Consider the following 55515-nt stretch of genomic DNA (forward strand, 5'->3'; position numbering starts at 1 on the left):
GCCGGCACCGGGTCCTGCCAGATCAGGTCATCGGCCGGCACGTCCGGGCCGAGGTAGCGCACCTTCGGGCCCATGTCGCGGTGCGTCAGCTTGAACCAGGCCCGGGCAAAGACCGCGCTGAAATGCGCCGGGTCGCGGTGGAAGCGCTCGGCGATCGGCCGGTAGAGCGGATCCATCTTCAGCGCCATGTCGGCGTCGGTCATGATCGGATTGCAGCGGATCGAGGCGTCCTCGACATCGACCGGGCGGTCCTCGTCGCGGATGTCGACCGGCTCCCACTGCCAGGCGCCGGCCGGGCTCTTGCGCAGCGTCCATTCGTGGCCGAACAGCATGTCGAAGTAGCCGTTGTCCCACTGCGTCGGATGGGTGGTCCAGGCGCCCTCGATGCCGCTGGTCACCGCATCGCGGCCGATGCCGCGGCCGCTGCGGGCGTTCCAGCCCAGGCCCTGCTCGTGCAGCTCGGCGCCTTCCGGCGCGGGGCCGAGCTGCGCGGCGTCGCCGTTGCCGTGCGCCTTGCCGACGGTGTGGCCGCCGGCGGTCAGCGCCACCGTCTCCTCGTCGTCCATCGCCATGCGGGCGAAGGTCTCGCGCATGTCGCGGGCGGTGCGCAGCGGGTCGGGCTGGCCGTCGACGCCCTCCGGGTTCACGTAGATCAGGCCCATCATCACCGCGGCGAGCGGGTTTTCGAGCGTGCGCTCGCCCTCAGCGCTGCCGGCGTAGCGGCTGCCCTCGCTGCCGGTGGGCGCCAGCCAGGCCTGCTCCGAACCCCAGTAGATGTCCTTCTCGGGATGCCAGACATCCTCGCGGCCGAAGGCGAAGCCGTAGGTCTTCAGCCCCATCGACTCGTAGGCCATGTTGCCGGCCAGGATCATCAGATCGGCCCAGCTGATGCGCCGGCCGTACTTCTTCTTGATCGGCCAGAGCAGGCGCCGCGCCTTGTCGAGGTTGCCGTTGTCGGGCCAGGAGTTCAGCGGCGCGAAGCGCTGGCTGCCGCTGCCAGCGCCGCCACGGCCGTCGGCGATGCGGTAGGTGCCGGCCGAGTGCCAGGCCATGCGGATCATCAGGCCGCCGTAGTGGCCCCAGTCGGCCGGCCACCAGGGCTGGCTGTCGGTCATCAGCGCCTTCAGGTCGCGCTTGAGCGCCTCCACATCGAGCTGGCGCAGCTCGTCGCGGTAGCTGAAGCCCGCGCCCATCGGGTCGGTGCGGGTGTCGTGCTGGTGCAGGATGTCCAGGTTCAGCGCCCGCGGCCACCAGCGCATCGCGCCGGCTGACTGGCCGGCGGAGGTCGGGCTGCCGTGCATCACCGGGCACTGCCCGCTGCGCGTCGTGGGGCTCGTCGGGCTCGTGGGGGTCGAAGGGGTGCTCATCGGGTCTCTCCTGGGGGACAGGCAATGCGGGCGCCGGAAAGCACCCGCCGGGATGAAGAGACTTTAGATGTCGGCCATCAATCGATCCATTTGAATAGATTCATTTCATCGATAGCCTTCAGCTCATGCGCTGCGCCATTCGACGCGCGCCTGCCGGATCACCGCCACCGCCGCCGACAGCGCCAGCCCGCCCATGACGCCGGCGACGATCAGGTCCGGCCAGCCCTGGCCGGTGCCGAAGACGCCCAGCGCGGCGGCCATCACCGCGACATTGCCGATGGCGTCATTGCGGCTGCACAGCCAGACCGAGCGCATGTTGGCGTCGCCCTCGCGCCAGGCGTAGAGCATCGCCGCCACCGCGACATTGGCCAGCAGCGCCAGCGCGCCGACCGCGCCCATCGTCGCCGCCTCGGGCACCGTGCCCTGCGAGAAGCTCCACAGCGCGCGGCCCAGCACCACCAGGCCGAACAGGCCCATGCTCGCGCCCTTGAGCAGCGCCGCCCCGGCGCGGTGGCGCAGCGACAGGCCCAGCACCCACAGCGACACGCCGTAGTTGGCCGCGTCGCCCAGGAAATCGATCGCATCGGCCAGGAGCGATACCGAGCCCGAGCGCAGGCCCGCGCCGATCTCGACCGCGAACATCGCCGCGTTGATCAGCAGCGCCACCCACAGCACGCGGCGGTAGCGCCCGCCGGTCGGCGCCGGCGGCGGGGAGCAGGCGTGGCCATGGCCGTGGCCGCAGCAGGAATCGCTCATCGGGGACATCTCCATCATCAAGGGTCGGGATGGAGGCATTGCAAACCCTGCAGCGGCTTCAGGGTCAAGCCCTGACGGAGTGCCCCGCACATGCGAGCATCGACGCATGAAGATCAGCGAACTCGCCCGCGCCACCCGCACGCCGGTGGGCACCATCCGCCACTACGAACGCGAGGGCCTGCTGCCCGAGCCGCCGCGCCAGCAGGACAACGGCTACCGGCGCTACGGCCCGGCCGATGTCGAGCGGCTGGGCCTGATCCGCCAGGCGCGCGCGCTCGACATGTCGCTGGACGAGATCCGCGTGCTGCTGGCGCTGCACGACACGCCGCAGGCGCCGTGCGACGCGGTCAACGCGCTGCTCGACGAACACATCGGCCATGTCAGCGCGCGCATCCTGGAGCTGCAGCAGCTCGAGGCGCGGCTGCGCGCGCTGCGCGCTCGCTGCGAGCGCGCCAGCGACGCCGGCCACTGCGGCATCCTCGCCGGGCTGGCGGCAGGCGACGGCCAGGGCGCCGCGGACGCGACGGGTGCAGCGGGCGTTCACGCCGGCGTGCATGTCGGCGGCTCGCACCGCGGCCACGGGCATTGACCCGGATCTGACCCGCGGGTGACAGCGCCCGCCCCGCCTGGCGTGTTCTTCTGCGGTCGCCCGGACTGCCCGGACGCTGACGAGGAGACCCCGATGAGCCACGCCGACACCGATCCCGCCGCCTCTCCGGCCGATTCTCCCGCCGCCACGCTGGCGCGCTGGCTCGACGACGAGCAGCGGGTGCGCGCCACCCTGGGCCCGCCCGGCGTCGCCCGGCCCGCACAGATCGCGCATCTGAGCGGCATGGAATGGTTCGCCGCGATCAGCCGCGGCGAGCTGCCCTCGGTGCCGATCGGCGCGACGATGGACTTCCTGCCGATCGAGTTCGAGCCCGGCCGCTTCGTCTTCCAGGGCCGGCCGGACCTGCGCCACGCCAACCCGATGGGCACCATCCACGGCGGCTGGATCGCGACGCTGCTGGACTCCTGCGTCGCCTGCGCGGTGCACACGATGCTGCCGGCCGGGCGCGCCTACACCACCGCCGAGCTGAAGATCAGCTATGTGCGCGCGCTCACGCCGCAGGTCGAGCGGGTGCGCGCCGAGGGCCGGGTGATCCATGCCGGCCGCCAGGCCGGCTTCGCCGAAGGCCGCCTGTTCGGCCCCGACGGTCGCCTCTACGCGCACGCGACGACGACCTGCATCGTGCTGTCGACCCGCGCGGCGGAGGGCTGAGATCGCGGCGCATCGTGGGTCCTCGCCTTCGCGAGGATGACGGAGGAAAAGCCGAGGATGGCGGAGGAAAGGCCGAGGATCACGGAGACTCTGCCGTCATGCCCGCGCAGGCGGGCACCCACGCACGCACCAACGTGCCGACCCGAGCCCTCACTCAGCCCTCAGCGTTCGTCCTTCAGCCGCTCGCGCAGACCCCGCGCCGCCGGCCGCAGCGGCGTGCGGCTCGCGGTCCAGCCGGCCTGCCACGGCGGCGTGAAGCCGCGCAGCCGATGCGCCATGCCAGTCAGCGTGCCGTAGAGGCCCGGACTGGCGTTGACCTTCGCCCAGGCCTTCCAGGCCAGCGCCTCCTTCCAGTCCTTCGCGCTGGCCTGGCCGGCCAGCGGCGCGTGGCCCGGCTCGGCATCGTGCTTGGCGGCGTGGCGCAGCTGCATCAGCAGCTCGGGGATCGGAATGCCGACCGGACAGACCTCGGCGCAGGCGCCGCACAGGCTGCTGGCGGTGGGCAGGTCCTGCGTCGGCTCCAGCCCGAGCAGGTGCGGCGAGATGATCGAGCCGATCGGCCCCGGATAGGTCGTGCCGTAGGCCAGGCCGCCGATGCGCGCATAGACCGGGCAGTGGTTCATGCACGCGCCGCAGCGGATGCACTGCAGCGTCGGGCGGAAGTCGGCATCGCGGTAGGCCTGGGTGCGGCCGTTGTCGAGCAGGACCAGGTGCAGCTCGCGCGGGCCGTCGAGCTCGCCCTCGCCTTCTGGCCCCCCCTCGCGGCGCGGCCCGGTGATGACGTTGAGGTAGGTCGTGATCGCCTGGCCGGTGGCCGAGCGGGTCAGCAGGCTGTAGAGCGGCAGCACCTGCTCGAAGGTCTCGACCACCTTCTCCAGGCCGGTGATGGCGATGTGCACGTCGGGCACCGTGGTGCACATGCGCCCGTTGCCCTCGTTCTCGACCAGCACCAGCGTGCCGGTGTCGGCGACCATGAAGTTCACGCCCGACACCCCGATCGGCGCGTCGCGGAACTGGTCGCGCAGCACGCGCCGGCCGATGGCGATCAGCGCGTCCACGTCCTCGGTGTAGGGCGTGTCGGGAATCTTGTCCTCGAACAGCGCGGCGATCTGCTGCTTGGTCTTGTGGATCGCCGGCATGATGATGTGGCTCGGGCGCTCGCCGGCGAGCTGGACGATGTACTCGCCCATGTCGCTCTCCAGGCAGTCGACGCCGTGCTCCGCCATGCGGTGGTTGAGCTCGATCTCCTCGCTGACCATCGACTTGCCCTTGACCATCGCCCGCGCGCCGTGGCGCTGCGCGATCGCCAGGAAGATGGCGTTGGCGTCCTCGGGCGTCTGCGCCCAGTGGACGTGCACGCCGCGCGCCGTGAGGTTCGTCTCCAGCCGCTCCAGCAGCTCGGGCAGCTTGGAGAGGCTGTACTGGCGCACCGCCTCGCCGACGCCGCGCAGCGCCTCGAAGCCGTCGCGGTCGCTGAAGTGGCCGGCGCGCTTGGTCTGCAGGAAGTCCATCGCGCTGCGGAAGCTCGCGCGCAGGTGGTCGTCATCGACCGCAACGCGGGTATTGGCCTTGAACTGGCGCGGATCGACGAAGGTCAGCGGGGCTTCATGGGCGTGGGCAGCGGTCATGGCGAGACCTCCAGGTCGTTGACGAGCACGATCACCAGCGCCTTCGGGCCATGCGCGCCGAAGGCCAGCACCTGCTGGATGTCGGCGGTCTTGGACGGGCCGGTGACCAGCACCAGATTGGTCGGCATGCCGGTGGCGGCCAGGTCCTGCGCGGCAATCGCCGCGGGCAGGCTGGCGAACAGATCGCTGGCGCGCAGCACCGCCACATGCAGCGGCGGCACCAGCGACAGCGTGCGCGGCTCGGCCGGCCCTGGGCGCAGCACCAGCGTGCCGGTGTCGGCGATGCCGGCGCGCGCGGTGGTCAGGCCGGCGTCGATGCGGTCGAACAGCTCGGTCTTCCAGCGCTCCAGCGGCCGGTCGAAGCGGCAGGTCTCGACCTCGGCCAGCGCCGCCGCGAAGCCGGGATCGGCGGCCGGCCCGCGGCCGATGGCCACGCGGCGCGCGCCGTGCTCGGCCAGCACCGCGCGCACCACTGCCGGCCAGTCGGCGGGCGTGGCGTGGCACACGTCGGCGCGCCAGCCGCGCGCGGCGGCCTCGAACGGAGCGATCAGCGTGGCCGGATCGATGCGCGCGCCCAGGCGCCCGCGGCCGAACGGCCCGGCGTGATAGGCCGCCAGCGGCGGCACGGGCAACGGCTGCGACGGCGCGCTCTGGCGCAGCCGGGCGAGGATGGCGCCACGGGCGGCGCCGGTGTCCGGCAGGGGCTGGGACGGGGTCGTGCTCATGGATCGGGGCTCCGGGTTCAGTCGGTGACCTGCTGCGCCGCGCCCGGCAGGCCCAGGCGCTCGCGCAGGAAGCTGCCGATGTGCACGCAGCGCGGCTCGCCGGCGGCGCAGCCGCCGCGCTTCTGGGCAGCGTGGTGCAGGTTGAGCAGGCAGCCGCAGTCGGCGCTGACGATGACCTCGGCACCGGTGGCGCGCACGCTCGCCAGCTTGTCCTCGACCATCGCGCCCGAGATCGCCGGATGGCGCGCCGAGAAGGTGCCGCCGAAGCCGCAGCACTCGGCCTCGCGCGCCTGCGCCACCACCTCGACGCCGGGCAGCGCGTCCAGCAGCGCGCGGCTGGGCACCTGCACGCCCATCTCGCGCCGCGCCGAGCACGAGGTGTGCAGCGCCACCTTCACCGGCCGGCTGGACGGCGCCGCCGCCAGCCGCGCGCCCAGGCCCAGCACGTCGCGCACGAAGGTGCTGAACTCGACCACCCGCGCGCCGATGTCGCGCGCCTTCGCCAGCCGCCCGGAATCGTCAGCGAACAGCCGCGGCCAGTGGTGCACCATCATCCCGGCGCACGAGCCCGAGGGCACGACGATCGGCCAGGCCTCGGGGAACAGGTCGAGCTGGGCTGCCGCGACGGTGCGCGCCTCGTCGGTGTAGCCGCTGGTGTAGGCCGGCTGGCCGCAGCAGCTCTGCGCCTGCGGAAACTCGACCCGCAGGCCGGCGTCGCGCAGCAGCGCGATGGCGTCCATGCCGGCCTGCGGCGCCATCAGGTCGACGACGCAGGTGGCGAAGAAATAGACGGAAGAAGGCTTGGGCATGGCGGTCGGGCGGCGGCGGATCCGGTGGGGCGCAGGGGAAGCCGATGATGCGCGTGCGCCCGTCAGGGCCTACAGTGGTCAGACCAATTCCCGATCACGTTCCGATGAAGCACGCCCTCGCCGCCCGTCTGCCCGACCAGCTCGCCTCGCGCCTGGAGCGCGCCATCCTGGCCGGCGAGCACCGCCCGGGCGAGCGCCTGCCGCCCGAGCGCGACTGGGCGGCGCGGCTGGGCGTGTCGCGCGCGGCGCTGCGCGAGGCGCTCGGGCAGCTGGCCGAGCGCGGGCTGGTGATCCGCCGCCACGGCGCGGGCACCTTCGTCAGCGATCAGCCCGACGCGCGCCGCGCCGACGCCTGGACGCAGCTGCTGCAGCGCCAGCCGCTGATGCAGGCCGACCTGCTGGAATTCCGCGACATGCTCGAGGCGCGCTGCGCCGAGCTGGCCGCCGAGCGCGCCGACGAGAGCGACCGGGCGCGGCTGGCGGCCTGCCACGCGGCGGTGGCCGCGGCCTACGCCGGCCGCGACCGCCCGGCGCAGGTGCGCGCCGACGTGGCCTTCCACCGCGCCATCGCCGACGCGACCCGCAACCCCGTCTTCTCCTACCTGGTGGCGACGCTGCTGGCGCTGCTGCACGAGCATGTGAACCTCAGCATCGCCGACCTGGCGCCGGACTCGGACGAGGCGCGTGCGCTGGCCGCGCAGCACGAGGCGCTGTGGCGCCGCATCGAGGCGCGTGATCCGGCCGGCGCCGCCCAGGCGGCGCGCCGCCACATCGACTTCGTGCGCCAGCGCTGGCAGCGCGCGCTGGACGACGCCAGCGCCCGCTGAGCCCGGCTCAGTGCGCGCCGCCGGCGTCCACCGCCGCGGCGCCCGCACGGCGCGGCGGGCGCCGCGTCAGCCAGACCATCGGCACCAGCAGCAGGAAGATCGCCGCCGAGGCCAGGAAGACATCGTCGACCGCCAGCGTGTAGGCCTGCTGGCTCACCAGCCGGTCGAGCTGCGCCAGCGCCTGCCCCGGCTCCAGACCGCCGGCCTGCATCTGGCGCAGCGCCTCGTCGGCGGCCGGCACGCCGGGCTGCAGGTGCTCGACCAGCTCGGCGTGATGGGTGATCGCGCGGTCCTGCCACAGCGTCGTCGCCACCGAGGTGCCCATCGCGCCGGCGGTGATGCGCACGAAGTTCGACAGCCCCGCAGCCGAGGGCACCTTGGCCGGCGGCAGCCCGGCCAGCGTCAGCGTCGTCAGCGGAATGAAGAAGAAGGACAGCGCCGCGCCCTGGATCAGCGTCGGGATCAGGATCGAGGTGAAGTCGTTGCCGGTGGTGAAGCGGCTGCGCATCCACAGCACCAGCGCGAACAGCAGGAAGGCGCCGGTGGCCATGCGGCGCGGATCCCACTCGGCCACCTTCTTGCCCACCAGCGGCGTCAGCAGGATGGCCAGCAGCCCCACCGGCGCCATCGCCATGCCGGCCCAGGTCGCGGTGTAGCCCATCCACTGCTGCAGCCACATCGGCAGCAGCACGACATTGCCGAAGAACAGCCCGTAGGCCACCGACAGCGTCAGCGACCCCCACAGGAAGTTGCGCCCGGTGAACAGCCGCAGGTCGACGATCGGATGCGCCTCGGTCAGCTCCCAGGCCAGGAAGAAGGCGAAGCCCAGCACCGCCACCACCGCCAGCGCGATCACCTCGCCCGAGTGGAACCAGTCGAGCTCGTGGCCCTTGTCGAGCATGAGCTGCAGCGCGCCGACCCAGATCACCAGCAGCGCCAGCCCGACGCTGTCGATCGGCAGCCGGCGCGTGGGCGTCTCGCGGCGGCGGTAGATGCGCCAGGTGATGCCCGCCGCCAGCAGGCCGAAGGGCACGTTGATGTAGAAGATCCACGCCCAGTGGATGTGGTCGGTGATCCAGCCGCCCAGCAGCGGCCCGACCACCGGCGCCACCAGCGTCGTCATGCCCCACAGCGCCAGCGCGGTGCCGGCCTTGGCGGCGGGGTAGCTCGACAGCAGCAGCGTCTGCGACAGCGGGATCATCGGCCCGGCCACCAGGCCCTGCAGCACGCGGAAGGCGATCAGCAGCTCCAGCGTCGGCGCAAAGCCGCACAGCCACGAGGCCAGCACGAACAGCATCACGCTCCAGGTGAAGAGCCGCACCGCGCCGAAGCGCTGCGTCAGCCAGCCGGTCAGCGGCACCGAGATCGCGTTGGCCACGCCGAAGCTGGTGATGACCCAGGTGCCCTGCGACGGGCTCACGCCCAGGTCGCCGGCGATCGCCGGCAGCGACACGTTGGCGATCGAGGAGTCGAGCACGTTCATGAAGGTCGCCAGCGACAGCGCCAGCGTGCCCATCGCCAGCGCGCCACCCGAGAGCGGAGCGGGAGCCGCGGCGCCGCTCGCGCCGGCCGGCGCCGCGCTCATGCGCTCGGGCTCCGCAGCGGCGCCAGCGTCAGCGGACGCGCCGCCGGGCGCGAGGCGGCCACGCCAGGCAGCGCCGCGCCGCGGTGGGCGGCGATGATGCGCTGCACGTCGGCCTCGGCCTCGCGGTCCAGGTCGTCGTAGACGCGGGTGCGGTCCTCGGGGCGGGCGGGCGCGCTGACCGGCGCCAGCACCGCGCCGTCCTGCTTCTCGACATCGACGGTCACGTTCATCGACAGGCCCACGCGCAGCGGGTGCGCGGCGACTTCCTTCGGATCGAGCTCGATGCGCACCGGCACGCGCTGCACCACCTTGATCCAGTTGCCGGTGGCGTTCTGCGCCGGCAGCAGCGAGAAGGCCGCACCGGTGCCCGCCCCCAGGCCGGCGACCCGGCCGTGGTAGACCACCTGGCTGCCGTAGACATCGGCCACCAGCTCGGCCGGCTGGCCGATGCGCAGATTGCGCAGCTGGCCTTCCTTGAAGTTGGCATCGACCCAGACGCCGGCCAGATCGACCACCGACATCACCGGCGCGCCGGCCTGCAGGCGCTGGCCGAGCTGCACGCTGCGGCGCGCGACATGGCCGTCCAGCGGCGCCGGCAGCTCGGTGCGGCGCAGCGCGATCCAGGCCTCGCGGACCTTGGCGGCGGCGCGCTGCACCTGCGGCAGCGTCTCGATCGGGCCGCCCTCGACCAGCACGCCGCTGCCGCGCTGCTGCTCGCGCGCCGTGGCCAGCGCGGCGCGGGCCGACTCGACCGCGCTGCGCGCGGCCGCCAGCTGCGCGGTGGCGTGCTGGAATTCCTCGCGGCCGACCGCGCCGCTGTCGACCAGCCCGGCGCGGCGATCGACATCGGCCTGGGCGCGCGCCATGTCGGACTGCAGGCGCTTGAGCTCGGCCTCGCGCAGCGTGATCTGCGCCGTGAGCGCGTCGCTGCCGCTGTGGATCTGGCGCACCTCGCGCACCGTCTGCGCGAGCTGGGCCTGAGCCTGTTCGAGCGCAAGCCTGGCGTCGGTCGGATCGAGCTTGAGCAGCCTCTGGCCGGCGCGCACATGGTCGGTGTCGTCGGCCTCGATGGCGACGACGGTGCCGCCGGTCTGCGCGGTGACCTGGACCACGCGGGCCTGGACGTAGGCGTTGTCGGTGCTCTCGCTGTGGCGAGCCACCAGCGACCACCAGGCGGCGTAGGCGCCGCCGGCCAGCAAGGCCGCGGCGGTGATGCCGATCAGCGCCCGGCGGCGCGTGGCGGGCGCGGCGGCCGGTGCGGCCGCGGCGGGAGAGACGGGAGGTTGGCTGCTCATCGGGTCGAGCTCCGGGTGGGATCGAGTTCGGCGGTCGCGCGCGGCGCGTCCGGCGGAAGCACGGGCGCGGCATGGCCGCCGCCCAGCGATTGCATCAGCTGCGCCTGCGTGTCGAGCACGCGGGCCTGCAGGTCGACCGCGGCGCGGCGCTGCGCCAGCAGCTGCTGCTCGGCCGACAGCACGGTCAGGTAGCCGGCCAGGCCGGCGTCGTAGCGGCGCTGCGCGGCGTCGAAGGCCTGCTCGACGCCGGCCAGCGCACGAGCCTGCTCCTGGCGCTGCGCCTGCACCGCGCGGCCCGAGGCCAGCGCATCGGCCGACTCGCGCACGGCCTCCAGCACCGCGCCGTTGTAGGCGGCCACCGCCGCGTCGATCTCGGCGGCGCGCACCTGAAGCTGCGCACGCAGCCGCCCGGCGTCGAACAACGGCAGGCGCAGCGCCGGCGCGATGCCGGCCTGGCGGCTGTCGAGCTGCAGCACGCGGTCCAGCCCGAGCGCGCTCAGGCCGACGAAGGCGCTGATCTGCACATCCGGGTAGAACTGCGCGCGCGCCTCGCGGGCGTTCTGCGCCGCGGCCTCGACGCGCCAGCGCGCCGCGACGATGTCGGCGCGACGCCCGAGCAGGTCGGTGCTGACGCGCCCGTCCGCCAGCGGCGCCGGCTGCAGCGCCGCCAGGCGGGGCGCCAGCGCGTCCAGCGCCTCGGGTGGCTGCTGCGTCAGCGCGGCCAGCGCGTGGCGCGCCAGCGTGATCTGCTCGTCGAGCATCAGGCGCTGCGTGCGCGCATCGGGCACCGCGGCCTCGGCCTGATGCAGCTCGACCTGGGTGTCGAGGCCGCTGCGCACCCGGGCGCGCACCAGCTCGAGCGTGCGCTCGCGCAGCTGCACCGCCCGGTCGGCGACCTCGCGCTGGCCGAGCAGCCGCGCCAGCGCGACGTACTGGCGCACCACCGCGGTCGCCAGCCCCTGGCGCGCATGGGCCAGCTCGGCCTCGGCCGCCAGCTCCTGGCCGACGGCGGCCGCCAGCGCGGCGCGGTGCCGGCCGAAGAAGTCCGGCGACCAGCTGCCGCCGAGCTGGATCGTGCCGGTATCACGTACCGTGCCGGCCACCGGTGCCGGCACCATGCCATTGGCGGTGTAGCGCTGGCGGGCGGCATCGACCGACAGGCCCGCCTGCGCCTGACCGGCCGCATCGACGCCACGACCGGCGGCCTGCGCCCGCGCCAGCCTCGCCGTGGCCGCCTGCACGCCGGGATGATCGGCCACCGCACGCTCGACCAGCGCATCCAGCCGCGCATCGCCAAAGGCCTTCCACCAGCCCTCGGTGGCGCTCAGCTCGGTCGCGCCGGCCTCGGCGACGCTCAGACCGATCCGGGCGGGCTCGACCGGCGCCAGCAGCAGGCGCGACGGCCCCGGACTGGCGCAGCCGGCCAGCACCAGCGCGCCGGCCAGCAGCGTCAGGGTCAGGCTCGTGCGCCGTCTCATGCCGGGTCTCCCCCGGCGCGGGCGCGCATCGCCTCGCCATTGGCCAGCATGCGCTGCAGCAGCGACATCAGCATCTCGAACTCCTCGGGCCGGAAGCCCGCCAGATGGGCATTGAGCACCTCGACCAGCACCGGCGGCACCTTCTCGGCCACCTCGCGGCCCGCCTCGGTCAGCGCCAGCTGCACGACGCGTCGGTCGGTGGTCGAGCGCTCGCGCCGCACCAGGCCCTTGGCCTCGAGCCGGTCGAACATGCGCGTGATCGCGGCCGGATCGACATCGAGATCGCGCGCCAGCACCGCCGCGGTCACGCTGTCCGGACAGCCCTTGAGCAGCTTGAACAGCGGCATCCACTGCGCATGCGTCAGGTCGTGCTCGGCCAGCCGCCGGTCGGCCTCCATCAGCACCGAACTCAGCACCCGGCGCATCAGCAGGCCCAGGCTGCGGTCGGGGCTGTAGGTGCTGCAGTCGTAGATCGGCGGCAGCGCGCCGGCAGGATCGTGCCCGGTCTCATGGTCATTCATGGGTCGCGATTTTCATTGACCAATCAATGATTGACCAGTCAATACACTATGACCCTGATGATCACGAGGATTTCTCATGCACCGGGCTCATGCACCCGGCGCATGTCGATCCTCGAATCGATTCGTTGGCCGCGGAAGGCGCGCTGCCTAGCATCGACGCTCATCACCCCCTGCCCCGAAAGAGACGAACCGATGCGCCGCCGCCCCACTCTGCACGCCCTGTCCCTGGCCCTGACTTTCGCGCTGGGCGCCGGTGGGATGACGCTGGCGCCCCAGGCACAGGCCCGCGACTTCACGCTGCTCAACGTCTCCTACGATCCGACGCGCGAGCTCTACCAGGACTTCAACAAGGCCTTCGCGGCGCACTGGAAGGCCAGGACCGGCGACAACGTGACGGTCAAGGCCTCGCACGGCGGCTCGGGCAAGCAGGCCCGCTCGGTCATCGACGGGCTGGAGGCCGACGTGGTCACGCTGGCGCTGGCCTACGACATCGACGAGATCTCGGACAAGGCCAAGCTGCTGCCCACTGATTGGCAGAAGCGCCTGCCGCACGCCAGCTCGCCCTACACCTCGACCATCGTCTTCCTGGTGCGCAAGGGCAATCCGAAGGGCGTGAAGGACTGGGCCGACCTGGCCCGGCCGGGCGTCTCGGTCATCACGCCCAACCCGAAGACCTCGGGCGGCGCGCGCTGGAACTACCTGGCCGCCTGGGGCTGGGCGAAGAAGACCTACGGCTCCGACGCGAAGGCGCTGGAGTTTGTGCAAAAGCTCTTCGCCAACGTGCCGGTGCTCGACACCGGCGCGCGCGCCTCCACCGTCACCTTCGTCGAGCGCGGCATCGGCGACGTGCTGCTGGCCTGGGAGAACGAGGCGCTGCTGGCGCTGAAGGAGCTGGGCCCGGGCAAGTTCGAGATCGTGGCCCCCGCGCAGTCCATCCTGGCCGAGCCGCCGGTGGCGGTGGTCGACAAGGTGGTCGACAAACGGGGCACGCGCGCGGTCGCGCAGGGCTATCTGGAGTACCTCTACTCGGCCGAAGGCCAGGATCTGGCCGGCCAGAACCACTACCGCCCGATCGACCCGAAGGCCGCGTCCAAGTACGCCGCGCAGTTCCCGAAGATCGAGCTGTTCCGCCTCGACGACGTGTTCGGCAGCTGGCGCGAGGCCCAGAAGACGCACTTCAGCGACGGCGGCACCTTCGACCGCGTCGTCACCCGGCGATGAAGGCCGCAGACGGCCTCGATATGCGATCAACGCATAAGCAACCAACAAAAAATGCGTTGTACGCAGAACGCGCCGGTTCTACGATCCGCAGCCTCCCCGCCCATGAGCCCGACATGAACCACACGACCCGTCGCCACCTTCTGCGCCACGCCGCCGCCGCCCTGACCGCCGTCGCCGGCCTGATGCCGGCCGGTGCCGCGCTGGCCGCGCCGCCGCTGCTCAACGTCAGCTACGACGTCTCGCGCGAGTTCTACAAGGACTACAACAAGGCCTTCGCCGCGCACTGGAAGAAGACCACCGGCGAGGACATCGTGCTGAACCAGTCGCATGGCGGCTCGAGCAAGCAGGCGCGCGGCGTCATCGAGGGTCTGGAGGCCGATGTCATCACGATGAACCAGGCGCTCGACATCGACGTGGTCGCCGACAAGGGCCTGATCGCCGCCGACTGGGCCCGGCGTCTGCCCAACAATGCCGCGCCGACCAGCTCGCTCACCATCTTCCTGGTGCGCAAGGGCAATCCGAAGGGCGTGAAGGACTGGGCCGATCTGGCCCGCCCGGGCACCTCGGTCATCATCCCGAACCCGAAGGTCACCGGCAACGGCCGCTACGGCTACCTGGCCGCCTGGGGCTCGGTGATCAAGGCCGGCGGCACGCCGGCGCAGGCGCGCGATCTCACGCAGAAGATCTTCGCCAACGTGCCGGTCTTCGACGGCGGCGGCCGCGCCGCCACCACGACGTTCGCGCAGCGCAACATGGGCGACGTGCTGGTGACCTTCGAGAGCGAGGTGCAGTCCATCGTCGAGGAGTTCGGCAAGAACTTCGACATGGTCTATCCGAAGAGCACCGTGCTGGCCGAGAACCCGGTCGCGGTGGTCGACAAGGTGGTCGACCGCAAAGGCAGCCGCAAGCAGGCCGAGGCCTACCTGAAATACCTCTGGAGCGAGGACGCCCAGGAGATCGCCGCCAAGCACAACCTGCGCGTGCGCGACCCGAAGGTGACCGCGAAGTACGCCAAGGATTTCCCGACCGTGCCGACCTTCACCGTCGACGAGATCTTCGGCAGCTGGAAGAAGGCGCAGGCCGAGCATTTCAACGACGGCGGCGTCTACGACCAGATCCTCGGCGCCGGCCGCAAGTAAGCCTCACCGCCCCTCCCCGCCATGCTGTTCTCCCGCGCGCTGCTGCGCCGTCACAGCGTGCTGCCCGGCTTCGATCTCGCGCTGGGCTTCACGCTGCTCTATCTGAGCCTGATCGTCCTGATCCCGCTGGCGGCCGCCTTCCTGAAGGCCGCCTCGATGACCTGGCCGGCCTTCTGGGACGCAGTCTCCTCGCCCCGGGTGGTCGCGTCCTACCGGCTGACCTTCGGCGCCTCGCTGGCGGCGGCGGCCATCAACGCGGTCTTCGGGCTGATCATCGCCTGGGTGCTGGTGCGCTACGACTTCCCGTTCAAGCGCCTGGTCGACGCGCTGGTGGACCTGCCCTTCGCGCTGCCGACCGCGGTGGCCGGCATCACGCTGACCGCGCTCTACGCCGAGAACGGCCTGATCGGCCAGTGGCTGCCGTTCAAGGTCAGCTTCACGCCGATCGGCGTCTTCGTCGCGCTGCTGTTCATCGGCCTGCCCTTCGTGGTGCGCACGCTGCAGCCGGTGCTCGAAGACCTGTCGAAGGAATACGAGGAGGCCGCCGCGACGCTGGGCGCCGACCGCTGGCAGACCTTCCGGCTGGTGATCCTGCCGATCCTGCTGCCAGCGCTGACCACCGGCTTTGCGCTGGCCTTCGCCCGCGCGCTGGGCGAGTACGGCTCGGTGATCTTCATCGCCGGCAACCTGCCGATGGTCAGCGAGATCACGCCGCTGATGATCATCAGCAAGCTCGAGCAGTACGACGTGCCCGGCGCCACCGCGATCGCGGTCGTGATGCTGCTGATGAGCTTCGTGATGCTGCTGGTCATCAACCTGCTGCAGGCCTGGACGCGCAAGCGCCAGGGCCAGTGAAACGAGAACCTCATGAGCGGACCCCTGATGTCTTCCCGCGCCGAAGGGCGCAATGCCACCGCCGAGCCGGCCTGGGTGCGGCGCACGCTGATCGCGGTGGCGCTGCTGTTCCTGGCGCTGTTCCTGTTCGTGCCGCTGGCCACCGTCTTCTTCGAGGCCCTGAAGAAGGGCTGGGAGGTCTACCTGGCGGCGCTGGTTGAGGACGACGCACGCTCGGCCATCTGGCTGACCCTGATCGCCGCGGCCATCTCGGTGCCGCTGAACCTGGTCTTCGGCGTGGCCGCGGCCTGGTGCATCGCCAAGTTCGAGTTCCGCGGCAAAAGCCTGCTGCTGACGCTGATCGACCTGCCCTTCTCGGTCAGCCCGGTCATCGCCGGCCTGATCTTCGTGCTGGTGTTCGGCCTGCAGGGCTGGTTCGGCGAAGCCTTGCGCGACCATGACCTGAAGGTGATCTTCGCGGTGCCGGGCATCGTGCTGGCGACCGTCTTCATCACCTTCCCCTTCGTCGCGCGCGAGCTGATCCCGCTGATGCAGGCGCAGGGCCGCGAGCAGGAGGAGGCCGCCGTGGTGCTGGGCGCCAGCGGCTGGCAGGTGTTCCGCCGCGTGACGCTGCCCAACATCAAGTGGGCGCTGCTCTACGGCGTGATCCTGTGCAATGCCCGCGCGATGGGCGAGTTCGGCGCCGTCTCGGTGGTGTCAGGCCACATCCGCGGCCAGACCAACACGATGCCGCTGCACATCGAGATCCTCTACAACGAATACCAGTTCGCGGCGGCCTTTGCGGTGTCGTCGCTGCTGGCCGGACTGGCGCTGGTCACGCTCGGACTGAAATACCTGGTCGAACGGCGGGTGAAGGCGCAGCTGAGCAGCGCCCGCCAGGACGACACGCACTGAACCGCCACCGCGAGACGCCATGAGCATCGAGATCCGTGATCTGAACAAGCGCTTCGGCGCGCTGACCGTCTGCGACAACGTGAACCTGACCATCGGCTCGGGCGAGCTGGTGGCGCTGCTGGGCCCGTCGGGCTCGGGTAAGACCACGCTGCTGCGCATGATCGCCGGCCTGGAGGTGCCCGATGCGGGCCAGGTGCTGTTCCAGGGCGAGGACGCCACCGACGCCCATGTGCGCGAGCGCCAGGTCGGCTTCGTCTTCCAGCACTACGCGCTGTTCCCGCAGATGACCATCTTCGAGAACGTCGCCTTCGGCCTGCGCGTGCGCCCGAAAGCCACGCGCCCCAGCGAGGCGGCCATCCGCGCCAAGGTCACCGAGCTGCTGAAGCTGGTGCAGCTCGAAGGCGTGGCCGAGCGCTACCCGCACCAGCTCTCCGGCGGCCAGCGCCAGCGCATCGCGCTGGCGCGCGCGCTGGCAGTCGAGCCCAAGGTGCTGCTGCTCGACGAGCCCTTCGGCGCGCTCGACGCCAAGGTGCGCAAGGAGCTGCGCCGCTGGCTGCGCCGGCTGCACGACGAGATGCACGTCACCAGCGTCTTCGTCACCCACGACCAGGAGGAGGCGATGGAGGTGGCCGACCGCATCGTCGTGATGAACGAGGGCCGCGTCGAGCAGGTCGGCAGCCCCGACGAGGTCTACGACCGCCCGGCCACGCCCTTCGTGCTGCAGTTCCTCGGCGACGTCAACCTCTTCCACGGCCGGCGCGACCATGCGCCGGGCGAGGTCAGCTACGTGCGCCCGCACGAGATCGACATCGTCGCCGCGCCCGAGCCCGGCAGCTGGGCCGCCACGCTGGCGCATGTGCTGACGGTCGGCCCCAACACCCGGCTGGAGCTGCGCCGCCAGGGCGACGAGGCGGCGGTCGACGTCGAGCTCTCGCGCGAGACCTGGACGCGGCTGCGCGAGCGTCTGGCGCTGCGCCCCGGCGACACGGTGCACCTGAAGCCGCGCCGCCTCACCCGCTTCGACGCCAGCGGCACGAACGTGGCGGACGATCCGGCCGCGGCGATCTGAGGATCAGATCTCGAACCCGCCGTCGTCACCGCCGGCGGCGGCCTCGCGCATCGCCCGCTCGACCAGCGCCGGCGTCAGCGGCGAGGCAAAGCAGCGGATGAACTCGTAGGCGTAGCGGCGCAGGTAGCTGCCGCGGCGCAGCGCCAGCCGGGTCATGCTGGCGGCAAAGAGGTGGCGCGTGTCGATCGCACGCAGGCCCAGGTCGCGGCTCTCGTCATAGGCGATCGAGGCGACGAGGCCGACGCCCATGCCCAGCTCGACATAGGTCTTGATGACATCGGCGTCCATCGCCGCCAGCACGACGTCGGGCTTCAGGCCGTGGCGCGCGAAGGCCTGGTCGATGTGCGAGCGGCCGGTGTAGCCGCCCTCGTAGGTGATCAGCGGAAAATCGGCCAGCCGGCGCAGCGTGAGCGTGCGGCCCTGCTCGGCTTCCCGCGCCAGCACATGATCCGGCGGCACCACCACCACATGAGTCCATCGGTAGCACGGCAGCGCCACCAGGCCGGCGGTCTCGGCCAGCACCTCGGTGGCGATGCCGATGTCGGCCTCGCCCGAGAGCAGCATCTGCGCGACCTGCTGCGGCGAGCCCTGGTGCATCTGCAGCACCACCTGCGGATGCGTGGCGCGGAAGTCGCGCACCGCCGGCGGCAGCGCGTAGCGCGCCTGCGAGTGGGTCGCAGCGATGACCAGCGTGCCGCGGTCCTGCGCGGCGAAGTCCTCGCCGGCGCGGCGCAGGTTGTCGGCATCGCTCAGCAGCCGCTCGACGATCGGCAGCACCACCTCGCCCGGCGCGGTCAGGCCGGTCAGGCGCTTGCCCGCGCGCACGAAGATCTCCACGCCCAGCTCGGTCTCGAGCTCGCGGATCTGGCGGCTGACACCGGGCTGCGAGGTGTGCAGCGCCTGGGCCACCTCGGTCAGATTGAAGCCGCGACGCACGGTCTCGCGGACGGAACGCAATTGCTGGAAGTTCACCGCGGCGATTGTTGGCCGGCCCGCTTGTGCGATCAACCAACGATTGCTTGGATCGTCATGCGCAAAACGAATAAGAGGCCACGGCGGACCGCTCTGGCACACTGCCGCCATGACGTCCGCCGAACCGACCGCCGCCACGATCTCCGTCGTCTGCCTGTGCGCCGGCTGGTGCACCACCTGCCAGGCCTACGGCGCGACCTTCGCGCAGCTGGCGCGCGACTGGCCGCAGGCGCGCTTCGCCTGGATCGACATCGAGGAGCACAGCGACGCGCTGGGCGACGCGGCGCTCGACATCGCGAACTTCCCCACCGTGATGGTGCTGCGCGGCGCGCGGCCACTGTTCTTCGGCACGATCCTGCCGCATGCGGGCACGCTGGCGCGACTGGTGCAGTCGGCGCTGGAGGGGGGCGCCACGCAGGCGGTGGACGCCGGCGGCCAGGCGCTGGCCGCGCCGGTGGCGGCGCTGCTGGCTCAGGGCGTCGGCGGCGTCGAGGGCACCGGGGCCGCGGCGTAGCGCACGCTCAGCGACACCGTCGAGGGCTGGGCCGGCAGGCCGGCCAGATGATCGGTCTCGCCCCAGGCGTCGATCGACAGCACGCCGGCCTGCCAGCGCAGCCGGTTCAGGCCGGCATTCGGGATCGCGCAGGCCCGCGCGCTCGACAGCGGCTGGCCGCTGACGCGGCGCCAGAGCATGTCGAGCACGCCGCCGTGCGTCACCACCAGCACCCGCGCGCCGGCATGGCGCGCCGCCAGCGCATCGAGCGCACCGTTCACCCGCGCCGAGAAGGCGCGCACGCTCTCGCCGCCGGGCAGCGCGAAGTCGGCGTCCTGGCGCAGCCACTGCTGCCACAGCGCGGGATGGCGCGCGATCACCTCCTCGGCCGTCAGCCCCTCGAACAGGCCGAAGCCCTGCTCGCGCCAGACCGGATCGACCTCGGGCCGGGCCGCGCGCCGGGCCAGCAGCGGCGCGGCGGTCTGGCGCACCCGCAGCAGGTCGCTGCTGACGACCTGGTCGAACGGCTCATCGGCGAGGCGCTCGGCCAGCCGCTCGGCCTGCAGCAGACCGGTCGCATTGAGCGGCACATCGAGCTGGCCCTGGAAGCGGTGGACCCGGTTCGAATCGGTCTCGCCGTGGCGGACCAGCGTGAGAAGCGTCGGCGGCGTGCGATGAATCATGGTCGGCCAGTATGCGGGCTGGCCACACCGGGACGACAGGCCCGACGCTGCATAATCTGCCGGCCCTGCGACCGGCGTGCACTATCGCCGTCCGGCCGTGGCCAGGCAGACTCGATCCCATCCGATTCCCTTCCTTCCATCACCACCGAGACCCGATCATGGCCGACATTCAAGACGCGCAACCCGTTTTCCAGATCCAGCGCGTGTACCTGAAGGACCTGTCGCTGGAGCAGCCGAACTCGCCGCAGATCCTCGTCGAGCAGGGCCAGCCGTCCGTCGACATCAACCTGGCCGTCGAGGTGCAGCCGGTGGTCGAGGGCATCTACGAAGTCGCGGTGACCGCCACCGTGACCACCAAGCTCGGCGACCGCACCCTGTTCCTGTGTGAGGCCAAGGAAGCCGGCATCTTCGAGATCCGCAACATCGAGGAAGACCAGATGTCGCCGATCCTGGGCATCGCCTGCCCGGGCATCGTCTACCCCTACCTGCGCGCCGTCGTGGCCGACACCGTCACCCGCGCCGGCTTCCCGCCGGTGCATCTGGCTGAAGTCAACTTCCAGGCGATGTACGAAGCCCAGCAACAGGGCAACGGCGCGCTGAACGCCTGACGATGCAGATCTCGGTGCTCGGCGCCGGAGCGTGGGGCACCGCGCTCGCGGCGCAGGCGGCCACCCGCCACCCGACCCGGCTCTGGGCCCGCGATCCGGCCCAGGCGGCAGCAATCGCCGCCAGCCGGCGCAATGCGCGCTATCTGGCCGATGTCGCGCTGCCCAGCGCGCTGGAGGTCACCGCCGACCTGGCCGACGCGCTGGCGCATGCCGGCACCGACGGCCTGCTGATCGTCGCCACGCCGATGGCGGGCCTGCGCGAGATGCTGCAGCGCCTGCCCGACGGCGCGGCGGTGCTGTGGCTCAGCAAGGGCTTCGAGGCCGGCAGCGGCCGGCTCGGCCACGAGATCGCCCGCGAGGCGGCGCCGCAGCTGCGCGCGGGCGTGCTCAGCGGCCCGAGCTTCGCGCTCGAGGTCGCGCGCGGCCAGCCCACCGCGCTGGTGGCGGCCAGCCAGGACGCGGCGCTGTGCCAGTCGGCCATCACCGCGCTGCATGGCCCGACGCTGCGCATCTACTCGTCGAGCGATCCGGTCGGCGTCGAGGTGGGCGGCGCGGTCAAGAACGTGCTGGCCATCGCCACCGGCATGGCCGACGGCATGAATCTGGGCCTGAACGCGCGCGCGGCGCTGATCACCCGCGGCCTGGCCGAGATGACCCGGCTGGGCCTGGCCCTGGGCGGCCGTGCCGAGACCTTCATGGGCCTGTCCGGCCTGGGCGATCTGGTGCTGACCGCCACCGGCGACCTCTCGCGCAACCGCCGCGTCGGCCTGAAGCTGGCCGAGGGCCAGACGCTCGAGCGCATCCTGGTCGAGCTCGGCCATGTGTCGGAAGGTGTCTACAGCGCGCGCACCGTGCTGGAGCGCGCCACCGCGCTGGGCGTGGAGATGCCGATCACCCGCGCGGTGGTCGGCGTGCTGCAGGGTGACTGCACGCCGCGCGAGGCGGTGCAGGCACTGATGCAGCGCGAGGCCCGCTCCGAAAGCTGAACAACGCGGGACGCGCGCCGCTCAGGCGGCGCCGGCGTAGCCGTTCTGCCGCCAGGCCTCGAACACCGTCACCGCCACCGCGTTGCTCAGGTTCAGGCTGCGCTGCTCGGGGCGCATCGGCAGGCGCACCCGCTGCCCTGTCGGGAAATGCCCGTCGCGCAACGCCGGCGGCAGGCCGCTGGTCTCGCAGCCGAAGACCAGCCAGTCGCCCGGCTGCCAGGCCACCTCGGCGAAGGGCCGGCTGCCGCGGGTGGTCATCGCGAACATGCGTGCCCGGTCGGGCTGGCAGGTCTCCAGCAGCGCCTCCCACGAGGCATGGCGCCGCACCGGCGCGTACTCGTGATAGTCGAGGCCGGCACGGCGCAGCAGCTTGTCATCCATCGAGAAGCCCAGCGGCTCGACCAGATGCAGCTCGCAGCCGGTGTTGGCCGCCAGGCGGATGACGTTGCCGGTGTTCGGCGGGATTTCGGGGTGGACGAGGACGATGCGGAACATGCCCGGATCATCGCCGATCGGCATGCGCCACCACCCAGACCTGCACCTCGCGCGCACCGGCCTGTTGCAGCACGGCCGCCAGCTCGGCGGCGGTGGCGCCGGTCGTCAGCACGTCGTCGACCAGCGCGACCGAGGCGCCGGCCAGCAGCCGGCGGCCCGCCGGCGTGAGCGCGAAGGCGCCCTTCAGATTGCGTCCGCGCGCCTGACGGTCCAGCCCGACCTGGTGCGGGGTGTCGATCAGCCGCTCGACCAGATCGGCGCGCGCCTGCAGGCCCAGCGGCGGCGCCAGCCGGCGCGCCAGCTCCCAGGACTGGTTGTAGCCGCGCTCGCGCAGGCGTGGCCGGGCCAGCGGCACCGGCAGCACCCAGTCCGGCCAGCGCAGCCGGTCCGCGTCGGCCGCCTGCTGCAGGGCCTGGGCCAGCAGCGCGGCCAGCGGCGTGGCCAGCTCGCAGGCGCCGCCGTACTTGAAGTCGGCGATCAGCGTGCTCCAGGGCGGCTGGTAGGCGAGCGCGGCATGGCCGATCAGCCCGGCGTCCGACAGGACCACCGGCGGCTCGGCCGCGAAGGCGGACTGGCAGCGGGCGCAGATCACCTGGTCCTGCCAGCCGGCGCAGACACGGCAGCGGCTGCCCAGGCCGCGCAGCAGGCGCGACCATCGTCCCAGCGGAGAAACCGATCCGGTGCTGCGCGCGGCCATGGCCGGCTCACTATACTGCGCCGGCATCATGCAAGACGCCTCTTCCCCCGCCGCTGCCGATGCCCCGCGACTGCGCGCGCCGCGCATCGCCCCTGCCGCCCTGGCCCGCCATCTGGCGCAATCCGCGAAGCGCCCGCCCCCGTGGCTGCACGAGGAGATCGCTCGCCGCATGGACGAGCGCCTCGGCCTCATCCTGCGCCAGCCGGCGAGCCTGATCGACTGGTGGAGCCCGACCTCGGGCGGCGCCGCGCTGCTGCAGGCGCGCTATCCGCAGGCGCGGCTGCTGCGCACCGGCCTGGACGGCCGCCCGCTCGAGGACGAGGCCCGCGACGAGGGCCGCTGGTGGCAGCGCCTGCTCGGTGCCGGCCGCGCCCGCCCTGCCAGCGAGAGCGAGGCGCCCGCCGAGCTGCTGTGGGCCAACATGATGCTGCACTGGATCGACGACCGGCCGGCGCTGCTGGCGCGCTGGCATGCGCTGATCGCGGTCGACGGCTTCCTGATGTTCTCCTGCTTCGGCCCGGACACCCTGGCCGAGCTGCGTGCGATCTGGGCCGAGGCCGGCTGGGGCGCGCCCGGCAGCGACTGGATCGACATGCACGACCTCGGCGACGATCTGGTGCAGGCCGGCTTCGCCGATCCGGTGATGGACATGGAGCGGCTGACGCTGACCTGGGACTCACCGCAGGCGCTGCTGGCCGAGCTGCGCACGCTCGGCCTGAACACGCACCCTGCTCGACAACCCGGATTGCGGGGCCGGCAATGGCGCCGGACACTGGAATCGACCCTCACCGACCGGCTGCGCGGCCCCGACGGACGCCTGCATCTGGGCTTCGAGATCATCTACGGCCATGCCTTCCGTCCGGTCGCCCGCCCGCGTGTCGAGGCCCGCACCGAGATCTCCCTCGACACGATGCGCGAGATGACCCGCCGTCGACCGGCCTCGCCCTGAACCGATCCGGGCTCAATCCTCACGGCCTGCGGCAGCCCAGTCCAGGACCCGCCCTCCGACGCCGGCTGTCGGCAAGCCTCCATCGCGACTCTCTGTTGATGCAGATCATTCATTCCACGAAAACCACTGATCCGCATCAAGAAAAAATTCACTGAAATCGCTTCCAGACCATCGGGACTTGTCGGGATGTCCGAAAGACCCGCTCGGCGTCATGCTTTGACTCAGCCCTCGCGGCCGACCGTCCGGTCCAGCCTGCGCGTGGCCTGACAAGAAGAGCAGAACACGAGACAACGCCCAAGCCGACGCGATGGCCGGCTGGAGAGAAAGCGAGCGCAGAGATGTCGAGCATTTCCCCTTGGCTGGGTGCAGGCCGCGCCGGTCTGACTGGCTGGATCCTGCTGGGCGCCACCGCAGCGCAGGCGGTCAATGACCTGCCCGGCGGCCCGGCCGTGCGCCAGATGAGCTACGCCAAGCCCGCCACCCAGATCGCGGCCCAGATGGACTGGCTGCACTCGGTGATGATGGTCATCTGCGTGCTGATCTGCATCGCGGTCTTCGGGGTGATGTTCTATTCCATCCTGAAGCATCGCAAGTCGCGCGGCCACAAGCCGGCCGACTTCCACGAGAGCGTCAAGGTCGAGATCGCCTGGACGGTGGTGCCCTTCCTCATCGTCATCGGCATGGGCGCGATGGCCACCAAGACGGTGGTCGCGCAGAAGGACACCACCAATGCCGACATCACCATCAAGGCCACCGGCTACCAGTGGAAGTGGGGCTACGACTACCTGAAGGGCGAGGGCGAGGGCATCAGCTTCCTGCAGACGCTCGACACCAGCCACCGCGCGATGTCGGACGCCGGCCAGCCCGCCGGTGACGACTACCTGCTGAAGGTCGACAACCCGCTGGTGGTGCCGGTCGACAGCAAGATCCGCATCATCACCACGGCCACCGACGTCATTCACGCCTGGATGATCCCGCAGTTCGGCGTCAAGCAGGACGCGATTCCCGGCTTCGTGCGCGACACCTGGTTCCGTGCAGACAAGACCGGCGACTTCTACGGCCAGTGCGCCGAGCTCTGCGGCAAGGAGCACGCCTACATGCCGATCCACGTCAAGGTCGTGACGGCGCCCGAGTACACCGCCTGGGTCGAGGCCGAGAAGAAAAAGATCGCCGCCCGCGCCGACGATCCCAAGAAGGAATGGAAGCTGGCCGACCTGGTCGCCCGCGGCGAGAAGGTCTATGCGGCCAACTGCGCCGTCTGCCACCAGGCCAACGGCAAGGGCGCCGGCCCGATCAAGGCGCTCGACGCCTCGGCCGTCGTGCTCGATGCCGACAAGGGCCGCCAGATCGCGGTGCTGCTCAACGGCCAGAACAACGGCGCGATGCCGGCCTGGAAGCAGCTCTCCGACACCGAGATCGCCGCCGTCATCACCTACACGAAGAACGCCTGGTCCAACCGCACCGAGCAGATAGTGCAGCCGGCCGACATCGTCGCCGCCCGCAAGTAAGAAGGACGACCCAGCATGAGCGCAGTTCTCCACCCGGGCGGTCACGGCCACGACGCTGCCCACGACGATCACCACCACGCGCCGCACGGCTGGCGGCGCTGGGTCTTCGCGACCAACCACAAGGACATCGGCACGCTGTACATGCTGTTCAGCTTCGCGATGCTGATGGTCGGCGGCGTGCTCGCGCTGCTGATCCGCGCCGAGCTGTTCCAGCCGGGCCTGCAGTTCGTCAACCCGGAGCTGTTCAACCAGCTCACGACGATGCACGGCCTGATCATGGTGTTCGGCGCGATCATGCCGGCCTTCGTCGGCTTCGCGAACTGGATGCTGCCGCTGCAGATCGGCGCCTCCGACATGGCCTTCGCGCGGATGAACAACTTCAGCTTCTGGCTGATGATCCCGGCGGCGCTGGTGCTGGTGATGTCCTTCTTCATGCCCGGCGGCGCGCCGGCCGCCGGCTGGACGCTCTACGCGCCGCTGACGCTGCAGATGGGCCCGTCGATGGACGCGGCGATCTTCGCGATGCACATCATGGGCGCGTCGTCGATCATGGGCTCGATCAACATCATCGTGACCATCCTCAACATGCGCGCGCCCGGCATGACGCTGATGAAGATGCCGATGTTCGCCTGGACCTGGCTGATCACCGCCTACCTGCTGATCGCGGTGATGCCGGTGCTCGCCGGCGCGATCACGATGACGCTGACCGACCGCCACTTCGGCACCAGCTTCTTCAACCCGGCCGGCGGCGGCGACCCGATCATGTACCAGCACATCTTCTGGTTCTTCGGGCACCCCGAGGTCTACATCATGATCCTGCCGGCCTTCGGCATCGTCAGCCAGATCATTCCGGCCTTCGCGCGCAAGAAGCTGTTCGGCTATGCCTCGATGGTCTACGCCACCGCCTCGATCGCCATCCTGTCCTTCATCGTGTGGGCGCACCACATGTACACGACCGGCATGCCGCTGACCGGCCAGCTGTTCTTCATGTACGCCACGATGCTGATCTCGGTGCCGACCGGCGTGAAGGTCTTCAACTGGATCGCGACGATGTGGCGCGGCTCGATGACCTTCGAGACGCCGATGCTGTGGGCGGTGGGCTTCATCTTCGTGTTCACGATGGGCGGCTTCACCGGCCTGATCCTGTCGATGGCGCCGATCGACATCAACCTGCAGGACACCTACTACGTCGTCGCGCACTTCCACTACGTGCTGGTGGCGGGCTCGCTGTTCGCGCTGTTCGCCGGCGTCTACTACTGGGGCCCGAAGTGGTCGGGCGTGATGTATTCGGAGACGCGCGGCAAGATCCACTTCTGGGGCTCGCTGATCACCTTCAACATCACCTTCTTCCCGATGCATTTCCTGGGTCTGGCCGGCATGCCGCGTCGCTACGCCGACTACCCGATGCAGTTCACCGACTTCAACATGCTGGCCTCGATCGGCGGCTTCGGCTTCGGGCTGATGCAGGTCTACTTCTTCCTGTTCATCGTCGTGCCGATGATGCGCGGCCAGGGCGAGAAGGCCCCGCAGAAGCCCTGGGAAGGCGCGGAAGGCCTGGAGTGGGAAGTGCCCTCGCCGGCGCCCTTCCACACCTTCGAGACGCCGCCGAAGCTCGACGCCACCGCCACCCGCGTGATCGGCTGACCCTGGAGAATCGCCATGAACGAACAGCCCACCTGCTCGCCCGACGACGACCGGGCCGCCGATCGCCGCAGCGCCAATGTGCGCCTGGCGCTGATCCTGGCCTCGGTCGCCACCGTCTTCTTCGTCGGCTTCGTCGCGAAGATCGCGCTGCTGGGCGGCGCCTGAGCTCGCCCCGCCCCAACCCGGACCCGAGATGAGCGCCCGCCACGCCCCGCCCGGCACCGCCGCAGCCGACCCCACGCTGCGGCGCGACAACCGGCAGCTGCTGGGCAAGCTGTGCCTGATCGCGGCCGTGATGTTCGGCTTCGGCTATGCGCTGGTGCCGATGTACGAGGCGATCTGCACCGCGCTGGGCATCAACGTGCTGACGCTCAACGAGCAGCGCACCTCGGCGCATGCGGCCCGCGCCGACCGGACCAACACCCAGGTCGACACCAGCCGCACCATCACCATCGAGTTCGACGCCAACGCGCGCGGCCCCTGGGACTTCCGCCCGGCGCAGCGCTCGGTCACCGTGCATCCGGGCGAGGTCGCCACCGTGATGTACGAGTTCCGCAACATCCAGGACCGCACGATGGCGGCCCAGGCCATCCCGAGCTACGCCCCGAAGCAGGCCACCGCGCACTTCAGCAAGCTCGAGTGCTTCTGCTTCAACGAGTACGTGCTCAAGCCGGGTGAGTCGAAGACCTGGCCCGTGGTCTTCGTCATCGACCCGAAGCTGCCGAAGGACGTCACCACCATCACGCTGTCCTACACCTTCTTCGAGGTCGGCGCCAAGGTGCCGGCCGCGCCCGGAGGGGGCTCATGAGCACGCCGCAGGATCCTCGTCGCGACCCGGCCCCGGCCTCGCCGCGCACCTCGGCCGACGAGCTGCGCGAGGTGGTGGCCCGCAAGGGCTCCTTCGTGCAGACGCTCAAGGCGGTGGCCTGGTCCTTTCTCGGCATCCGTCGCGGCGCCGGCTGGCAGGAGGACATCAGCCGGCTCAACCCGGTGCATGTCATCGTGGCCGGCCTGATCGGCGCGGCGCTGTTCGTCGGCGCGCTGGTGCTGCTGGTGCGCTGGATCGCCGCGTCCTCCCCGGGCTGAGGCCGCATCCCGCTCGGACCCTCTTTCCGCCCCCCTTTCCCGGCAACCCCCAGAACACCCGGCTCCAGGAGACCCATGATGTCGGCAAGCACCCCGGGCCACGCGCCCTACTACTATGTCCCGGCGCCCTCGCGGCATCCGGTGATGATGTCGATCGGCCTGTTCTTCGTCGTGTTCGGCGCGGGCCAGTGGGTCAACGCGCATGCCTGGGGCATGTACTCGGTGCTGTTCGGGATGCTGTGGTGCGCCTTCGTGCTGCGCCAGTGGTTCGGCGAGGCCGCCGCGGAGGCCGAGGGCGGTCTGCTCAGCGACCGGGTCGACATCTCCTACCGCTGGAGCATGGCCTGGTTCATCTTCTCGGAGGTGATGTTCTTCGCCGCTTTCTTCGGCGCGCTGTACTGGGCCAGAGTGCACTCGGTGCCCAGCCTGGGCAATGCGGAGAACGCGCTGCTGTGGCCGGACTTCAAGGCCGCCTGGCCCAGCTCGGTGGCCGGCGCCACCGCCTCGCCGGCCGGCACCGTCGAGCCCTTCCGGACCATGGGCCCGTGGCCGCTGCCGACGATCAACACCGCGCTGCTGCTGACCTCGGGCGTCACGCTGACCATCGCGCACCATGCGCTGATCGCCGGCCGGCGGGCCTCGACCATCCTGTGGATGTGGATCACGGTGCTGCTGGGCGTGGTCTTCCTCGGCTGCCAGGCCTACGAGTACATGCACGCCTACCGGGACCTGAACCTGAAGCTGTCCTCGGGCATCTACGGCTCGACCTTCTACATGCTGACCGGCTTTCACGGCTTCCATGTGCTGGTGGGCACGCTGATGCTGCTGGTGATCACGATCCGGCTGATGAAGGGCCATTTCACCCCGGAGCGCCACTTCGGCTTCGAGGGCGCCGCCTGGTACTGGCACTTCGTCGACGTGGTCTGGCTCGGCCTCTACTTCATCGTCTACTGGATGTGAGCTGGCGCTGCGGAGGCCTGAGGGGCGGGCCTCAGCGGCCCGCCGGGATGCCGGTCGGCTCGATCCAGCCCATCAGATAGCCCAGCAGCACGAACAGGAACAGCGCGACCGACACGCCGACCCGGATGGCCAGCGCGCGCGCCATCCGCCCCTTCGGTGCCGCAGCACCGTCCGGCCCCCGGCGCAGCATGAACAGCCCGGCCGCCGCCAGGGCGAGCAGGATCAGGACCAAGGCAAGCGCGATGACGATCTTCATGGCCCGCGATTGTTCCAGCGCCCCCGCAGGCGCGACAGCGCAGGAACCCGGTGCCCGGCACCGGTCGGGCCGGGTCGCGATCGTCGCGGGCCTGCTGATGATCGCGCTGACCGCCCGGCTCGGCTTCTGGCAGCTCGACCGCGCGGCGCAGAAGCAGGCGCTGCAGACGCAGCAGGCCCAGCACGCGCAGCTGCCGGCCCTGGATGCCGCGACGCTGGCCCGCACGCCCGAGCAGAGCGCCGCGCAGCTGCAGCGCACGGTGCAGCTGCAGGGCCGCTGGGCGCCTGCGGCGACCGTCTTCCTCGATAACCGGCCGATGGCCGGCCAGGTCGGCTTCCATGTGCTGACGCCGCTGCGGCTGGACGACGGCAGCGCGGTGCTGGTGCAGCGTGGCTGGGCGCCACGTCACCGGCTGCAGCGCGATCTGCTGCCACCGGTGCACACGCCGGACGGCCCGGTGAGCCTGCAGGCGCGGGTGATCGCCGAGCCGTCGCGGCTGCGCGAGCTGGGCGCGGCCGTGCCGGCCGGTCCGATCCGCCAGAACCTCGACCTCGCCACCGCCGCCCGAGAGACGGGCCTGACGCTGCGCCCGCTGGTGCTGCTGCAGCTCGATGCGCCCGGGCAGCCGCCCGGCACCGACGGCCTGCGCCGCGACTGGCCGGCGCCGGACTTCGGCATCGAGCGTCACCACGGCTATGCGCTGCAGTGGTTTGCGCTCAGCGCGCTAGGCTCCGGGCTGCTGCTGTGGTTCGGATGGCTCCGGCCGCGCCTGTCCTCCCGCAACGATCCCGAGACCTGACGACGACCCGCCATGACCGATGACGCCCGCGCCCAGCCGCTGACCCTCGCGGTCCACGGCCTGCCCAGCCCGGAGGCCGCGCTGCAGAGCGCCGACCGCCGCACCCGCCTGGGCCGGATCAAGATGCTGCTGGTGCTGCTGGCCTGTGCCGCACCGGTGATCGCCTCCTACTTCACCTACCACGTCATCCGGCCGCAGGCCCGCACGCACCACGGTCAGCTGATCCAGCCGCCCCGCGAGCTGCCGGGCGCAGCCGAGCTGCCGCTGCAGGATCTCCAGGGCCGCGCGGTCGATCCCCGCACGCTCAAGGACCAGTGGCTGCTGGTGGTCGTGGCTGACGGCGCCTGCGACGCCGTCTGCGAGCGGCTGCTGTATGCGCAGCGCCAGCTGCGCGAATCGCTCGGCCGCGAGAAGGACCGGCTCGACCGGGTCTGGCTGGTCACCGGCGAGACCCCGCCGCGCGCCAATCTGCTGCCGGCGCTGGCCGGCGCGCAGGTGCTGTCAACCCCGCGCGCGGCGCTGGGCCGCTGGCTGCGGCCGGACGAGGGCCAGCCGCTGTCGGCCCATCTTTACCTGGTCGACCCGATGGGCATGTGGATGATGCGACTGCCCGCCAACTTCGAGCCGGCCAAGGCCAAGCGCGATCTCGACCGGCTGCTGCGCGCCTCCAGCTCCTGGGACCGGGCCGGCCGCGATCCGGCCATCGTCGGCGACGGAGCGGCACGGTGAGCGCGGCCCGCATCGACCTCGATCCGCTGCTGCCGATGCTGGGCTTCGGCGCTGCGCTGGCGCTGCTGGCGCTGGGCTGGCTGCTGTGGCGCCACCGCGGCGCCAGCACGCCGCAGCGGCTGCGCGCGCTGACGCTGCTGACGCTGGTGCTGACCTTCGACCTGGTGCTGTTCGGCGCCTTCACCCGGCTGAGCGACTCCGGCCTGGGCTGCCCGGACTGGCCGGGCTGCTACGGCAGCGCCAGCCCGCTGGGCGCGCACGCCGAGATCACCGAGGCCCAGACCGCGATGCCCACCGGTCCGGTCACGCACCGCAAGGCCTGGATCGAGATGATCCACCGCTACCTGGCCACCGGCGTCGGCGCGCTGATGACGGTGCTGATGGTCTGGAGCGCACTGGCGGTGCGGCGGCTGCGCCGCAGCGATCCGGCCGCGGCCGCACGCATCGCGCCGGGCTGGGCGGCGCTGGGCTTCGTCTGGGTCTGCCTGCAGGGCGCCTTCGGCGCGCTCACCGTCACGATGAAACTCTATCCGGCCATCGTCACCGCGCATCTGCTCGGCGGCATCGTCCTGCTGGTGCTGCTGGCGGTGCAGATGCAGCGCCACGATCCGCAGCCGCTGCGCTTGCCGACCGCGCTGCGCCATGCCGCCTGGGGCGTGCTGGCGCTGCTGGTGCTGCAGGTCGCGCTGGGCGGCTGGGTCAGCACCAACTATGCGGTGCTGGCCTGTCAGGACATTCCGACCTGCCAGGGCCGGTGGTGGCCTGCGATGGACTTCGAGTCCGGCTTCACGCTGCGCCGGCCGCTGGGCCATCTGCCCGACGGCAGCGTGCTGCCCTTCGAGGCGCTGACCGCCATCCACATGGCCCACCGGCTCGGTGCGGTGGTGGTGCTGACGGCGCTGCTGGCCTTCGGGCTGGCGCTGCGCCGCCAGCCTGGCGCCACGGGACCGGCGCGCGCGCTGCTCGGCCTGGCTGCGCTGCAGCTGCTGACCGGGCTGTCGAACGTGGTGCTGGACTGGCCGCTGCTGGCCGCCCTGCTGCACACCGGCGGCGCGGCGCTGCTGACAACCCTGATGGCGGCGCTGGTCGCGCGCAGCCATGCTCGACAGCATCGCAGCGCACCACGCGCCGTTCTCGACCCGCAGCTGATCCGCACCTGATCCGCGCCTGATCCGCACCGCATTGCCGTTTCCCGGGAGATTCGCCATGAGCTCGACCACCCTGCCCCCGAGCGCCGCCCCGCTGACCCGCTGGCGCCAGTACACCGCGCTGACCAAGCCGCGGGTGATCCAGCTGATCGTGTTCTGCGCGCTGATCGGCATGCTGCTGGCGGTGCCGGGTGTGCCGGGCCGGCACGAGCTCGGTCTGGCGCTGGCCGCCTCGGTCGGCATCGGGCTGGTGGCCAGCGCGGCGGCCGCCTTCAACTGCCTGATCGAGCAGCACATCGACGCCCGCATGAAGCGCACCGCCTGGCGCCCGACCGCACGCGGCGATCTGAGCCGCGGCCAGGCGCTGCTGTTCTCGGCCGGGCTCGGCGGCGCCGGCATGGTGCTGCTGCACCAGGCGGTCAACCCGCTGACCGCCTGGCTCACGCTGGGCACCTTCGTCGGCTACGCGGTCGTCTACACCGTGATCCTCAAGCCGCTCACGCCGCAGAACATCGTCATCGGCGGCGCCTCCGGCGCGATGCCGCCGCTGCTGGGCTGGACGGCGATGACCGGCGAGGTCAGCCCCGAGGCGGTCGGCCTGTTCCTGATCATCTTCCTGTGGACGCCGCCGCACTTCTGGGCGCTGGCGCTGTACCGCGCCGAGGACTACGCGCGCGCCGGCCTGCCGATGCTGCCGGTCACGCACGGCAGCGAGTTCACCCGGCTGCAGATCCTGCTCTACACCATCGTGCTGGTGCCGGCAACGCTGCTGCCTTTCATCCAGGGCCTCAGCGGCCTGCCCTATCTGTTCGCGGCGCTGGTTCTGGGCGCGCTGTTCATCGCCCGGGCGTGGAAACTCTGGCGCGGCTACAGCGAATTGCTGGCCCGCAAGACCTTCCGCTTCTCGATCTGGCATCTTTCGCTGCTGTTCGGCGCCTTGCTGATCGACCATTACCTGAGACCCTGGCTGTGACCGCGACCTCTGACCGACGCCCTGAACAACACGCCCTGCCCTCCTCGCCCTGTTCCTCGCGACGCCGGCTGCTGCGCCGCGCCCCGGCCGCGCTGGCGCTGCTGGGCACGGCCGGCGGCGCCCTGCTGGCCGGCTGCGAGCGCAGCGCCTCGCCCATCGCCTTCAAGTCGCTCGACATCACCGGCGCCGACTACGCGCGCCAGCTCGCGCTGACCGACGCACGCACCGAGCAGCCCTTCCTGCTGTCGAACCTGAAGGGCAAGATCGCGGTGGTCTTCTTCGGCTTCACCCAGTGCCCGGATGTCTGCCCGACCACGCTGGGCGCGCTGGCCGAGACCCGCCAGCTGCTCGGCGCGGAGGGCGACAAGCTGGTGGGCGTCTTCGTCACCGTCGACCCGAAGCGTGACACCGCCGCGCTGATGAAGGCCTATGTCGGCAGCTTCAGCCCGGACTGGGTGCCGCTGCGCGGCTCGGCCGACGAGGTCGCCGCCGCCGCCAAGGAGTTCAAGATCTTCTACCGCGAAGTGCCGGGCAAGACCGAGAGCAGCTACACCATCGACCACACCGCCGCCTCCTACGTCTTCGACACCCAGGGCCAGGTGCGGCTCTACGTGCGCCACAACACGCCGCCGGCGGACCTGGCCGCCGACATCCGCACGCTGCTGGCTCAGGCGGGCTGAACGGCAGCCGGGCGCCCGTCAGGCAGCGACGCGAAAGCGCGCCACCGCATCCACCAGCTGCTCGGCCTGGGACTTGAGCGTGCCGGCCGCGGCCGCCGACTGCTCGACCAGCGCGGCGTTCTGCTGCGTGGCGCGGTCCATCTGGGTGACGGCCTGACCGACCTGGGCCACACCGGTGCTCTGCTCGGCGCTGGCGGCGCTGATCTGCGCGACGATGTCGCTGACGCGGCGGATCGACGCGACCACCTCGCCGACCGAGCGGCCGGTCTGGTCGACCAGCGACACGCCCTGCTCGACGCGCTCGACGCTGGCCGAGATCAGCGCCTTGATCTCGCGCGCGGCCTCGGCCGAGCGCTGCGCGAGGTTGCGCACCTCGGTGGCGACCACCGCGAAGCCCCGGCCCTGCTCGCCGGCGCGTGCGGCCTCCACCGCGGCGTTCAGCGCCAGGATGTTGGTCTGGAAAGCGATCGAGTCGATCACGCCGATGATGTCGCCGATCTTGCGCGAGGCCTCGCTGATGCCGCCCATCGTGCCGACCACCTGCGACACCATCTGGCCGCCGCGCGAGGCCAGCTCGGAAGCCTCCCGGGCCAGGCCGTCGGCCTCGCGGGCATGGTCGGCGTTGTGGCTGACGGTCGAGCCGAGCTGATCCATCGTCGCGGCGGTCTGCTGCAGCGCCGCGGCCTGCTGCTCGGTGCGCGAGCTCAGGTCGATGTTGCCCTGCGCGATCTGCGCGCTGGCGGCGGCGACGCTGACCGCGTTCTCGCGCACCGTGCCGACCACCTCGGTCAGCGACAGGCGCATCGCCTCCATCGCCTGCATCATGCGGCCGAGCTCGTCCTCGCTGGTACGCAAGGGCTCCGGCGAGAGATCCCCGGCGGCGATGCGTTCGGCCATGCGGCGTGCGTCATCGGTCGCCTGCAGGATCGAGCGCACGATCGAGCGGGCCAGCAGACCACACAGCCCCACCATCAGCACCGACAGGCCGATCACCAGCCACTCGTTGCGCTGCAGCCGCTCGGTGCGGTCCTGCAGCGCAGTGGCCAGCGCCTCCGACGCCAGGCCGTGCACCGCAAAGACCTGGTCGATCACCTTCGTGGTGGCCTGGAAATACTCGGCCGAGGGCAGGGTCAGCACCTCGGCCTCGATCAGCTCGGTGCGCAGCGTCTCGCGGGTGCGCTCCACCCCGGCGCGCGCCTGCTCGATCGGGCCGGTCATGCGCTCGCGCAGCGCCGGATCATGCTCGAGCGCACGCTCCAGCGTGGTCAGCAGCTGGTGCATCTCGCCACGCGCCGACTCGCTCAGGCCGCCCAGCATCGCCCGGTCGGCCACCGTGGCCTGCCCGCGCGCCAGGATGCCCGAACCGCTGCCACGCAGCTTGCCAAGCTGCTCGGTGAGCTGAGGCAACTGCGTCATCGTCGCGATCACCAGGTGATAGGACACCGGCTCGGGATCGAGATCCAGGCCGTAGTGCGAGACGAGACGACCATGCAGGTCCAGCTGCAGCTCGACCAGCGCGGAGTGGCCGGCAAAGCTGGCGGGCGCCGCCAGCTGCCGCTGCGCGACCTGGGCGGACAGCGTCTTCCATTGCTGCTGCGCCTGCTGCCAGCCCTCGGCGAACTTCGGATCCTCGATGCCAGCGGCCAGCGCGGCGAACTCGCCCAGCGCCTGGTCGACCTCGCGCTGGCGCTCGGCGCGCTGGCCTTCGGCCTCCGCCTTGCCGCCGAGCACCGTGGCGGTCAGGCCGCGGTGCTGCTGGGTCAGCCGGATCAGCTTCAGCAGCGCCGCCGAAGGCTGCAGGCCCGCCACCTCCTGTCGGGTGTACGCCAGCTCCGCCTCGGCATCGACCAGGTAATAGGTCATCGGCGGCGCCAGCATCAGTGCGCCCAGCAGCGCCAGCAGGCCGAACTTGTGCGACAGACGCAGCCGGTGGATCAGATTGCTCATCTTGAACTGCTCGTGAGGTCATGACCGACGCCTGCGGGACGGACCCCCCGTCCGCCTCCCTGGCCGGCACCGCGGATTTATCGGTTCGAGCGCGAGCATTCAGCAAACGGAACAGCGGCCTTTGCACCAGCCATCACCGCGGACTGCCGGGCCCAGTTCATGCAGCGCCCACCACCGACACGCACGACCAGCGATCTGGCTGGCGATGCGCGCTCTTTTTGCACTTAAGTCCGGCCAGGGGCTGCCTAGCATCGGTCCCATGCTGTCCCAGACCCGTCCGCACCCGACCTCCCGCCCGCGCCGCGGGGCCTGGGGCGTGATGCGCGACGTGCTGTTCGCGCTGTTCCTGCGCGAGCTCAAGACCCGGCTCGATGGCCGCTGGACCACCGCGCTGTGGGTGATCGGCGAGCCGCTGGCCGGTGCGCTGCTGATGCTGGCGCTCTACACGCTGATGCGCACCCGCGAGATCGCCGGCGTCGACACGGTGCTGTTCCTGCTGAGCGGGCAGCTGTCCTTCATGCTGCTGCGCTCGCTGGTGCTGCGGCTGATGGAGAGCATCGACGCCAATCTGGGTCTGTTCGCCTACCGGCAGGTGCGTCCGGTCGACGCGGTGCTGGCCCGCGCCGGGGTGGAGCTGGCGATCTTCGGCGGCATGGCGCTGCTGATCCTGCCGGGCGCGGCCTGGGCGGGCCACGGCCTGCTGCCGCACGACCCGCTCGGGCTGCTGCTGGCGCTGCTGCTGCTGGCGCTGCTCGGACTGGCCGGCGGACTGCTGGCCGCCGTCGGCACGCATGGCGCGCTGGCGCTGCTGCGGCCGGTGCTGAAAATGGCCTTCATGCCGCTCTACCTCGGCTCCGGCGCGATCGTGCCGCTGGCGCATCTGCCGCAGGGCCTGCGGGAGTGGCTGCTGCTCAGCCCGCTGCCGCACCTGATCGAATCGATCCGCATCGCGCTGTTCGGTCCGGCCTATGCGGCGCCCCAGGGCATCGGCCTGACGCTGCCCCTGGTCTGGGCCGGCCTGGCCACGCTGCTGGCGCTGCTGCTGCTGCAGCTGCGCGGCGACCGTCTGCAGGTGGCCTGACCATGCTGGAGATCATCGGCCTGTGCAAGAGCTATCCCGGACGGTCGGGGCTGCGTCCGGTCTTCCGCGACTTCAGCCTGTCGGTGCCGGACGGGCTGAGCATCGGCCTGATCGGGCCGAACGGCGCCGGCAAGTCGACGCTGATGCGCCTGCTCGGCGGCCTGGAGCGGCCCGATCGCGGCCGCATCCTGACCGACGAGCGCATTTCCTGGCCGATCGGCCTGGCCGGCGGGCTGCAGGGCTCGCTGACCGGGCGCGACAACGTGCGCTTCGTCTGCCGCATTCATGCCAGCGACCACGCCGAGCTGCGCGAGCGCGAGGCCTTCGTCGAGGACTTCGCCGAGATCGGCGAGGCCTTCGACCTGCCGGTCAAGGGCTATTCCTCGGGCATGCGCTCGCGGCTGATGTTCGGCCTGGCGATGGCCTTCGACTTCGACACCTATCTGATCGACGAGGTCACCGCGGTCGGTGACGCGGCCTTCCGCGCCAAGTCGCGCCGGCTGCTGGAGGCGCGGCTCGGCCAGGCACGCGTCATCTACACCAGCCACAACATGGACGAGATCGCGCGGCTGTGCCAGCGGGTGGTGCTGCTGCGCCCCGGCGCGGCGCCGACGCTGCACGAGAGCGTGCGCGAGGGCATCGCCGCCTACCAGCAGCTGGGGCGCGAGCAGACCCGCTCGCCCGTGGCGGTCCACGGAGAAGCGGCATGAGCGCCCCGCCCCGTCTGGCCGCTCGGCTGACCCCGGCTCGGCTGGCGCTGCTGCTGATCGGCCTGCCGATGCTGCTGGCCTCGATCTACTTCGGCCTGATGGCGCAGGACCGCCATGTCAGCACCTCGGTGCTGACGGTGCGCCGCGCCCATGACGAGCCGGCCGGCGCAGGCGGCCTGGCCATGCTGCTGGGCGGCGCGGGCGGCGCCGCGCAGGACGATGTGCGGCTGCTGCGCGACTACATGCTCTCGGAAGGCCTGCTGCACCAGCTCGACGCCCGCTTCGGGCTGCGTGCGCACTACGGCGCCCCGAAGCGCGACCTGCTCTACCGGCTCCGGCCCGACAGCCTGCGCGAGGATCTGGCCGACTACTGGCGCGCCCGCACCTCGGTGCGTCTCGACGAGATCAGCGGCCTGCTGACAGTGCAGGTCCAGGCCTTCGACCCGGTGATGGCGCAGCAGCTCAACGCCGCGCTGCTGGCCGAGTCGGAGCGCTTCGTCAACACGATCTCGCAGCGCATCGCCACCGAGCAGATGGGCTTCGCGCAGCGCGAGCTCGAGCGCGCCGAGCAGGCGCTGGCCACCGCACGCGCCGAGCTGCTGGACTTCCAGGCCCGCCACCAGGTGATCGACCCGCTGGCCGACGCCCAGGCCAGCGGCGCGCTGGCGGCCGAGCTGCGCGCCCAGCTGGCGCGGCTCGAGTCGGAGCTGAGCACCAAGCAGACCTATCTGAATCCGGAAGCGGCCGAGCTGGTGACGCTGCGCGCCCAGGTCGCGGCGCTGCGGCTGCAGATCGAGCGCGAGTCGCGTCTGGCCACCCGCGCGGGCCGCCAGCCGGACACCACGCAGACGCTGCACCGCCTCGCCGCCGACTTCCGCGAGCTCCAGGCCCGCCATGCGCTGGCCGAGGCGCGCCAGCGCAGCGCGCTCGGCTCGGTCGAGGCCATGCGCATCGAGGCCGGGCGCAAGGTCCGCAACCTGGTCGTGATCGAGCCCCCCACCCGGCCCGAGCGCGCCGAGTACCCGCATGCCGCCGCCAGCCTGCTGACGCTGCTGCTGAGCTGCGTGGTGCTCTACGGCATCGTGCGCCTGACGGTGGCGACCGTGCGGGAACACCAGGACTGATCCGGACCGGACCGCACACGAGACGCCGATGAAACGCCACCTCCTGTCCACCGCCCAGCCCACCCTGCTCGCGCTGCTGGCGACGTTGCCGCTGCTGCTGGCACTGCCGGGTGCCGGCGCACAGACGCCCGCCCCCGCTGCGCCAGCCACACCGGTGCCGGCATCGACGCCGGCCGCCTTCGGCTGCGCGCCGGTCTTCGGCAGCCAGCTCTTCGGCGGACGCTTCGCGCAGCAGTCGCTCGGCGGCTTCAACCCCGACTACCGCATCGCGCCGGGCGACCGGGTGACGCTGCGGCTGTGGGGCGCCTTCAGCCTCGACACGACCCAGGCGGTCGACCCGCGCGGCCATCTCTTCCTGCCCAGCATCGGCCCGGTGCGGGTGCAGGGCGTGCGCAATGCCGAGCTCGACGCGGTGGTGCGCGAGCAGGTCGCGCGCACCTACCGCGCCAATGTGCACAGCTACGCCAGCCTGGAGGCCGCGCAGCCGGTCAAGGTCTATGTGACCGGCTTCGTGCGCCAGCCCGGCCTGTACGGCGGCCTGTCGTCGGACTCGGTGCTGCGCTATCTCGACCTGGCCGGCGGCATCGATCCGGAGCGCGGCAGCTTCCTGGCGGTCGAGCTGCTGCGCGCCGGCGAGCTGCGCGCACGCATCGATCTCTACCGCTTCCTGCTCGAAGGCCGCATCGAGCCGCTGCAACTGCAGGACGGTGACACGCTGCTGGTGGCGCCGCGCCGCGCCAGCGTGAAGGTTTCCGGCGAGGCGGCCAACGCCTGCGCCTTCGAATTCGACGGCCCGCGCCTGCCCGGCGCGGCGCTGATGGCGCTGGCCCGCCCGCGTCCCGGCGCGACCCACATGGCGGTGGTGCGCCAGCGCGGCCCCGAGCGCCGCAGCGAATACCACCCGCTGGCCGAGGCTGGCGCGGTGCTGCTGGACGACGGCGACGAGGTCAGCTTCACCGCCGACCGCATGCCCGGAACCCTCCTGGTGCGCATCGAGGGTGCGCACCGCGGCGAGCGCACCCTGGTGCTGCCCTACGGCGCGCGGCTGTCGGATGCGCTGGCGCGGCTGCGCCCGGCGCCGCTGGCCGATCTGGGTGCGCTGCAGCTGCAGCGCCGCTCGATCGCGCAGCGCCAGAAGGAGATGCTCGGCCAGGCGCTCGACCGGCTGGAGGCGCAGGCCCTGACCGCCCGCTCGGCCACCAACGAGGAAGCCCAGCTGCGCGGCCGCGAGGCCGAGCTGGTGCTGCAGTTCACGGGCCGCGCCCGCCAGATCGAGCCGCGCGGCCAGCTGGTGCTGCCCGACCCGACCCGCGCCGGCGACACCCCGCTGGAGGACGGCGACACGCTCGTCGTGCCCGAGCGCTCGGCGCAGGTGGCGGTGCATGGCGAGGTGCTGTTCCCGATGGCCATCGGCCACGACCCGGCACGCCGCGTCGACGACTACCTGCGCCTGGCCGGCGGCCCGTCCCAGCAGGCCGACACCAGCCGGGTGCTGCTGCTGAAGAGAAACGGCACCGTGGTCGAGACCCGCGGCGATGTCGTGCCCGCCCCCGGCGACGAGCTGATGGTGCTGCCCAAGGCCGAGACCAAGCGGGTCGAGGTGGCGCGCGGCATCACGCAGGTGCTCTACCAGATCGCGGTGGTGGCGAAGGTGGCGCTGGGGCTGTGATGGACTATCTGCTCGTCGACCCGTTCGGTCAGGTCACGAGCGGCGTCACCAGCTACAGCCTCGCGGCCTGCGACAGCCTGCGACGGCTCGGCCTGAAGGTGGCCATGATCACCCGCCGTCCAGACGAGAGCATCGAGGACATGCGGCGCCGTCTGCCCGGCGAGGTGGAGCGTCTGGCCGGCCCGTCCACGCTGGTCGAGGCCCCGGAGACGCTGGCGGTGACGCGTGACCTGCCCTCGGGCACGCGCCTGCACATCCGGCTGCACGGCTCGCGCCATTTCGGCGCCTGGCTGCAGGATCGGCATCGGCCGCGCGACGAGGCCGGCATCGCGGCAGAGCAGCACGAGATCGGACGTGCGCACCATGTGTCGGCCCCGTCGCTGGCAGCGCTGCGCAGCCATACCGACCACATGGGCCCCCTGCCCGAGGCCACGACGATCCATCCCCACCCCTGTCCGAGACCGGATCCACCGGTGTCCGCCGATGTTCACCCCGACGTCGACGTCCTGTTCCTCGGTCGCTGGCAGGATCTGAAAGGGCGCAGCTTCCTGCTCGAGCTGCAGCGCCGTCTTCCGCATCGTCGCTTCGCGGTCGCCTGCGGCGAAGAACGCCCCGCCAGTCTGCCCGCCTCGATCCGGCATCTGGCGGCCGCCACGCCCGTCGAGCGGGCCGCGGCGCTGGACCGGTGCCGGCTCGTCGTGCTGCCCAGCCTGTTCGAGACCGTGTCGATGGTCGCGCTGGAGGCGTGGTCGCGCAGCCGACCGGTGGTGGCATGGAACCATCTGGGCATTGCCGAATATGCGGGCTCGCCCTTCCTGCATGGCGCCCGGCCGTGGCGAATGGACGATCTGGCTCGCCGCACCGAAGAAGCGCTCGAATCCAGCCTCTGTTGCGACTTCAGTTTCCTGACCCGCTCTCTAGACTGGGATTTCCAGCAGTCGACACGTGCACTGATCGACGGCCAGCCGCTCAGCTCGACCCGTCTGCGCCCCCCAGCCGACTGCGCCGACCTCGCCCAGGTCCTCGACACCATGCCTGCCCTGCCTCACCCCGACACGATGCACCTTTTCCAGCGAAGGATGCGCAAGCTGCTGCGCGATCCCGCGGCCTACTGGCGGGATTCGGCTCTGCGCCGGCAACTGGCACGACTGCGGCCAAGAGCCCCCTCGACGCCGACGGCACACGCCAGCATCGAACAGCGGCCCCAACCGCAACCCGCCGCTCCCGAGCCACCGGGCGAGCCTGTGGTGGCGCTGCTCGCACAATCTGCACCCACTGCACCGGCCCTCCGTCGGCCAGGCGTCGCCATCGGACACATCGGCCCGTCCGGCCTGGTCAAGCTCAAGACGCCCGCCAAGGGCGTGGAGGGCTGGCGCATCGCGCTGCTGCATGCGCACGACCAGCCGGAGCAGGCGGACACGCTGATCGAGCACCTGTCCAGCTTCGAGGATTTCGCGCCGACCCGCGCCGACCGCATCAGCGTCATCTCGTTCGAGATCGATCCGCATGAGTCCTCCGTCTCGCTGATCAACCGGATCGACCAGAAGAACAAGGAACTGATCGGGCAGATCGACCACCTGGTGATGCTGGATGCACCGGTGGCCCTGGCGCGGGCGCTGCGCTGCTGCAGCCCGAGACTGCGCACGCTGATGATCTCGACCCACGGCGACGATCTGCCCGGGCCGGACGATGCCGACATGCATGTGTGCATCGATGCAGCGGCAGAGAAAGGCGAGTCCGCCTCATGGCGGCGGGAGATCACGATCGCCTCGGCGGATCGGCTCCCCCTGACCGTGATGCGGCTGCTGCGCGAAACCGGGCCGAAGTCGCTGGACATGCTGCTGCAGATCCTGGGTGAGCCGGTCTTCGATGCGGCCCTGCATGACGTCGACACCCGGCGCTTCCAGGGGCTGATCCGCCTGGACGGCGCCCCCCCTCCTCCGGCCGAGACCATGCACGAGTTCATCGCGGCGCTGTGCCCGCGCATCAGCAGCCTGTACGTGTCCGAGTCGGTCTACATGCGCTACCGCAGCCTGTGCGCCCCCATCGAGGCCGGCGGCGACCCCGCCGCCCTGATCGAGGCCTGCCTGCACGACGGAGTTCTGTTCGATGTCGCTTAAGGTCCTGCATCTGTCGCCCACGCCGCTGGTAGCGGCCCCAGGCAAGCTGTCGCGCGCGCTGCGGCAGGCCGGTCACGACTCGCTGTGCGTCGCGCTGAACGACTATCCGAAGAACGGCCCGCTGCATGGCAAGTTCATCGACGACGTGACGCTGCTGGCCGAGGCCAGCAGCGAGGTGAAGGATCTGGTCGACGGCTTTGCCCGTGCCGCCGACGTGATCCACATCCACAACGACCTGCCGGCCAGCACGGTGCAGTGGCTGCGCGAGCTGTCGCCACGTGCGCGCTTCGTCTATCAGGTCCACTCCCCGCTGCGCGAAGGCCCGCTGTACTTCGAGCGTGCGCCTGCGCTTGGCCTGCCCATCAGTCGCCATCTGGTCGTGGGCCAATACCAGCCCCGCCACTATCCCGACTACCTGGCCGTGCCCAATCTCGTGCTGGACGAGCCCTTCTTGGCGCCCCGCCGCGACGACGAGCCGCTGCGGGTCCTGTTCAGCCCGACGCACAGCCGCACCGGCCGCTGGAACGCGAAGTATTCCGAGCGGCTCGAAAAGGTGCTGCGCACGCTGCATGACCTCAAGCGCGTCGAGATCGTCTGGCCGACGGCACCGCTGTCGCCGTCGACGCTGATGGCGCTGCGCCGTACCTGCCATGCCTCGATCGACGAGATCGTGACCGGTGCCTTCCACCAGGTCTCGATCGAGGGCCTGTGCGCAGGCAACGTGGTCATCAATCGGGCCGACTTCTTCTCGAAGTCGATGATGGCCTGCTGCGCCCGGGCGCCGGAGCTGCCCCCGTTCGTGCACGCCGACGAGAGCTCGATCGAGGACGTGCTGATCGATCTGGCGCTGTCGCCGCGGCGCACCGCGGAGCTGCAGGCAGCCTCGTTCCGCTATTTCGACGCCCATCTGCGCGCCGACCGTCTGGTGAACCGATTCGTGCACATCTATGAGACTCTTCACTGACCCCTGGGCGCACCTGCGCGGCCGCCATGGCGGCGAGACGGCCTTCATCCTGGGCAACGGCCCCTCGATCTGCCGCGAGGACCTCTCCCGGCTGCGCGGCCGGCTGAGCATCGGCATGAACGCCTCGACCCAGCTGGAGGTGGCACACGGCTTCGTGCAGACCTACTACACCGTGTCGGACCGGCGCTTCCTGACACATCCCGACAAGCGCCGCTGGGCCACCGGCGACCTGAATCCCGGCACGGTGCGCGTGCTGCGCGCCGACCTGCGCCCCGACGACGATCCCGGCCCGAACCGGACGCTGTACACCCCGCACATCCGGCGTGACGGCTGGTCGCGCGATCTGGGCATCGGCTTCCACTACGGCTGCACGACGACGATGCTGGCGGTGCAGCTGGCCGCCCACCTCGGCTGCAGACGCATCTGCCTGCTCGGCGTCGACCTGCGCTATGCCCCGGAATCGCCGCGCTTCTATGCCGAGGTCGATCCGCAGGTCGAGGATGCCTTCACCTCGGTGCAGATCTGGAACCTGTCGAACGCAGGCAGGGTACTGCGCGCCGAAGGACGCGAGCTGATCAACTGCAGCGAGTCCTCGCTGCTGCGGCCCTATCTGCCCTTCGTGCGCTTCAGCGAGCTGGCCGACCTGCCAGCCACGGACGACCCGGCCGTGAAGATCGGCACGCGGGACACCGACACAGCCTGCTGCGCAGGATGAGTGCCCGCCTGCTGCCCGCACGCTGGCGCGAGCTGCGCGAGTCGCTCGCGCTCGAGCCGGACATGATCGACCCGGGCGGACCTCTCGACGGCGTGATCGGGAAGATCGAGGCCTGGCTGGCACGCGTCGCACCCGACGTGTCCGCCGGCACCGCGCGACGCCTGGTGCTGCAGCTGGCCGGCCACCTCTTCCCGGCCCAAGCCCGGCCGAACACCGCGGACATCGTCGATCTGGCCGTCCACCGCTGTCTGCAGCCCGGCGCCCCCCGCCCTCCGGCCCATGCGACCTATGCCGACTGGAAGGCCGTCACGGATCCCTGGCTGGCCGACACATCGTCCGCGGTCGCACCGGCCCTGGCCGGCGCGCTGCCGCTGCGTGACGAGGTCTGCAAGCTCGTCTTCGCGATGCTCGCAGGCCGCATGCCGTTCTCGCGCGAATATGTGCTGAAGCACTATGAGCGGACGCTGCACGGCAAGCCCTTCCTCCTCTTTCCGGCCCCGACTGGAACCGTGCGTCGGCTGGTCGTGCTGTTCTCCGGCTTTGCAGGTCGCAAGACCTTCAACCGCTACTCCTGGTACTGGGACGAAAGCGAGGCCTGGCAGGGCGACACCGCACGGCTCTTCCTGTGCGACGAATCCAGCCACTGGTATGTCGGTCCCGCGGACAGGGATGAGCGAGGCGTCTGGCGCGACATCATCCTGTCGACGCTGAAGTCGCTGGGCCTGCAGCGCTCGCAGGTCATCACGCTGGGAGGGTCGATGGGAGGCTACGGTGCGCTGCGCCTCGCGATCGAGCTCGGCCTGCGGGCAGCCATCGCGGTCAACCCTCAACTCGATCTGCGCTCCGCGCTGCGCTACAAGGAAGACTCCTGGGAACGGCAGATCAGGGCCTGCGGACCAAACTTCCAGGACATCGCCGACCTGATCCACCGGCACGAAAGCTGCCCTGTGCTCTATCTCGAGCACAGCCAGAGCCCCTGCGACAGCAGCGGCGTGACCGAGGTGCTCCAGGCCCTGCGCGAGCACGGCGGCCTGGTCATCGAGCACACCACGTGCGACCGCCACCACCAGAGCGACCGACCGAGCCGGGAACAGATCGAGTCGCTGATCCGCTTCGTCGAGAGCTTCCCGCAGGCATGCGCCGGTCCGACCACCACTCCGACAGACCTGGCCCGATCCTGAACCGCCACACCACCCTCGCCACACCCCACAACGCCCTCGTCGAACATGTCCAGATCCACGCCCCTCGCCCAGGCCCGTCGCGTCATCGCGATGGAAATCGACGCCCTCTCGGCCATGTCGGCCCGGCTCGGACCCGAGTTCGAGCGGGCGGTCGCGCTGATCCTGCGCTGCGCCGGCCGCGTCATCGTCTGCGGCATGGGCAAGTCCGGCCACATCGGGCGCAAGATCGCCGCGACGATGGCCTCGACCGGCACCGCGGCCTTCTTCGTGCATCCGGGCGAGGCCTTTCACGGCGATCTCGGCATGATCCTGCCGGAGGATGTCGTGCTGCTGATCTCCAACAGCGGCGAGACCGACGAGCTGGTGCGGCTGCTGCCCTTCCTGCAGCAGCAGGGCAATCCGATGGTGGCGATGACCGGCCGGGCCGACTCGGCGATCGGGCGCGCGGCCGACGTGGTGCTCGACATCGGCGTCGGGTGCGAGGCCTGCTCGAACAACCTGGCGCCGACCAGCTCCACCACCGCGACGCTGGTGATGGGCGACGCGCTGGCCGTCACGCTCTCGGTGCTCAAGGGCTTCCGGCCGGAGGACTTCGCGCGCTTCCACCCCGGCGGCAGCCTGGGCCGGCGCCTGCTCACCCGCGTGTCCGACGTGATGCAGCGCGAGCGGCTGCCCTTCTGCGCCGAGAGCGCCAGCTTCCGCGAGGTGGTCCACGCCATCACCCGCGGCCGGCTGGGTCTGGTGCTGGTGGGCACACCGGCCGCGCTGGCGGGCATCATCACCGACGGTGACATCCGCCGCGCCTTCGAGCGCCATGCCAATCCGATGAATCTGAGCGCCGCCGACATCATGAGCGCCCGCCCGCGCACCGTCGACGCCGACACCCGGCTGGCCGAGGCGGAGAGCTGGATGCGCGAGCTGCGCGTGCAGGCGCTGGTCGCGCTGGATGCGCGCCAGCAGGTCTGCGGCGTGGTGCAGCTGCTCAGCCAGGAGCCGGGCTGGAGCGCACCGGCTCCCGCGCCCGATCTCGCGCTCGAGACCCGCGGGCCGTGACCCTCGCCGATCGCCTGCTGCCTGCGCAGGGCGCCCACGATCCGCGCCCCGGCCTGGCGCGCCTGACCGTCGGCCTGCGCCGGGTGCCCACGCTGGCGGCGATGCTGCCGGAATGGCGCATGGTCGACCGGCGCGCGCCCGCCGACGTCGCCGCGGTCATGGCCTGGGGCCACCGCCCCAGCGCCGAGGTGGCTGAGGCCTTCGCCGCGCGCCACGGCCTGCCGCTGATCCGCGTCGAGGACGGCTTCCTGCGCTCGGTCGAGCTGGGCAGCCGCTGTCCGCCGCTGTCCATCGTCGTCGACGATCTGGGCGGCATCCACTACGACCCGCACCGGCCCTCGCGGCTGGAGCAGCAGATCCTGCAGTCGCACGACGGCGCGGCGGTCGCGCGCGCGCTGGCGCTGCAGCAGCAGTGGGTCGAGGCGCGGGTGTCGAAGTACAACCACGTACGCGACGGCCTGCCCGGCGCGCTGCGCCACGAGGCGGCCCGCGCTCCGGTGCTGGTGATCGACCAGACCGCGGGCGATGCCTCGATCGCCGGCAGCGGCGCCGACGCGGCCAGCTTCCGGCACCTGCTCGAGGCCGCGCTCGACGAGCATCCGCACGCGCCGATCTGGCTGAAGGTGCATCCGGACGTGATCGCCGGGCGGCGCCGTGGCCATTTCGAGGCGCTGGGCGCGGCCACCTCGGCGCGGGTCACGCTGATCGCCGGCGACGTGCATCCGCCGGCGCTGCTCGAGGTCTGCCGCGCGGTCTATGTCGTCAGCTCGCAGATGGGCTTCGAGGCGCTGCTGCACGGCCGCCCGGTGCGCTGCTTCGGCCTGCCCTTCTACGCCGGCTGGGGCCTGACCGAGGACCGCCTGCCCGCGCCCGAGCGCCGGCGCGGCCAGCCGCGCACGCTGGCCGATCTGGTCCATGCCGCGCTGATCGCGCATCCGCGCCATCTCGACCCCGAGACCGGCCGGCGCTGCGAGCCCGAGCGGCTGATCGAGCACCTGGCGCTGCAGCGGCGCATGCGCGCGCGCTGGCCGGCGCAGGTGCAGGCGCTGGGCTTCTCGCACTGGAAGCGGCCGATCGTGCAGGCCTTCCTGCAGGGCAGCACGGTCGAGCCGGTGCGCCAGCCGCAGCAGCTCGACCCGGCGCGGGCGGTGGCGGTCTGGGGTCGGTGCGACCTGCCGGGCCTGCAGCCGGGCACGCCGGTGCTTCGGCTGGAGGACGGCTTCGTGCGCTCGGTCGGCCTGGGCGCCGAGCTGGTGCAGCCGCTGTCGTGGATCGTCGATGACCTGGGGCTGCACTTCGACGCCAGCCGCCCGAGCCGGCTCGAGCAGCTGCTGCAGCACCACGCCTTCGACGAGCCGCTGCGCCGGCGTGCCGCCGTCCTGCGCCAGGCGCTGATCCAGGCGGGACTCACGAAATACAACGTCGGCCAGGGCGACTGGCGCCGGCCCGAGGGCCCGCGCCGGGTGGTGCTGGTGCCGGGCCAGGTCGAGACCGATGCCTCGATCCTCTGGGGCTGCGCGCAGGTGCGCGACAACGCCGCACTGCTGGCTGCGGCGCGCCGTGCCGAGCCCGGGGCCTGGCTGGTCTACAAGCCGCATCCGGACGTGCTCGCCGGCCTGCGCCGCGGCGAGCGCGACACGGTCGTGCCCGGCCGCGACTGCGACGAGGTGGTCACCACCGCCCCGATGCACCGGCTGCTCGACCAGGTCGACGCGGTGCATGTGATGACCTCGCTGGCCGGCTTCGAGGCGCTGCTGCGCGGGCGCGAGGTCATCACCTGGGGCCTGCCCTTCTACGCCGGCTGGGGCCTGACCGACGACCGCGCGCCGCCCGAGTCGCCGGCGCTGCGCCGGCGCCAGCGCCGGCTGCAGCTCGACGAGCTGGTCGCCGCGGCGCTGATCCTCTATCCGACCTACGTCAGCCGCCGCTCGGGCGCCTTCACCACGCCGGAGCGGGCGCTGCGCGAGCTGATCGAGTGGCGCGACACGCCGTCCACCCGCGGCGAGCGGCTGCAGCGCCTGCGCCGCCAGCTGCGGCTGAAGCTGCTGGGCACGCTGGCGCGGCTGCTTGGGCGCTGAGCCCCCCTCATGCCCGGGGCGGCATGAACGGGATTGACCGCCGGGCGGCGCACTTATCCCGCCTTTCCCGCCGCGCGGTCTGCGCTGAAATCTCGGCAGAGATTGCCGATCCCGACCCCACCCGATGCCCGCCCCCACGTCACCGCCCGCCCCCGAGGTCGACGCCACCACCCCGGCGGTCTGGCCGACCGCCCTGCGTGCCCTGGCCAGGCACCGCCGCACGCTGATGCTGCAGGGACCGATCGGCTGGTTCTTCGATCGGCTCGCCCGGGTGCTGCAGCAGCAGGGCCAGAGCGTCACCAAGGTGCATTTCAACGGCGGCGACGAGCTGTTCTGGCGCCATCCGGACGCACTGCGCTTCACCCAGCGCATCGAGTCGCTCGACGGCTGGCTGCGCACGCTGGTGCGCGCCCGCCACATCGACGCGATCGTGCTCTTCGGCCAGATGCGGCCGGTGCACTGCATCGCCCGGCAGGTCGCGCGCGAGCTGGGCATCGAGGTCTTCGTGCTCGAGGAAGGCTACCTGCGTCCGGACCATGTGACGATCGAGCGCCGCGGCGTCAACGCGCTGTCGCGGCTGCCGCGCGCGGCCAGCTTCTATGCCCAGCACCAGCCGGAAGCCGAGCTGCCGCCGCTGCCCGCAGCGCTGCCGACCGACCAGCGCATCGGCCGCACGGCGGGGCTGGCGATGCGCTATTACCTGGGGGCGCTGCTGCGCCACTGGCGCTATCCGAACCGGGTTCATCACCGCTCGCTCGATCCGGTCGCCGAGGGCTGGCGCTGGTTCACCGGCGGCCTGCGCAAGCCGCTGCACGCCTGGCGCGAGCGCGGCCTGCAGCAGCGGCTGTGCAGCGCGCCGCTGTCGCGGCGCTGGTTCCTGGTGCCGCTGCAGGTGCATGACGACAGCCAGATCCGCCATCACTCGCGCTTCGCCGGCATGGAGGACTTCATCGAGGAGGTGATGGTGTCCTTTGCCACCCAGGCCGCGCCCGACCTGCACTTGGCGATCAAGCACCATCCGATGGACCGCGCCTATGTCGACTACCGCCGGCTGATCGATGCGCTGAGTCACCGGCTCGGACTGGACGGCCGGGTGCACTGCCTGCACGACCAGCATCTGCCGACGCTGCTCGACCATGCGCTCGGGGTGGTCACCATCAACAGCACCGTCGGCCTGCAGGCGCTGCACCACGGCACACCGGTGATGGCGCTGGGCGACTCGGTCTACGGCATTCCGGGCCTGGTGCACGCCGGACCGCTGGCCACCTTCTGGCAAGACCCCGGTCAGGTCGACCAGGCGCTGTACCGCAGCTTCCGGCGCCATCTGCTCGAGCACACCCAGCTCAACGCCAGCTTCTACGCACGCATGCCGGCGCTGGACAGCGCGGTGCCCCCCCTGCCGGCCGAACCCGCGCCCGGGCAGACCGTCAGACCGGGTACGTACCCGGCATCAGCAGCGCCGGGCTGATGCGATCGACCGAGGTGCAGCCGCACAGCGCCATCGTCAGCTCCAGGTCCTCGGCGAGGATCTGCAGGCAGCGGTCGACACCCGAGCGGCCCTGCGCGGCCAGGCCGTAGAGCCACGGCCGCCCGACCAGCGCGGCCTGCGCACCCAGCGCCAGCATCTTCAGCACGTCCTGGCCGGAGCGGATGCCGCTGTCGACCCAGACTTCCGGGCCGGTCTGCCCGGCGGCACTGACCGAGCGCGCCGCCTCGACCGCACGCGGCAGCACCTCGACCGTCGCCGGCGCGCCGTCGAGCTGGCGCCCGCCGTGGTTGGACACCACCACCGCCGCCACGCCCAGCCGCGCCGCCTGCGCGATGTCCTGCGGATCCATCAGGCCCTTGAGGATCAGCGGCCCGCCCCACTGCCGCATCACCCACTCGACGTCCTGCCAGGACAGCGTCGGGTCGACCTCGAGGTTCTTCCAGTTCGTCAGCGTCGACAAGTCCTTCACGCCGGGCGCGTGGCCGATGATGTTGCCGAAGGTGCGCCGGCGGGTGCGCAGCATGCCCAGGCACCAGGCCGGATGGCGCATCAGGTCCAGCGCCACGCGCGGGCGCCAGAACTGCGGCGGCGTCGACAGGCCGTTGCGCACGTCCTTGTAGCGCCGCCCCAGCAGCGGCGCGTCGACCGTCAGGATCAGCGCCGAGCAGCGCGCAGCCTTCGCGCGCTCGATCAGGCTGGCCGAGAAGCCGCGGTCGCGCAGCAGGTAGAGCTGGAACCAGAACGGCGCCTTCGTCGCCGCGGCGACATCCTCGATCGAGCAGATGCTCATCGTCGACAGCGCGAAGGGCACGCCGAACTGCTCGGCCGCGCGCGCGGCGTGAATCTCGCCGTCCGGATGGAAGATGCCCGCCAGCCCGGCCGGGCCGAGCGCCACCGGCATCGCCACCGGCCGGCCCAGCATCGTCGAGCGGATCTGCCGGCCCTCCAGGTCGACGGCGACGCGCTGGCGCAGCCCGATCGCCGCCAGCCGCTCGGTGTTGGCGCGGTAGGTGCGCTCGGTCCACGAGCCGGCGTCGATGTAGTCGTAGAACATGCGCGGCAGGCGGCGCTGCGCCAGCTGGCGCAGGTCCTCGATCGACGGGGCGAAAGGCACGGGCGGTTCTCCTCGGACGGCGGTCCAGGCGGGTTCAGGCAGGTTCAGGCGACAGCCGGCATCCTAGCGAACAGGATGCGCCAGGATGCGCGCATCGACCGTGTCGATCGCGGTGTGGCCGCAGAAGGCCATCGTCAGGTCGAGTTCCTTGTGCAGGATCTCCAGCGCCTTCGTGACGCCGGCCTCGCCCATCGCGCCCAGGCCGTAGAGAAAGGCGCGGCCGATCATCGTGCCGCGCGCGCCCAGCGCCCGCGCCTTGAGCACGTCCTGCCCGGAGCGGATGCCGCCGTCCATCCAGACCTCGATGTCGCGCCCGACCGCCTCGGCGATGGCCGGCAGCGCCTCGATCGCGCTGGGCGCGCCGTCGAGCTGGCGCCCGCCGTGGTTGGACACCACCAGCGCGTCGGCGCCGGAGCCTGCCGCCAGGCGCGCGTCCTCCGGCTCCATCACGCCCTTGAGGATCAGCGGCCCGCCCCAGCGCTTCTTGATCCACTCGACGTCGGCCCAGCTCAGGCGCGGGTCGAACTGCTGCGCGGTCCACTGGCCCAGCGAGCTCATGTCGTCGACCCCGTCGACATGGCCGATGATGTTGCCGAAGCCGCGCCGCGACGTGCCAAGCATCCCGAGGCACCAGCGCGGCTTGGTCATCATGTCGAGCAGGTTGGGCAGCGTCAGCTTCGGCGGCGCCGACAGGCCGTTCTTCAGGTCCTTGTGGCGCTGGCCGAGGATCTGCAGGTCCAGCGTCAGCACCAGCGCGCTGCAGCCAGCCGCCTTCGCGCGGTCGATCAGTCGCTCGACGAAGGCGCGGTCGCGCATCACGTAGAGCTGGAACCAGAACGGCTTCGTCGTGGCCGCGGCCACATCCTCGATCGAGCAGATGCTCATCGTCGACAGCGTGAAGGGCACGCCGAACTTCTCGGCCGCGCGCGCGGCCAGGATCTCGCCGTCGGCATGCTGCATGCCGGTCAGGCCGGTCGGCGCGATTGCCACCGGCATCGCCACCGGCTGGCCGATCATCGTCGTGGCGGTGCTGCGCCCGTCCATGTTCACCGCCACGCGCTGGCGCAGCTTCTGGCGGCGGAAGTCGTCCTCGTTGGCGCGGTAGGTCGATTCGGTCCAGGAGCCGGAATCGGCGTAGTCGTAGAACATGCGCGGCACGCGGCGCTGCGCCAGCCGGCGCAGGTCCTCGATGCAGGTGATGACGGTCATCGTGGGGGCTCTCCTCGTGCCGCCGATTCTGCGCGATGCCCGGCCGTATCGGTCTGCATTGCCGGATCGGCCGCAAGACGAGTACAATCGAAAGCTTTTCGGAAATTTCCGAGCGCTCTGCCATGGGCAAACGCCTTCGAGCACGGCAGCGGAAGAAGTTTTCGGAAATGTCGTAACTTCAAACGGGAACAAGTTACCCATGCCTACCATCAACCAGCTGGTGCGCCAAGGCCGTGAGGTCGAGGTCACCAAGTCCAAGTCGCCTGCGATGCAGAACTGCCCGCAGCGCCGGGGTGTCTGCACCCGCGTCTACACCACGACCCCGAAGAAGCCGAACTCGGCGCTGCGGAAGGTCGCCAAGGTGCGCCTGACCAACGGTTTCGAGGTCATCTCGTACATCGGCGGTGAAGGCCACAACCTGCAGGAACACAGCGTCGTGCTCGTGCGCGGCGGCCGTGTCAAGGATCTGCCGGGTGTTCGCTACCACATCGTCCGCGGCTCGCTGGACCTGCAAGGCGTCAAGGATCGCAAGCAGTCCCGCTCCAAGTACGGTGCGAAGCGCCCGAAGAAGTGATCGGTTCGCGGATCGTTCACTGACTCGTCATCGACTCGTCACCGCCCGCCCTCAGGCTGGCGTGTCGGCGGGCCCCGCGGCAGCATGCCGACGCCAAAGAGCGCGGATGACTGTCGAGTAAGCGGATGTCCAGGCTGCAAGTGACATCCCCGGCGACCGCAAGGTCAGCCAGCTGAAGCCCTGAAAGGAATTGAAATGCCTCGTCGTCGCGAAGTACCCAAGCGCGAGATCCTGCCGGATCCGAAGTTCGGATCGGTCGATCTGTCCAAGTTCATGAACGTCATCATGGAATCGGGCAAGAAGGCCGTCGCCGAGCGCATCATCTACGGTGCCCTCGAGCAGGTCGAGAAGAAGGCGGGCAAGGACCCGCTGGAAATCTTCCTGACCGCCCTGAACAACGTCAAGCCGGTCGTCGAAGTCAAGAGCCGCCGCGTCGGTGGTGCGAACTACCAAGTTCCCGTGGAAGTTCGTCCCGTCCGCCGCATGGCCCTGGCGATGCGCTGGCTGAAGGACTCGGCCCGCAAGCGCAGCGAGAAGTCGATGGCCCAGCGTCTGGCCAACGAGCTGCTCGAGGCCTGCGAAGGCCGTGGCGGCGCGATGAAGAAGCGCGACGAAGTGCACCGCATGGCTGAAGCCAACAAGGCGTTCTCGCACTTCCGTTTCTGATCGGGCCCGCCCGACACTGACCCCTGACTGCCCCGTCCGGCCTTTCCTGGCCGTCTGGGGCTTTCTGCCTATCTGGAGTGACACATGGCTCGTCAGACCCCCATTGAGCGGTACCGCAACATCGGCATTTCCGCGCACATCGACGCCGGCAAGACCACCACGACCGAGCGCATCCTGTACTACACCGGCGTGAACCACAAGATCGGTGAAGTCCACGACGGCGCGGCCACGATGGACTGGATGGAACAGGAACAGGAACGCGGCATCACCATCACGTCGGCCGCGACGACCTGCTTCTGGAAGGGCATGGACCGGAACTATCCGGAACACCGCTTCAACATCATCGACACCCCGGGACACGTGGACTTCACCATCGAAGTCGAGCGCTCGATGCGCGTCCTGGACGGCGCCTGCATGGTGTACTGCGCGGTCGGCGGCGTTCAGCCCCAGTCGGAAACCGTCTGGCGCCAGGCCAACAAGTACAAGGTGCCCCGTCTGGCGTTCGTCAACAAGATGGACCGCACCGGCGCGAACTTCTTCAAGGTCGTCGACCAGATGAAGACCCGCCTGCGCGCGAACCCGGTCCCCATCGTGATCCCCATCGGCGCCGAAGAGAACTTCAAGGGCGTCGTCGACCTGATCAAGATGAAGGCCATCTTCTGGGATGAAGCGTCCCAGGGCATGAAGTTCGAATACACCGACATTCCGGCCGACCTCGTCGAGGTCGCCAACGAGTGGCGCGAGAAGATGGTCGAGTCCGCCGCCGAAGCGTCGGAAGACCTGATGAACAAGTACCTCGAGTCGGGCGAACTGACCGAGGAAGAGATCAAGCTGGCGATCCGCACCCGCACCATCGCCACCGAGATCCAGCCGATGCTGTGCGGCACCGCGTTCAAGAACAAGGGCGTGCAGCGCATGCTCGACGCGGTCATCGACTTCCTGCCCTCGCCGGTGGACATCCCCCCGGTCTCGGGCACCGACGAGGACGACCAGCCGGTCACCCGTCAGGCCGACGACAAGGAAAAGTTCTCCGCGCTGGCGTTCAAGCTGATGACCGACCCGTTCGTCGGCCAGCTGACCTTCGTGCGTGTGTACTCGGGTGTTCTGGCCTCGGGCGCTTCCGTCTTCAACCCGATCAAGGGCAAGAAGGAACGCATCGGCCGAATCCTGCAGATGCACGCCAACCAGCGTGAAGAAATCAAGGAAATTCTGGCCGGCGACATCGCCGCCTGCGTGGGCCTGAAGGACGTCACCACGGGTGAGACTCTGTGCGACCAGGACGCCATCATCACGCTGGAAAAGATGGTCTTCCCGGAGCCGGTGATCTCGCAGGCCGTGGAGCCGAAGACCAAGGCCGACCAGGAAAAGATGGGCATCGCGCTGGGCCGTCTGGCTGCGGAAGATCCGTCGTTCCGCGTGCGCACCGACGAGGAATCGGGTCAGACCATCATCTCGGGCATGGGCGAGCTGCACCTGGAAATCATCGTCGACCGCATGAAGCGCGAATTCGGCGTGGAAGCCAACGTCGGCAAGCCGCAGGTCGCGTACCGCGAGACCATCCGCTCGAAAGTCGAGAACGTCGAAGGCAAGTTCGTGCGCCAGTCGGGCGGCAAGGGCCAGTACGGTCACGTCGTGCTGTCGATCGAGCCGCAGGAGCCGGGCACCGGCTTCACCTTCGTCGACGCGATCAAGGGCGGCGTGGTGCCGCGCGAGTTCATCCCGGCGGTGGAAAAGGGCCTGATCGACACGCTGCCGAACGGCGTGCTGGCCGGCTTCCCCGTGGTCGACGTGAAGGTCACGCTGACCTTCGGCTCGTACCATGACGTGGACTCGAACGAAAACGCGTTCAAGATGGCCGCCTCGATCGGCTTCAAGGACGGCTGCCGCAAGGCCTCGCCGGTGATCCTGGAGCCGATGATGGCCGTGGAAGTCGAGACCCCGGAAGACTACGCCGGCTCGGTGATGGGCGATCTGTCCAGCCGTCGCGGCATGGTCCAGGGCATGGACGACATGGTCGGCGGTGGCAAGATCATCAAGGCCGAAGTCCCGCTGTCGGAAATGTTCGGCTACTCGACCACGCTGCGTTCGGCCACCCAAGGCCGCGCGACGTACACGATGGAGTTCAAGCACTACAGCGAAGCTCCGCGCAACGTCGCCGAACAGATCATCACGGCGCGCGCCAAGTGATCTGAAGCGCGCTAGAATCCTGCGCGCTACTGCTGCCACCCTTGCGGGTGGCGGCTTCTTTTTTGTCTCCGGAGAACCTGCCCGCCCTTGCCGGTGGAGGCGGCCTTTCAGGGCTCCGAGAGACGTAAAACCACGCACCGGCAATGTTCTTTGATCTGGAGATCAGACATGGCAAAGGAAAAGTTCGAGCGGACCAAGCCGCACGTCAACGTCGGCACCATCGGTCACGTCGACCATGGCAAGACCACCCTGACGGCAGCCATCACGACCGTTCTGTCGAAGAAGTTCGGCGGTCAGGCCAAGGCCTATGACCAGATCGACGCCGCTCCGGAAGAGAAGGCTCGCGGCATCACGATCAACACCGCCCACGTCGAGTACGAGACGGCCAACCGCCACTACGCTCACGTCGACTGCCCGGGTCACGCCGACTACGTCAAGAACATGATCACCGGCGCCGCCCAGATGGACGGCGCGATCCTGGTCTGCTCGGCCGCTGACGGCCCGATGCCCCAGACCCGCGAGCACATCCTGCTGTCGC

55 protein-coding genes (1 of these 55 cut by a window edge) are annotated in these 55515 nt (G+C 70.8%); 38 read left to right on the top strand and 17 right to left on the bottom strand.

The window, feature by feature from the left end; genetic code table 11:
• Together katG and BW996_RS14315 are read right to left on the bottom strand one after the other, a co-directional pair.
• Positions 1–1367: the 5' portion of a catalase/peroxidase HPI gene (gene katG, locus BW996_RS14310; RefSeq protein ID WP_051631856.1), read on the bottom strand. Its footprint begins 883 nt before the window's first position; 1367 of the gene's 2250 nt are visible here — the first part of the coding sequence; its start codon is at positions 1365–1367; its stop codon lies off the left edge, out of view.
• A gap of 123 nt (positions 1368–1490) precedes the next feature.
• Positions 1491–2123: a cation efflux transmembrane domain-containing protein gene (locus tag BW996_RS14315; RefSeq protein WP_037481149.1), complete on the bottom strand. Its 633-nt coding sequence runs from the start codon at positions 2121–2123 to the stop codon at positions 1491–1493.
• Positions 2124–2229: 106 nt separating this feature from the next.
• On the opposite strand from BW996_RS14315, the gene cadR reads away from it, so the two are divergent.
• Positions 2230–2712 (top strand): Cd(II)/Pb(II)-responsive transcriptional regulator, encoded by a 483-nt coding sequence (gene cadR, locus BW996_RS14320; RefSeq protein WP_037481147.1) that lies wholly within the window; start codon positions 2230–2232, stop codon positions 2710–2712.
• 93 nt (positions 2713–2805) lie between these two features.
• Complete coding sequence (locus BW996_RS14325; RefSeq protein WP_037481145.1) at positions 2806–3384, top strand: PaaI family thioesterase; 579 nt, start codon at positions 2806–2808, stop codon at positions 3382–3384.
• A gap of 161 nt (positions 3385–3545) precedes the next feature.
• On the opposite strand, the gene BW996_RS14330 is transcribed toward BW996_RS14325, so the two are convergent.
• The 3 genes from BW996_RS14330 to BW996_RS14340 are packed head-to-tail and all read right to left on the bottom strand — an operon-like array spanning position 3546 to position 6546.
• Positions 3546–5012: a LutB/LldF family L-lactate oxidation iron-sulfur protein gene (locus tag BW996_RS14330; protein ID WP_037481143.1), complete on the bottom strand. Its 1467-nt coding sequence runs from the start codon at positions 5010–5012 to the stop codon at positions 3546–3548.
• Positions 5009–5737, bottom strand: coding sequence for a LutC/YkgG family protein (locus BW996_RS14335; RefSeq protein ID WP_051631855.1), 729 nt, complete (start codon positions 5735–5737; stop codon positions 5009–5011). Before BW996_RS14335 ends, BW996_RS14330 begins: the two co-directional genes overlap by 4 nt.
• 17 nt (positions 5738–5754) lie before the next feature.
• A complete protein-coding gene (locus BW996_RS14340) occupies positions 5755–6546 on the bottom strand; it encodes a (Fe-S)-binding protein (protein WP_037481142.1) in 792 nt (263 codons plus the stop codon).
• 104 nt (positions 6547–6650) lie between these two features.
• Here BW996_RS14340 and BW996_RS14345 point away from each other — a divergent pair, with 104 nt between their 5' ends.
• Positions 6651–7373 (top strand): FadR/GntR family transcriptional regulator, encoded by a 723-nt coding sequence (locus BW996_RS14345; protein ID WP_037481141.1) that lies wholly within the window; start codon positions 6651–6653, stop codon positions 7371–7373.
• Positions 7374–7380: 7 nt separating this feature from the next.
• Here the strand turns inward: BW996_RS14345 and BW996_RS14350 are convergent, their stop codons facing one another.
• The 4 genes from BW996_RS14350 to BW996_RS14365 are packed head-to-tail and all read right to left on the bottom strand — an operon-like array spanning position 7381 to position 12252.
• The gene (locus tag BW996_RS14350) at positions 7381–8958 is read right to left on the bottom strand and encodes a DHA2 family efflux MFS transporter permease subunit (protein WP_037481140.1); all 1578 of its coding nucleotides are present in this window, start codon (positions 8956–8958) and stop codon (positions 7381–7383) included.
• Positions 8955–10253, bottom strand: coding sequence for an HlyD family secretion protein (locus BW996_RS14355; protein ID WP_051631854.1), 1299 nt, complete (start codon positions 10251–10253; stop codon positions 8955–8957). Before BW996_RS14355 ends, BW996_RS14350 begins: the two co-directional genes overlap by 4 nt.
• Positions 10250–11731 (bottom strand): efflux transporter outer membrane subunit, encoded by a 1482-nt coding sequence (locus BW996_RS14360; RefSeq protein WP_037481139.1) that lies wholly within the window; start codon positions 11729–11731, stop codon positions 10250–10252. The genes BW996_RS14355 and BW996_RS14360 overlap by 4 nt, the downstream gene beginning before the upstream one ends.
• Positions 11728–12252: a MarR family winged helix-turn-helix transcriptional regulator gene (locus BW996_RS14365; protein WP_081838072.1), complete on the bottom strand. Its 525-nt coding sequence runs from the start codon at positions 12250–12252 to the stop codon at positions 11728–11730. Before BW996_RS14365 ends, BW996_RS14360 begins: the two co-directional genes overlap by 4 nt.
• A gap of 258 nt (positions 12253–12510) precedes the next feature.
• Between BW996_RS14365 and BW996_RS14370 the strand changes: the two genes are divergently transcribed.
• The 5 genes from BW996_RS14370 (at position 12511) to BW996_RS14390 (ending at position 17430) form a co-directional block, all read left to right on the top strand.
• Positions 12511–13473, top strand: coding sequence for a sulfate ABC transporter substrate-binding protein (locus BW996_RS14370; RefSeq protein ID WP_139330891.1), 963 nt, complete (start codon positions 12511–12513; stop codon positions 13471–13473).
• A 113-nt stretch (positions 13474–13586) separates the two neighbouring features.
• On the top strand, positions 13587–14612 hold the full coding sequence (locus tag BW996_RS14375) for a sulfate ABC transporter substrate-binding protein (RefSeq protein ID WP_037481137.1): 1026 nt from the start codon (positions 13587–13589) through the stop codon (positions 14610–14612).
• Between the two features lie 21 nt (positions 14613–14633).
• Positions 14634–15467, top strand: a complete 834-nt coding sequence (gene cysT, locus BW996_RS14380; protein WP_037481131.1) for a sulfate ABC transporter permease subunit CysT — start codon at positions 14634–14636, stop codon at positions 15465–15467.
• 12 nt (positions 15468–15479) lie between these two features.
• A complete protein-coding gene (gene cysW, locus BW996_RS14385) occupies positions 15480–16361 on the top strand; it encodes a sulfate ABC transporter permease subunit CysW (protein ID WP_051631852.1) in 882 nt (293 codons plus the stop codon).
• Positions 16362–16380: 19 nt separating this feature from the next.
• Positions 16381–17430, top strand: coding sequence for a sulfate/molybdate ABC transporter ATP-binding protein (locus BW996_RS14390; RefSeq protein WP_037481129.1), 1050 nt, complete (start codon positions 16381–16383; stop codon positions 17428–17430).
• A 3-nt stretch (positions 17431–17433) separates the two neighbouring features.
• Here BW996_RS14390 and BW996_RS14395 read toward each other — a convergent pair whose 3' ends face one another.
• Positions 17434–18402, bottom strand: a complete 969-nt coding sequence (locus tag BW996_RS14395) for a CysB family HTH-type transcriptional regulator (RefSeq protein ID WP_037481128.1) — start codon at positions 18400–18402, stop codon at positions 17434–17436.
• Between the two features lie 109 nt (positions 18403–18511).
• Here BW996_RS14395 and BW996_RS14400 point away from each other — a divergent pair, with 109 nt between their 5' ends.
• Positions 18512–18916, top strand: coding sequence for a thioredoxin family protein (locus BW996_RS14400; protein ID WP_076458969.1), 405 nt, complete (start codon positions 18512–18514; stop codon positions 18914–18916).
• Here the strand turns inward: BW996_RS14400 and BW996_RS14405 are convergent.
• A complete protein-coding gene (locus BW996_RS14405) occupies positions 18874–19578 on the bottom strand; it encodes a histidine phosphatase family protein (RefSeq protein ID WP_051631851.1) in 705 nt (234 codons plus the stop codon). The two genes, BW996_RS14400 and BW996_RS14405, sit on opposite strands and share 43 nt — an antisense overlap.
• Positions 19579–19736: 158 nt before the next feature.
• Here BW996_RS14405 and secB point away from each other — a divergent pair, with 158 nt between their 5' ends.
• The gene (gene secB / locus BW996_RS14410; protein ID WP_037481127.1) at positions 19737–20186 is read left to right on the top strand and encodes a protein-export chaperone SecB; all 450 of its coding nucleotides are present in this window, start codon (positions 19737–19739) and stop codon (positions 20184–20186) included.
• A gap of 2 nt (positions 20187–20188) precedes the next feature.
• Positions 20189–21172: an NAD(P)H-dependent glycerol-3-phosphate dehydrogenase gene (locus BW996_RS14415; RefSeq protein ID WP_037481126.1), complete on the top strand. Its 984-nt coding sequence runs from the start codon at positions 20189–20191 to the stop codon at positions 21170–21172.
• A 21-nt stretch (positions 21173–21193) separates the two neighbouring features.
• Here the strand turns inward: BW996_RS14415 and trmL are convergent, their stop codons facing one another.
• Together trmL and BW996_RS14425 are read right to left on the bottom strand one after the other, a co-directional pair.
• Positions 21194–21667: a tRNA (uridine(34)/cytosine(34)/5-carboxymethylaminomethyluridine(34)-2'-O)-methyltransferase TrmL gene (gene trmL, locus BW996_RS14420; RefSeq protein ID WP_037481125.1), complete on the bottom strand. Its 474-nt coding sequence runs from the start codon at positions 21665–21667 to the stop codon at positions 21194–21196.
• Positions 21668–21674: 7 nt separating this feature from the next.
• Positions 21675–22364, bottom strand: coding sequence for a ComF family protein (locus BW996_RS14425; RefSeq protein WP_051631850.1), 690 nt, complete (start codon positions 22362–22364; stop codon positions 21675–21677).
• A gap of 28 nt (positions 22365–22392) precedes the next feature.
• On the opposite strand from BW996_RS14425, the gene BW996_RS14430 reads away from it, so the two are divergent.
• The 7 genes from BW996_RS14430 (at position 22393) to BW996_RS14455 (ending at position 28511) form a co-directional block, all read left to right on the top strand.
• Entirely contained in the window at positions 22393–23313 is a 921-nt protein-coding gene (locus tag BW996_RS14430; protein WP_076458974.1) for a methyltransferase domain-containing protein, read from the top strand.
• A gap of 338 nt (positions 23314–23651) precedes the next feature.
• Complete coding sequence (gene coxB / locus BW996_RS14435) at positions 23652–24821, top strand: cytochrome c oxidase subunit II (protein ID WP_037481123.1); 1170 nt, start codon at positions 23652–23654, stop codon at positions 24819–24821.
• A 15-nt stretch (positions 24822–24836) separates the two neighbouring features.
• Entirely contained in the window at positions 24837–26465 is a 1629-nt protein-coding gene (gene ctaD, locus BW996_RS14440; RefSeq protein WP_037481121.1) for a cytochrome c oxidase subunit I, read from the top strand.
• A gap of 78 nt (positions 26466–26543) precedes the next feature.
• The gene (locus BW996_RS22535; protein WP_375131466.1) at positions 26544–26630 is read left to right on the top strand and encodes a cytochrome oxidase small assembly protein; all 87 of its coding nucleotides are present in this window, start codon (positions 26544–26546) and stop codon (positions 26628–26630) included.
• Between the two features lie 28 nt (positions 26631–26658).
• Entirely contained in the window at positions 26659–27273 is a 615-nt protein-coding gene (locus BW996_RS14445; RefSeq protein WP_051631849.1) for a cytochrome c oxidase assembly protein, read from the top strand.
• Entirely contained in the window at positions 27270–27551 is a 282-nt protein-coding gene (locus BW996_RS14450) for a DUF2970 domain-containing protein (protein ID WP_051631848.1), read from the top strand. The genes BW996_RS14445 and BW996_RS14450 overlap by 4 nt, the downstream gene beginning before the upstream one ends.
• 78 nt (positions 27552–27629) lie before the next feature.
• Positions 27630–28511 (top strand): cytochrome c oxidase subunit 3, encoded by an 882-nt coding sequence (locus BW996_RS14455; protein WP_037481119.1) that lies wholly within the window; start codon positions 27630–27632, stop codon positions 28509–28511.
• A 31-nt stretch (positions 28512–28542) separates the two neighbouring features.
• Here the strand turns inward: BW996_RS14455 and BW996_RS14460 are convergent, their stop codons facing one another.
• The gene (locus BW996_RS14460; protein WP_037481117.1) at positions 28543–28767 is read right to left on the bottom strand and encodes a DUF2909 domain-containing protein; all 225 of its coding nucleotides are present in this window, start codon (positions 28765–28767) and stop codon (positions 28543–28545) included.
• Between BW996_RS14460 and BW996_RS14465 the strand changes: the two genes are divergently transcribed.
• The 5 genes from BW996_RS14465 to BW996_RS14485 are packed head-to-tail and all read left to right on the top strand — an operon-like array spanning position 28754 to position 33096.
• Positions 28754–29566, top strand: a complete 813-nt coding sequence (locus tag BW996_RS14465) for an SURF1 family protein (protein ID WP_241461945.1) — start codon at positions 28754–28756, stop codon at positions 29564–29566. The genes BW996_RS14460 and BW996_RS14465 overlap by 14 nt on opposite strands.
• Before the next feature lie 12 nt (positions 29567–29578).
• Positions 29579–30295, top strand: coding sequence for an SCO family protein (locus BW996_RS14470; RefSeq protein WP_037481116.1), 717 nt, complete (start codon positions 29579–29581; stop codon positions 30293–30295).
• Positions 30292–31455, top strand: coding sequence for a COX15/CtaA family protein (locus tag BW996_RS14475; RefSeq protein WP_037481115.1), 1164 nt, complete (start codon positions 30292–30294; stop codon positions 31453–31455). The genes BW996_RS14470 and BW996_RS14475 overlap by 4 nt, the downstream gene beginning before the upstream one ends.
• A gap of 46 nt (positions 31456–31501) precedes the next feature.
• Positions 31502–32416, top strand: a complete 915-nt coding sequence (gene cyoE / locus BW996_RS14480) for a heme o synthase (RefSeq protein ID WP_037481114.1) — start codon at positions 31502–31504, stop codon at positions 32414–32416.
• On the top strand, positions 32413–33096 hold the full coding sequence (locus tag BW996_RS14485) for an SCO family protein (protein ID WP_310732037.1): 684 nt from the start codon (positions 32413–32415) through the stop codon (positions 33094–33096). The genes cyoE and BW996_RS14485 overlap by 4 nt, the downstream gene beginning before the upstream one ends.
• An 18-nt stretch (positions 33097–33114) precedes the next feature.
• Here the strand turns inward: BW996_RS14485 and BW996_RS22510 are convergent, their stop codons facing one another.
• Positions 33115–35043: a methyl-accepting chemotaxis protein gene (locus BW996_RS22510; RefSeq protein WP_037481113.1), complete on the bottom strand. Its 1929-nt coding sequence runs from the start codon at positions 35041–35043 to the stop codon at positions 33115–33117.
• 259 nt (positions 35044–35302) lie between these two features.
• On the opposite strand from BW996_RS22510, the gene BW996_RS14495 reads away from it, so the two are divergent.
• The 11 genes from BW996_RS14495 (at position 35303) to BW996_RS14545 (ending at position 49206) form a co-directional block, all read left to right on the top strand.
• Entirely contained in the window at positions 35303–36124 is an 822-nt protein-coding gene (locus BW996_RS14495; protein ID WP_162177971.1) for an ABC transporter permease, read from the top strand.
• Positions 36125–36126: 2 nt separating this feature from the next.
• Positions 36127–36834 carry an ABC transporter ATP-binding protein gene (locus BW996_RS14500; protein ID WP_051631846.1) on the top strand — a complete coding sequence of 236 codons (708 nt, stop codon included), beginning with the start codon at positions 36127–36129 and terminating at the stop codon, positions 36832–36834.
• Positions 36831–37958, top strand: coding sequence for a KpsE/RkpR family capsule polysaccharide export protein (locus BW996_RS14505; protein ID WP_037481112.1), 1128 nt, complete (start codon positions 36831–36833; stop codon positions 37956–37958). The genes BW996_RS14500 and BW996_RS14505 overlap by 4 nt, the downstream gene beginning before the upstream one ends.
• Before the next feature lie 28 nt (positions 37959–37986).
• Positions 37987–39627, top strand: a complete 1641-nt coding sequence (locus BW996_RS14510) for a polysaccharide biosynthesis/export family protein (protein ID WP_037481110.1) — start codon at positions 37987–37989, stop codon at positions 39625–39627.
• A gap of 218 nt (positions 39628–39845) precedes the next feature.
• The gene (locus BW996_RS14515; RefSeq protein ID WP_217694725.1) at positions 39846–41747 is read left to right on the top strand and encodes a glycosyltransferase family 4 protein; all 1902 of its coding nucleotides are present in this window, start codon (positions 39846–39848) and stop codon (positions 41745–41747) included.
• Positions 41737–42711, top strand: coding sequence for a glycosyltransferase family protein (locus BW996_RS14520; protein WP_037481108.1), 975 nt, complete (start codon positions 41737–41739; stop codon positions 42709–42711). Before BW996_RS14515 ends, BW996_RS14520 begins: the two co-directional genes overlap by 11 nt.
• Positions 42695–43426: a motility associated factor glycosyltransferase family protein gene (locus BW996_RS14525; protein WP_076458970.1), complete on the top strand. Its 732-nt coding sequence runs from the start codon at positions 42695–42697 to the stop codon at positions 43424–43426. The genes BW996_RS14520 and BW996_RS14525 overlap by 17 nt, the downstream gene beginning before the upstream one ends.
• The gene (locus tag BW996_RS14530) at positions 43423–44607 is read left to right on the top strand and encodes a hypothetical protein (RefSeq protein WP_051631845.1); all 1185 of its coding nucleotides are present in this window, start codon (positions 43423–43425) and stop codon (positions 44605–44607) included. The genes BW996_RS14525 and BW996_RS14530 overlap by 4 nt, the downstream gene beginning before the upstream one ends.
• Before the next feature lie 45 nt (positions 44608–44652).
• Positions 44653–45660, top strand: a complete 1008-nt coding sequence (locus BW996_RS14535) for a KpsF/GutQ family sugar-phosphate isomerase (protein ID WP_051631844.1) — start codon at positions 44653–44655, stop codon at positions 45658–45660.
• Positions 45657–47738: a capsule polysaccharide biogenesis protein gene (locus BW996_RS14540; RefSeq protein WP_241461944.1), complete on the top strand. Its 2082-nt coding sequence runs from the start codon at positions 45657–45659 to the stop codon at positions 47736–47738. The genes BW996_RS14535 and BW996_RS14540 overlap by 4 nt, the downstream gene beginning before the upstream one ends.
• 124 nt (positions 47739–47862) lie before the next feature.
• Positions 47863–49206: a capsule polysaccharide biogenesis protein gene (locus BW996_RS14545; protein WP_051631843.1), complete on the top strand. Its 1344-nt coding sequence runs from the start codon at positions 47863–47865 to the stop codon at positions 49204–49206.
• Here BW996_RS14545 and BW996_RS14550 read toward each other — a convergent pair.
• Together BW996_RS14550 and BW996_RS14555 are read right to left on the bottom strand one after the other, a co-directional pair.
• Positions 49166–50281, bottom strand: a complete 1116-nt coding sequence (locus tag BW996_RS14550) for an alpha-hydroxy acid oxidase (RefSeq protein ID WP_139330892.1) — start codon at positions 50279–50281, stop codon at positions 49166–49168. The genes BW996_RS14545 and BW996_RS14550 overlap by 41 nt on opposite strands.
• Before the next feature lie 123 nt (positions 50282–50404).
• Positions 50405–51550, bottom strand: a complete 1146-nt coding sequence (locus tag BW996_RS14555) for an alpha-hydroxy acid oxidase (RefSeq protein ID WP_037481106.1) — start codon at positions 51548–51550, stop codon at positions 50405–50407.
• A gap of 199 nt (positions 51551–51749) precedes the next feature.
• Between BW996_RS14555 and rpsL the strand changes: the two genes are divergently transcribed.
• The 4 genes from rpsL to BW996_RS14575 form a co-directional block, all read left to right on the top strand.
• Positions 51750–52124 (top strand): 30S ribosomal protein S12, encoded by a 375-nt coding sequence (rpsL, locus tag BW996_RS14560; protein ID WP_037481101.1) that lies wholly within the window; start codon positions 51750–51752, stop codon positions 52122–52124.
• Positions 52125–52319: 195 nt separating this feature from the next.
• Positions 52320–52790, top strand: coding sequence for a 30S ribosomal protein S7 (gene rpsG, locus BW996_RS14565; RefSeq protein WP_037481100.1), 471 nt, complete (start codon positions 52320–52322; stop codon positions 52788–52790).
• A gap of 84 nt (positions 52791–52874) precedes the next feature.
• On the top strand, positions 52875–54977 hold the full coding sequence (fusA, locus tag BW996_RS14570) for an elongation factor G (protein WP_037481098.1): 2103 nt from the start codon (positions 52875–52877) through the stop codon (positions 54975–54977).
• Positions 54978–55145: 168 nt separating this feature from the next.
• On the top strand, positions 55146–55515 hold a 370-nt coding region (locus tag BW996_RS14575; protein WP_175619128.1), incomplete at its 3' end, for a GTP-binding protein.

It is taken from the genome of Sphaerotilus natans (assembly GCF_900156335.1).
In the GTDB taxonomy this organism is placed as follows: Bacteria; Pseudomonadota; Gammaproteobacteria; order Burkholderiales; family Burkholderiaceae_C; genus Sphaerotilus; species Sphaerotilus natans.

What these genes read in the sequence shown, in the direction of transcription:
- BW996_RS14315 (WP_037481149.1), bottom strand. Translation starts at nt 2,123, where the DNA reads ATGAGCGATTCCTGCTGCGGCCACGGCCATGGCCACGCCTGCTCCCCG.
- cadR (WP_037481147.1), top strand. Translation starts at nt 2,230, where the DNA reads ATGAAGATCAGCGAACTCGCCCGCGCCACCCGCACGCCGGTGGGCACC.
- BW996_RS14325 (WP_037481145.1), top strand. Translation starts at nt 2,806, where the DNA reads ATGAGCCACGCCGACACCGATCCCGCCGCCTCTCCGGCCGATTCTCCC.
- BW996_RS14330 (WP_037481143.1), bottom strand. Translation starts at nt 5,012, where the DNA reads ATGACCGCTGCCCACGCCCATGAAGCCCCGCTGACCTTCGTCGATCCG.
- BW996_RS14335 (WP_051631855.1), bottom strand. Translation starts at nt 5,737, where the DNA reads ATGAGCACGACCCCGTCCCAGCCCCTGCCGGACACCGGCGCCGCCCGT.
- BW996_RS14340 (WP_037481142.1), bottom strand. Translation starts at nt 6,546, where the DNA reads ATGCCCAAGCCTTCTTCCGTCTATTTCTTCGCCACCTGCGTCGTCGAC.
- BW996_RS14345 (WP_037481141.1), top strand. Translation starts at nt 6,651, where the DNA reads ATGAAGCACGCCCTCGCCGCCCGTCTGCCCGACCAGCTCGCCTCGCGC.
- BW996_RS14350 (WP_037481140.1), bottom strand. Translation starts at nt 8,958, where the DNA reads ATGAGCGCGGCGCCGGCCGGCGCGAGCGGCGCCGCGGCTCCCGCTCCG.
- BW996_RS14355 (WP_051631854.1), bottom strand. Translation starts at nt 10,253, where the DNA reads ATGAGCAGCCAACCTCCCGTCTCTCCCGCCGCGGCCGCACCGGCCGCC.
- BW996_RS14360 (WP_037481139.1), bottom strand. Translation starts at nt 11,731, where the DNA reads ATGAGACGGCGCACGAGCCTGACCCTGACGCTGCTGGCCGGCGCGCTG.
- BW996_RS14365 (WP_081838072.1), bottom strand. Translation starts at nt 12,252, where the DNA reads ATGAATGACCATGAGACCGGGCACGATCCTGCCGGCGCGCTGCCGCCG.
- BW996_RS14370 (WP_139330891.1), top strand. Translation starts at nt 12,511, where the DNA reads ATGACGCTGGCGCCCCAGGCACAGGCCCGCGACTTCACGCTGCTCAAC.
- BW996_RS14375 (WP_037481137.1), top strand. Translation starts at nt 13,587, where the DNA reads ATGAACCACACGACCCGTCGCCACCTTCTGCGCCACGCCGCCGCCGCC.
- cysT (WP_037481131.1), top strand. Translation starts at nt 14,634, where the DNA reads ATGCTGTTCTCCCGCGCGCTGCTGCGCCGTCACAGCGTGCTGCCCGGC.
- cysW (WP_051631852.1), top strand. Translation starts at nt 15,480, where the DNA reads ATGAGCGGACCCCTGATGTCTTCCCGCGCCGAAGGGCGCAATGCCACC.
- BW996_RS14390 (WP_037481129.1), top strand. Translation starts at nt 16,381, where the DNA reads ATGAGCATCGAGATCCGTGATCTGAACAAGCGCTTCGGCGCGCTGACC.
- BW996_RS14400 (WP_076458969.1), top strand. Translation starts at nt 18,512, where the DNA reads ATGACGTCCGCCGAACCGACCGCCGCCACGATCTCCGTCGTCTGCCTG.
- BW996_RS14405 (WP_051631851.1), bottom strand. Translation starts at nt 19,578, where the DNA reads ATGATTCATCGCACGCCGCCGACGCTTCTCACGCTGGTCCGCCACGGC.
- secB (WP_037481127.1), top strand. Translation starts at nt 19,737, where the DNA reads ATGGCCGACATTCAAGACGCGCAACCCGTTTTCCAGATCCAGCGCGTG.
- BW996_RS14415 (WP_037481126.1), top strand. Translation starts at nt 20,189, where the DNA reads ATGCAGATCTCGGTGCTCGGCGCCGGAGCGTGGGGCACCGCGCTCGCG.
- trmL (WP_037481125.1), bottom strand. Translation starts at nt 21,667, where the DNA reads ATGTTCCGCATCGTCCTCGTCCACCCCGAAATCCCGCCGAACACCGGC.
- BW996_RS14425 (WP_051631850.1), bottom strand. Translation starts at nt 22,364, where the DNA reads ATGGCCGCGCGCAGCACCGGATCGGTTTCTCCGCTGGGACGATGGTCG.
- BW996_RS14430 (WP_076458974.1), top strand. Translation starts at nt 22,393, where the DNA reads ATGCAAGACGCCTCTTCCCCCGCCGCTGCCGATGCCCCGCGACTGCGC.
- coxB (WP_037481123.1), top strand. Translation starts at nt 23,652, where the DNA reads ATGTCGAGCATTTCCCCTTGGCTGGGTGCAGGCCGCGCCGGTCTGACT.
- ctaD (WP_037481121.1), top strand. Translation starts at nt 24,837, where the DNA reads ATGAGCGCAGTTCTCCACCCGGGCGGTCACGGCCACGACGCTGCCCAC.
- BW996_RS14445 (WP_051631849.1), top strand. Translation starts at nt 26,659, where the DNA reads ATGAGCGCCCGCCACGCCCCGCCCGGCACCGCCGCAGCCGACCCCACG.
- BW996_RS14450 (WP_051631848.1), top strand. Translation starts at nt 27,270, where the DNA reads ATGAGCACGCCGCAGGATCCTCGTCGCGACCCGGCCCCGGCCTCGCCG.
- BW996_RS14455 (WP_037481119.1), top strand. Translation starts at nt 27,630, where the DNA reads ATGTCGGCAAGCACCCCGGGCCACGCGCCCTACTACTATGTCCCGGCG.
- BW996_RS14465 (WP_241461945.1), top strand. Translation starts at nt 28,754, where the DNA reads ATGACGATCTTCATGGCCCGCGATTGTTCCAGCGCCCCCGCAGGCGCG.
- BW996_RS14460 (WP_037481117.1), bottom strand. Translation starts at nt 28,767, where the DNA reads ATGAAGATCGTCATCGCGCTTGCCTTGGTCCTGATCCTGCTCGCCCTG.
- BW996_RS14470 (WP_037481116.1), top strand. Translation starts at nt 29,579, where the DNA reads ATGACCGATGACGCCCGCGCCCAGCCGCTGACCCTCGCGGTCCACGGC.
- cyoE (WP_037481114.1), top strand. Translation starts at nt 31,502, where the DNA reads ATGAGCTCGACCACCCTGCCCCCGAGCGCCGCCCCGCTGACCCGCTGG.
- BW996_RS22510 (WP_037481113.1), bottom strand. Translation starts at nt 35,043, where the DNA reads ATGAGCAATCTGATCCACCGGCTGCGTCTGTCGCACAAGTTCGGCCTG.
- BW996_RS14495 (WP_162177971.1), top strand. Translation starts at nt 35,303, where the DNA reads ATGCTGTCCCAGACCCGTCCGCACCCGACCTCCCGCCCGCGCCGCGGG.
- BW996_RS14500 (WP_051631846.1), top strand. Translation starts at nt 36,127, where the DNA reads ATGCTGGAGATCATCGGCCTGTGCAAGAGCTATCCCGGACGGTCGGGG.
- BW996_RS14505 (WP_037481112.1), top strand. Translation starts at nt 36,831, where the DNA reads ATGAGCGCCCCGCCCCGTCTGGCCGCTCGGCTGACCCCGGCTCGGCTG.
- BW996_RS14510 (WP_037481110.1), top strand. Translation starts at nt 37,987, where the DNA reads ATGAAACGCCACCTCCTGTCCACCGCCCAGCCCACCCTGCTCGCGCTG.
- BW996_RS14520 (WP_037481108.1), top strand. Translation starts at nt 41,737, where the DNA reads ATGTCGCTTAAGGTCCTGCATCTGTCGCCCACGCCGCTGGTAGCGGCC.
- BW996_RS14525 (WP_076458970.1), top strand. Translation starts at nt 42,695, where the DNA reads ATGAGACTCTTCACTGACCCCTGGGCGCACCTGCGCGGCCGCCATGGC.
- BW996_RS14530 (WP_051631845.1), top strand. Translation starts at nt 43,423, where the DNA reads ATGAGTGCCCGCCTGCTGCCCGCACGCTGGCGCGAGCTGCGCGAGTCG.
- BW996_RS14535 (WP_051631844.1), top strand. Translation starts at nt 44,653, where the DNA reads ATGTCCAGATCCACGCCCCTCGCCCAGGCCCGTCGCGTCATCGCGATG.
- BW996_RS14545 (WP_051631843.1), top strand. Translation starts at nt 47,863, where the DNA reads ATGCCCGCCCCCACGTCACCGCCCGCCCCCGAGGTCGACGCCACCACC.
- BW996_RS14550 (WP_139330892.1), bottom strand. Translation starts at nt 50,281, where the DNA reads ATGTTCTACGACTACATCGACGCCGGCTCGTGGACCGAGCGCACCTAC.
- BW996_RS14555 (WP_037481106.1), bottom strand. Translation starts at nt 51,550, where the DNA reads ATGACCGTCATCACCTGCATCGAGGACCTGCGCCGGCTGGCGCAGCGC.
- rpsL (WP_037481101.1), top strand. Translation starts at nt 51,750, where the DNA reads ATGCCTACCATCAACCAGCTGGTGCGCCAAGGCCGTGAGGTCGAGGTC.
- rpsG (WP_037481100.1), top strand. Translation starts at nt 52,320, where the DNA reads ATGCCTCGTCGTCGCGAAGTACCCAAGCGCGAGATCCTGCCGGATCCG.
- fusA (WP_037481098.1), top strand. Translation starts at nt 52,875, where the DNA reads ATGGCTCGTCAGACCCCCATTGAGCGGTACCGCAACATCGGCATTTCC.